Here is a 52,423-nt window from a genome sequence, read left to right as displayed (position 1 = left end):
GATTTACTTTAATCAAATTCAATTTTTTGTGTTATGAGGATAGGTTTTCTGAAGGAAAATCCTCCTAGTTGGTCAGAAAACCTATTTCTCAAAAATAATTTAAAATAAATTTACAAGTTATTTTGCATACACTTGTTCCAGTATAGATGCTTGAATGTTTGCAGGATTTTTTGCATGTAATTGTGTCACATAAGTTCTACAAGAATTTTCAGGAATATCTTTGTCAGAACCAATCTGAACTGCTTCAATACTGGATTTTACAAGAATTTTTGCTTTGTCTATTTTTTTATCTCCAGCACATGTGTTGAATTTTACATCGTATTTGCCTTGACCTATATCAGTTATAGAAATTATTTTTACATGTGGAGCAAATGATAGTTTCTTTCTTTCTTCAATGACTTTTTGATTCAGTTCAACAAATCGTTCATTGAGTTTGTCTACCCTATCATCTCCTTGATATTTCCATATAGGATCATTGTATAGGGCGACACATGTTTTGATATAGTTTACATGTTCATATTTTGACAAGAATTGTATTTTTCCAACATTTTTGTATGCTTGATAAAGTACAGAACACTGATTAATTCTTGGTTTTGTGACAATAACATTTTCACTAGTTATCGTAGAATCTATTACTTGTTCTTTTTCTTCTTGTTCTAGAAATAGAATTTTATTTTTAATTAGATATTTTATAGAATCCAAATACTCTTGCTCTGTAATTATTCCTTGACCATACCATAGTGCAGTATTTTTTATCCATTCAGGAATAAGTGATTCTGCAGAAACAGAACCTATTCCAATAATTAAAACAAGCAAAACAGGAATTAGTAAGAAAACTTTTTTCAACAATGTCATACTAATTTGCTTGAATAAATTGATTTAGGCACGAATTTTTTTTATGGTTTGATATTAGGGAGTACAGGAAAAGCAGAATTTACTTCTCGAATTATATCTTGAGCATCGATATCTCTTTCAGCAGAGATTAAGACAAGATACTCTTTAGTTGGAATACTAATCATAGTAACATTGCTACGTCTTGAAACAATATAGTCAATAGAACCTAATTGTTCATCAAAATCCTTTCTCATCATATACTCTAATGTTAATTGGACATACATTCTTTGACTCTCTACATCAGGTACCAGAGAAGTTACACCTTCTTTAAAATTCCCTGCAATTTTTTTGCCCATTTTATTTAATATACCTACAAATCTAACCTTAGGAAATGCCAAAACTTTCTGACATGACTGCTCTAAACTTTCAATTTCTTTTGAAGACAGGATTTATCTAAAACATTCTAAAATAAAAACAATATAATTTTTCAAATAATCATTCATATCAGAAAAGTTTTGAAACTATCGCAATCCCCATCTAGACATTACTTTGTCTTCAAGTTTCTTAAACACAACACCATCAACTACAAGGCCAATTCCCATAATTACAAGCATGATTGCAATTACCTGTGATACATCATTTAGCGAACGGCCAGCATTAAGCAAAAAGCCCAATCCTAGAAATGAAAACAGAATCTCTGCTCCAATTACACCTCTCCAGGCAAATGCCCATCCTTGTTTGAATCCTGAAATCATGTAAGGAAATGCTGCAGGAATCAATACTGCAGTTACTAGTTGACTGCCCTTTGCACCCATGTTTCTTGCAGCCTCTATAAAGTGAGGATTGATGTTTTTGACACCAGTGTAGGTATTGATGGTTACAGCAAAAATTGCACCAATTGCAGTAACAAAGATAATTCCACCATCAGTCAAACCAAACCAAAGAATTGCAAGTGGGACCCAGGCAATAGATGGAATTGATTGCAAGCCCAATACTAGAGAGCCAACAGTCTGGTTAACAACTTCAACTCTTGCCATAAAGATTCCTAAAACAATGCCACCACCAATTGCAATAGCCAATCCAACTGCCAATCTCCACATACTAGTTGCAATTCCATAAAACAGACTTCCATCAGCTGCACCATAACCCAAGTCTTCAGCTACCTCATATGGAGATGGAAAGACATTGTCTGGCCAAAGTCCAGTCATTGCAGTTATTTGCCAAACTGCAATGATGCCAATGTAAAATGCAATTCTGTGAGGAGTGTAATTTTTTGCCATAGCAATCACTGTTTGTTTTTCTTTACCTCAGGTCTTAGTTCAGAAAGCAAGTCTTGTTGAAATTTCATTAAGGATTCATCTTCAGTGACTCTAGGTCTTGGAAAATCATTATCAACTTCTTTTTTGATTATTGATGGACGATTGCTAAACACTGCAACTTTGGTTCCAAGTACTGCAGCTTCTGCAACGCTGTGTGTTACAAATAGAATAGTCTTTTTTGTTTTCTCCCAGATTAATTGCATCTCAACTAGTAACAAGTCACGTGTTTGTGCATCAAGTGCTGCAAATGGCTCATCCATGAGCAATACATCAGGATCCATTACAAGAGCTCTAGCTATTGCTACACGTTGTTTCATTCCTGTTGAAAGTTGATATGTATACGAATCAGTGAATTTTGTTAATTGCATCATGTCAAGATATCTGTGAGATATCTTTGCACGTTCTTCTTTTGGAATTCCTGCCATCTTTAATCCAAACTCTACGTTATCCTGTACTGTGAGCCATGGAAACAATGCGCCTTCCTGAAAGACCATAATTCTTTCAGGTCCAGTCTCATCAACAGGGCGGCCATCAAAGAGTATCTGACCCTCATCAGGCTTTTCCAGGCCTGCAACTATTCTCAAAAATGTAGATTTTCCACATCCAGATGGCCCTATCAAACATACAAAGTCACCAGATTCTACTTTGAGGTCTATTCCACCTAGAGCTTTTAGTTTATGAGAATCATGACTAAAGTACTTGACAATATTTTTTGCCTCTAGTTTGGACATTATGTGCTAGTCTCCTCTAGAGAATTTGTATCAAAGCTGTAAAAAATTCCAGACAAATCATATCCATTTCTTCCAAGATATCCCAAAGCATCAGCCTTTTCAGCAAAAGAGAAAACAGAATTAGGTTTAGGGTCAGCAGTTATCAAAATATTTGATAATGCAATATCTACAACATCATCAGACAGAGATTGTCCAAGGTAGGAATCTAGAAAAGCATTAAAAACAATTCTAGTGTCTTTAGGATTTTCCTGAATCCAAATTACTGTTTCATGATGTGCGCGAATAAAGTCAGCCCAGATAGAACTATTTTTTTCAACGTAATCTACATTTCCAATTAACAGAACAGATGCAAATTCTTTGTCTGGCCAAAGTTCTTCTTCATGGAATAATCGTTTTCCATTTAATTCAGTCTCTAAAATTGTAGCCCAGGGCTCTGCAATCCATGCGCCGTCAATATCACCCTTTACAAATAATGTGTAAATGTCAGGGTTTGGAATATTGTAAACAACAACATTTCCTCCTTTCTCAGCAGGTTTTAGTTGGTTTTCAGCCAAAAAATGGCGCAGTGAAACATCTTGTGTGTTGCCAATTTGTGGAGCAGCAATCTTTTTTCCTGCAAAGTCAGATGGAGAGTTTATTTCAGAATCTGGATGTACGATAAAGCTGGCACCACCACTTGCAGCACCGGCAAGTATCTTGATGTTATTATTTTCAGAATTTAAAAATCCATTAATCGCAGGTCCTGGTCCAACATATGCAAGATCAACTGAATTTGAAAATAGAGCTTCTATTGCTTGCGGTCCACTATCAAAGACTCTGGTTTCAATTTTAACATCATCACCAAGATGTTCTGCAAAGAATCCTTTTTCTATTCCTACAATTGGGATGGCATGTCCAATGTTTGGAAAGTAAGCTATTCGGAGTTTGCTCTCATGTGTAGTATCACTAGAGTTTAGAGCAACTCCAAGTACAGAAAACACCACAATTGCTGCAATTCCTGCAACAATTGCCGAACGAATTTTCATAAAACAGCGTTATATTTGGCGGTTAAATAATCATCGAATTTTAGCTCAAGCTAGCCAGAAATTTTTCACAGAAAAAAATTGATTTGCAAGCCTATCACAAAAGATAAATTCCAAAATACGACGGAAAAGATGTTTTATGACTCAAAAAGGAATTCTTGCATTTTCTGGAGGACTAGATACTTCAGTTGTTGTAAAGTATCTACAAGACGAACATGACATGGATGTTATCACAGTTACGGTAGATGTTGGGCAATGTGAAGACAATAAAAAAATTGAAGCAAAAGCAAAAAAATTAGGAGTAAAAAAACACTACAACATTGATGCAAGAAAAGAGTTTGTCAAAGATTACATTTTCCCATCAATTAAAGCAAATGCACTTTATCAAAAAAAATATTGTTTAGCAACAGCTCTTGCAAGACCATTAATTGCTGAAAAAGTTTTAGAGATTGCAAAAAAAGAAAAAGTAACATCACTAGCACATGGTTGTTCTGGAAAAGGAAACGACCAAGTACGTTTTGATATTACATTACGTTCAGGTTCTAATCTCCCAATCATTGCACCAATTCGTGACAAGAACTTGGACAGAGTTACAGAATTAAAGTTTGCAAAAAAACATGGAATTCAAATTGACACTGTAGCAAAAAAGTTTAGTATTGATCAAAACTTGTGGGGACGTGCAATTGAAGGTGGTGTCTTAGAAGACCCATACAACGAACCACCAGATGATGCATTCATTTGGGTAAAAACAAAAAATTTGCCAGACAAGCCAACATACTTGGAGATTAAATTTGAAAAAGGAATTCCTGTTGGAGTTGATGGTAAAACAATGGAAGGTCAAAAATTAATCGAATACATTAACAAAAAGGCAGGAGATGCAGGAGTTGGAATTGTTGATCATATCGAAGACAGAGTTGTTGGAATAAAGTCAAGAGAAGTATATGAGACACCAGCTGCGACTTGCTTAATTGAAGCACATTCAGATTTAGAGAAAATGGTTCACACAAAACACGAAAACAAGTTCAAATCAATAATTGATGATGAGTGGGCATACCTAGCATATTCAGGATTATGGCAAGATCCACTAAAGTCAGATTTAGATGGATTTATTGAGGCATCTCAAAAGCCAGTTACAGGTACAGTGAAACTAAAACTGTACAAAGGAAGCCTAAGAGTAGTTGGAAGAAAGTCCAAGAACTCACTTTACAGTCATGAGATTGCAACTTATGGTACAGAATCTACATTTGACCAAAGATTGGCCAAAGGATTTGTAGAATTGTGGGGAATGCAATCAACAGAAGCTAATAAATTACAAAAGAAAAGGTCAGAAAAAACATGAACTGCCCAGAATGTGACGCAACACTAAACATCCCAGATGATGCCGCAGTAGGAGAAATTGTCTCCTGTCCTGATTGTGGTGCTGACTTTGAAATCGCAAAAAAAGACGGATCAAATGTTGAGCTTAAACAAGCAGAAAGCGTAGGCGAAGACTGGGGAGAGTAATGTCAAAAGTCTGTATTGTGTTTGATCGCCTAAGAGCCGAAGAAAAGATGCTTCAAAAAGAAGCAGCTGAACTAGGACACGATACAGTGATGCTAGATGCAAAGATTACTCAAGTCAATACAGATAGCAAGAAAGAAGATTTTGATTTGGGAGATGTTGTTTTAGAAAGATGTGTAAGTTACTTTAGAGGACTGCACTTTACTGCAAGTCTTGAATTTATGGACATTCCTGTTCTAAACAAATTTGATGTTGCAAGTGTTTGTGGAAACAAAATGTTCATGACACTGCTTTTGAAAAAAGCAGGAGTGCCAACACCAAAAACATATTTTTCATTTACAAGTGAAAGTGCATCTGAGAATTTAGAAAAAGTTGGATATCCACTAGTAATCAAACCAGTAATTGGCAGTTGGGGAAGAGGTGTAATGCCAATTAAAGACAAAGATACGATGGATGCAATTTCTGAAATCAGAGATATTACAGATAGCCCACATGATAGAATCTACTATCTACAAGAACTAGTAGAGAGGCCACCTAGGGATATTCGAGTTATTACCGTAGGAGATGAGCCTGTTGCAGCAATGTACAGAAAGTCTTCGGGCGGATTTAAGACAAACATTGCACTTGGTGCCGATCCAGAACTTTGTGAGATCACAAAAGAGATGGAGGATATGGCAGCAAAAGCATCAAAGGCAATGGGAGGAGGAATTCTAGGAATAGACATGATGGAAGATGAAAAGAATGGCCTAGTGGTTCACGAAGTCAACAATACAGTAGAATTCAAGGGATTGGCAAGAGTTGCACAACGAAATATACCAAAAGAAATGGTAGAATTTGCTCTAAACTACGTTAGGAAATAAATTATACTCCATTACGAGGAGGTTTATCATGAAAGTAGGTGTTGTAGGAGCATCAGGATATGTAGGTGGAGAGACACTACGTCTTTTGGTTAATCACCCAGATGTCGAGATCAGCATGGTTACATCAAGACAACATGTCGGAGAGTACCTACACAGAGTTCAACCAAGTTTGAAGGGATTTACCGATCTGACTTTTTCAGAATTAGATTATGATAAATTAACTGACAAATGTGATTTAGTTTTCACAGCAGTGCCACACGGAACTGCAACTGAAATTGTAAAAGCATTGTATGATAGAGGTGTGAAAATCATTGATTTGAGTGCAGATTACAGATTGCATGATCAAGAAGCATATGACAAGTGGTATGGTTGGGAACACCCACATCCAGATTATTTAGAAAAATCAGTTTTTGGAGTACCAGAACTACATAGAGAAGATATCAAAAAAGCACAACTTGTTTCATGTCCAGGATGTATGGCAGTAACATCAATGCTAGCACTTGCACCATTAATTAGAAATGACATTATTGATACAGAACACATTGTTGTAGACTCTAAAATTGGTTCTTCAGGTGCAGGTTCTGGTTCAGGAACTGCACATGCAATGAGAGCAGGAGTTATCAGACCATACAAACCAGCAAAACACAGACACACTGGTGAGATTGAACAAGAGCTAAGTGAGATTGCAGGAAAGAAGATTCATGTTTCAATGAGTCCACATGCAGTAGATGTTGTCCGTGGAATTCTTTGTACAAACCACACATTCATGAAAAAAGATATTGAAGAAAAAGAGTTGTGGAAATTATATCGTCAAACTTATGGTGAAGAGAAATTTGTTAGATTAATTCGAGACAAAAAAGGATTATACAAATTCCCAGATCCAAAATTCTTGGTTGGTTCAAACTTTTGTGATATAGGATTTGATTTAGACGAAGACAACAATAGATTAATTGCATTGTCTGCATCTGATAACTTGATGAAAGGTGCAGCAGGTTCTGCCATCCAAAACATGAACGTAATGTGCGGTTTTGATGAAATGGATGGACTAAGATACACACCACTAACACCTGTTTAGAAATGATCACAATCAAAATTGGTGGAAGTGTAGTGGATGATTTACATCCATCAACAATTTCAGATATTAAAAAAGTTGCAGAATCAGAAGGAGTAATTCTAGTTCATGGTGGAGGTAAAGAAGTTACCAAAGTTTGCGAACAACTTGGAAAAGAACCAAAGTTTGTAACATCTCCTAGTGGAATCAAAAGTAGATACACCGACAAAGAAACTGCAGAGATTTTTACAATGGTAATGTCAGGTAGAATCAACAAAACAATAGTTCAGATGCTCCAAAAAAATGGAATTAATGCAATCGGATTATCAGGAGTTGATGCCAAAGTAATTCAAGCAGATAGGAAAAAGAAACTTCTCATCATAAATGAAAAAGGAAGAAAACAAGCAATTGACGGCGGATATACTGGAAAAATTAGAGAGGTCAACTCTACATTCATCAAATCACTCCTAGACCAAGGACTGACGCCTGTGATTTCACCTATTGCAATCAGCGAAGAATCAGAATTTCTCAATGTAGACGGAGACAGGGCAGCAGCATATGTTGCAGGAAAAGTTGGAAGCGACAAAGTATTATTCATAACAAATGTAGATGGACTCTTAATGGATGACAAAGTGGTTCCAAAGCTCACATTGGCTGAAGCAAAAGAGATTAGACCAAAAATTGGACCAGGTATGGAAAAGAAGATTTTAGCATCAACTGAAGCATTAGATATGGGAGTAAAAATAGCATTAATTGCAAATGGTCAAAAAGAAAATCCTATTTCATCAGCCATTGCACATGATAATTGTACGGTGATTGAACATGAGTGAAGACCAGTACATGGGCAATCTCTATCAGAGATTTCCAGTTACAGTTGAAAAAGGAAAAGGAGCTCACGTTTGGGATATTGATGGTAAGGAGTACATAGATTGTATGGGAGGATATGGAGTAGCACTAGTAGGACATCAAAATAAAAGAGTTAATGATGCAATAAAAGAACAAGTTGACAAAATTATAACAGTACACAGTTCACTTTACAACAAAACAAGAGAAGAGTTTTTGAAAACACTAATTGGTTTAGCACCTGAAGGATTAACACAAGTTCATCTTAACAACAGTGGTGCTGAAGCAATTGAAGCTGCAATAAAGTTTGCAAGAAAGTTTACAGGTAAAAAAGGAATGGTTGCAATGAAAGGATCCTATCACGGAAAATCATATGGAGCATTATCATTAACATTTAATCCAAAATACAAAAAAGCATTTGCTCCACTTGTGGAAAAAGTTTCATTTGCATCATACGGAGATATTGAATCACTACGTGAAGCAATTGATGATGATACTGCGTTTGTAATTTTAGAACCAATCCAAGGAGAAAGTGGAATTATTGTTGCACCTGATGGTTTTTTGCAAGACGTAAGAAAGCTTTGTGATGATAAAGGAATTCTGTTAATCTTTGACGAAATACAGGCAGGTTTAGGTAGAACAGGACGATTATGGGCTTGTGATCATTGGAACACAGCACCAGACATTTTGTGTTTAGCAAAAGGAATTGCCGGAGGAGTTCCAATGGGTGCAACTCTAGTAAGACCAGATATACTAGCTTCTATGAGTAAAGGAGAACATTCATCAACTTTTGGAGGAAACCCAATATCATGTGCAGCAGGTGTTGCAGCACTAAAATCAATTACAGAAGATGGATTAATTGAAAATTCTGAAAAGATGGGAAAAATTTTCAGAGAAGGTTTAGAGAAATTAAAAGAAAAGCATACCATGATTAGAGAAATTCGAGGTAAAGGACTCATGATAGGTGTAGAAATGAAGTTTGAAGTTAGAGATATCTTGATGGGATTAATCAGAAAAGGGGTTCTTATGCTATATTCTGGAAGAAATATTCTAAGAATTTTGCCTCCATTAGTGATTACTGAAGAAGATGTAACAAAAGTTTTACATGCTCTAGATATAATACTAACAGAAGAGGAACAGAAACGAAATGTACAAGGATAATGTAGATGAAAAAATTATCGGCTATCTAAAAGAAGATTCAAGGGAATCATTTGTAGATATTGGAAAGAAACTAAAACTATCAGAATCAGCAGTACGAAGAAGGGTTAAAAATCTCATCGGAAACGGAACTATCAAAAAATTTACTTTGGAGTTAGGTGAAGAAAATGCAACTAGTGCAATTGTTCTAGTCTCAGTAGATTCTGCAACTGACACATCAAAGGTTTCTCTAAAACTTGCAAAACTTGATGGTGTAAAAACAGTTTATGAAATTACAGGTCAATACGACATTACAACAATCATGAGTGCATCAAGTATTGCAGAGATTAACAATAGTATTGATGCATTAAGAAAAATTCCAGGGGTAGTAGACACCAATACTGTAATTATTTTAAGAAAAGTAGTCTAAACCGACTTTCGGTTTAAAATTTTAATTCAAAACTAGTTTAGGATCATTTTTAGTTATTTTCAACGAAACTAGTACGAATATGTTTATATCATCAATTTATGTCAACGAATTCTGTAATGAAAGATCCGAATCACTATGCAAACCTGTACAACGCATACGAAAAGAATCCAAAGAAGATAAGAGTCCTTGACAGTACTCTAAGAGAAGGAGAGCAGCATCCAGGTGTTTCATTTACAAACAAACAAAGAATCCAGATTGCATGGATGTTAGATTATTTTGGTGTAGACCAAATTGAAATTTCACCAGTTGTATCAAGTGATCATAAAGAAGCTACAAAGACAATAATCAAGCAAGGACTAAAAGCAGATATTGTTTCTCACGGACGTGCTCTCAAAGAAGACATTGATATTTCATTAGATTGTGATGCAAAATGGTGTGCAGCATATCTAGGAATTTCAGATATTCATCTTAAAGATAAACTTCGTATTTCAAGAGAAGATGCACTTGAGCGAGCTGTGGAAACTGTAGAGTATGCAAAGTCACATGGATTAAAAATTAGATTTACAGTAGAAGATGGAAGTAGGGCAGAGCCAGAATTCTTGCTCAAAGTTTGCAAAGCAATAGAAGAAGCTGGTGTGGATAGAATCAGTCTACCAGATACTGTTGGAATATTGCGTCCAATTGGAATGTATAATTTTGTCAAAAAAGTAAGAGACTCTATAGATGTTCCACTAGATGCACATGTACACAATGACATTGGATTTGCAGTAGCTAATGCATTTTCTGCATGTGATGCAGGAGTTGATCAAATTCATACTACAATTGACGGAATTGGTGAAAGAACAGGAATACCTCCACTTGCAGAAGTTGCCGTCGCTTTAACATATTTGTACAAATCACCAAATGATTTCAGATTAGACATGTTACTAGATTTGTCTAGATTAATTGAAGAGTACACTACAATCAAACCATATGATTCAAAACCAATTGTAGGTTCTTCAGCATACAAACACAAAGCAGGAACACATCTTGCAGCAATACTAAGAAATCCTGCAGCATATGAGCCCATACCACCTAGAGCCGTAGGAAACAGAAGAAGAATTGTATTTGGAGAATTGGCAGGAAAGACAGGAGCTGCCTATTTGATGTCACTATTAGGATTAGAAAAAGATGACAAGAGTGCAAAAGCAGTAGCAGCTGGATTAAAGGGTCTTAGAATGGGAGATCTGATCGAGATTCCTCTTGAAGACAGACTTGAAAAAATAATTAACGATAAATAGAGAGGAGGTGGAGAAGAGAATATGTCAAAATGTGAAGAATGTGATGCAGATATTTCCATACCAAGTGATGCACTTGAAGGAGAAATTGTAACATGTCCGGAATGTGGCGCAAGTTTTGAATTAGCAAAAGGTTCAGACGGTTTCGATCTAAAGCCTGCCCAAACGGTTGGCGAGGATTGGGGACAGTGAGTCCCGACGTTACGATTCTTTATGATACCATCCGTTGGGAAGAAAAAGGCCTACTAGAAGCAGGTAAGAAAAAAGACATCAACATCCAGATGGTAGATTGTAAGAAGTTAGCAGTAGATTTAGAAAAAAAGCCTGAAGATTATGGAGTAGTTATACAAAGATGTGTAAGTTATTACAGAAATTTGCATTCAACAGCAGCTCTTGAAGGATTAGGAGTCAAAGTAATCAATTGTCTCAACACAGGAATCTTTGCAGGAAACAAACTATTCACACATATGTTGTTAAAGAAAGCTGGAGTTCCAACACCAGATGCAACAGTTGCATTCTCAAAAGATGCAGCTCTAGAAGCATTAGATTTACAGGGATACCCAAAAGTGATCAAACCAACAGTTGGAAGTTGGGGAAGACTAATCTCAAAATTAAATGACAAAGATTCTGCTGAAGGAATCATTGAGGGCAGAGAAACCATGTATCCAATTTATCAAGTTCATTATCTAGAAGAGTTTGTAAAAAGACCACCTAGGGATATCAGAGCAATTATGGTCGGAGACAAAATTGTTGCAGCAATTTACCGCAACTCAGAGCACTGGAAGACAAACATGGCACTTGGAGGAGTGGCAGAGCCATGCGAGGTAACACAGGAAATGGAAGAAATGTGTATTAAGGCAAAAAATGCAGTTCAAGGAGATATCGTAGGTGTAGATTTGATGGAAAGTGAAGAGAAAGGATTGGTTGTTCATGAAGTAAACAATACAACGGAATACAAAAACACAGTTAGAGTGTGTGAAGTAGATATTCCTTCACTTATGCTAGACTATGCACTAAAGATAGACAAGTAAGAATTGGACACTCATTTTACAGTTACACCAAGATTTGCAACAAAGATGCTTGAGAAGGCATTAAGATTGTACACCCCATCTCTTAGTGAAAAACCAATGGCAGAGTTTCTTGCAGACAAATGTGATGATTTAGGATTTGAAGATATTCAAATTGATGAAGTAGGAAATGTAATTGCCCGAAAGGGTTCAGGCAGTCCAACGATTATGCTATGTGGTCACATGGATGTAGTTCCAGGTAAAGTAAAGGTAAGAAAAGAGGGAGACTCTCTTTATGGTAGAGGAGCATCTGATGCAAAAGCACCATTAATGGCAATGCTATTTGCTGCAGCATCAATACAAAACAACAATGGAACAATAATTTTTGTTGGTGCAGTTGATGAAGAAGGAAATGCCACTGGAATTAAAAATCTAGTTAAAAAAAAGATGGGTGTTGATTATGCAGTTTTTGGAGAACCAAGCGGGATCAAACAAGTTACTATAGCATACAAAGGAAGATTAGCAATCAATCTCAAAATTAGTGTGGAAGATAGTTCACATGCAAGTGCACCATGGCTTTCAAAAAATGCAATTTTAGAATCAATGATTTTTGCAAGAGAATTAAAAGAAAAACTTGAAGAAAATCAAGAAGATAAAACAAAAGGAATGTTGTTGACTGCAACTATGACAGAAGTAAAAGGAGGAACAAGTCACAATGTTACTCCAAAAGAATGTGAAACAACTTTTGATATAAGAATTCCAGTAGATATGAACTGCAAATCAATTGAACAAAAGATTGCTACTTTGGTAAAGGAAATTGCAGAAAAAAGAGACGTAGAAGCATTTTACTCAATTCTTGATGAAACAGAGCCATTTGAGGCAGCACATGACTCTCCACTAGTGCGTGCATTTACGCTTGGAGTCATGGATGTAGAGCATACTAGGCCTAAACTAATTAGAAAAACAGGTACTGGAGACATGAATGTACTAGGAACACAGTGGAGTATTCCAGTTGTAACGTATGGTCCAGGAGACCCTCATGAAGCTCACACCATTGATGAAAAAGTTTCAATTGATGAATATCTCAGAGGAATCGAAATTCTCAAAAAGATGCTACAGCATTTAAAAAGACTTCATGATAGAAAGATGCAGTAATGCTCTGGTTTGTAGGTTTAGGAATTTCGGGATTCAAATCAATTCCGAATGAAGCAATTGATGTTTTAGCAAAAGCAGACATTGTATATCTTGAGCAATTCACAAGTCCTATTGGTAAATCAGATCTAACTAAAATCAAAAATGCAACACAAGGGGAATTCAGACCGGCAAAAAGATGGTTAGTCGAAGATGGAAATGAGATTTTAGAGAATGCAAAGAAAAAGAAAGTTGTCTTGTTATCGTATGGAGACCCATACATTGCTACAACACATATCGAGTTACGTGAAAGAGCAATTAAAGAAAAAATAAAAACACATTCTATTCATGCATCTTCATCATTAACTTCAATGATTGGAGAGTGCGGTCTTCACTTTTACAAAGTTGGAAGAATTGCAACTATAATGAGTGAAATGAAATCACTTACAACACCATACTATGTAATTTACAAAAATGTCATAGAAGGGAATCACACAGTCCTTCTTTTGGAGTTTAATCAAGACAAAGATTTCTTTTTAGATCCAAAGGATGCATTAAATGGATTATTAGAAACAGAGAAAGGTCAAAGAAGAAAAGTCATCAGTTCATCAACCTTTGCCATTGTCGCATCAAGAGTGGGATTCAAAGACCAAGAAATAGTATCAGGTAAAATATCTAGCCTAAAAAAGAGAGATTTTGGAAAACCACCACATACAGTGATAATTCCCGGAAGACTTCATTTTACAGAGTCAGACGCATTGAAGGTTTTAGGAGAATGTATTGATGAGCCATTTGATAATACAGAGAAAACAAGAAAAATTTCTTCTCAAATGATTGAAAAATATGTTCCAATGGTAAGAGAAGCACTTGAAGAGGTAGAACCATACTACAAAAACCAAAAAGAGTACCAAGTAATTTTAGAAAATGCAGAATTGTATGTCAAAGACGCAGAGAAATTTTTAGAAGACGGTCAAGATGAGGTGGCCATTCTAAGTATTGGATATGCAGATGGATTAGTAGATGCATTAAGGTTAGCCAAAGGCTTGGATCCCAAAATGTAATTTTAGCGATGAATTAAAGAGAGGGAGAAAAATAGAAAAAATGTTGGAATCAATTCAAAGAGTAATTCTTTCTACAATGTACATATCTCAGATTGATGGTACTAATCCAATTGAAAAAATCAAAGAAAAAACTGTACTTTCAGATGAACAAATTAATTCAGAGATAGACGAGTTGATAAAAAATCAATTTGTAAAAGAAGATAAAAAATCACTCACAGAATCAGGACGAAATTCTTTGAAGGTTGTTTTAGCTGGTGGTGTTTTTGATATTATTCATCCAGGACACATCTACACTCTAAATGCTGCAAAGGAATTAGGTGATATTCTTGTGGTAGTTGTTGCCACAGACAACACTGCAGTAAAGATGAAAAAAAGGCAACCATTACATTCCCAAGAACAAAGACAAGAATTGGTAAATTCCCTATCCATGGTAGACCTTTGCCTCATAGGACAAGAAAATGATATTTTCAAGACAGTAAATAATGTGAGACCACAAATAATTGCACTAGGATACGACCAAACTCACCAAGAGAAATTCATTACAGAAGGATGTAAAAAAATCAATCTAGATGCAAAAGTGGCAAGATTGCAATCCCCAATTCCAGATAGTTCTAGCTCAAAAATCCAAAAAGAGTATGGTGAATCTATTCACGGAATTTGAGTTATTGTTTAGCTGTTAAAACGTTACATTTTGCCTTGTGATGAATTGTATTGATAATATCATCATAAAGGGTAGATTCAGTCATGGATAATTTTGGATAGTCTACAATAAGCAAATCAACTTTATGTTCAGTAACATAGTCAATTACCCAATGTGCAATAGAGTCAGTTAATGCAAACTTTGTTTTAATTGGAACATTTTTCTTTGCAGCTGCTTTTTCCCATTTTGAGAGTTCATTTTTTATTTGATTTTTTCTTTTTTGCAAGGCAATTTTGTCAGTTTTGGTCTCAAAGAAATGAAACGTTGGAGGTTTTTGATAAAAGCATTCAATCACAGAAAGAGAACATCCTAATTTCTGTGCCAATTCTAACCCTAATTCAAAAGATTTTTTGTCATGAGTAGGAGTGATTATGGCAACCGTAATTTGTTTAATCAAGTAATAATTCTAACAAACTTACTGTTAATCAATTTTTGGTTAGGGAGAAATAGGTATCTTGATGGTTATTTTAGAACCGTTTTTGAGTTTTGCAGTTTTTCTCAGACATGTTTTTGAGATCAGCTCAACAACAGAGTTATCATGATGAGTACGTTCAAGTAAAATCATATCGCAATTAATTGAATTATTTAGTTTTGCAGGAAAGCATTTGACCCAACCATAGGTTCTCTTTCCATCAGAGAAACTCTTAATTTTAATTCCATCCAAGGTTTCAAATTGTTTGACTGCCTCTTGATGAATTTTTTGATCTAATCTTACATTGAGAGTTCCAGGAAATGGGATATAACCGATTTTTGATTTGAATTGCTTTGTGTATCCCTTTAGCCCCATGTAATATGCACCTTCACCCATTCCAGATACCAAAGTTCCTTTTAGTTCAACATGAGATGGAAAGGAGTTCAAGCTTTTTTGCAGAGTTGTAGATAGTTTTACTATTTCAGAGAAACCTTTTGAGGTAATCTTTACAGATACATTTCTTCCACTCATAATTCGGTCAATGAATTGATTTTGTTCTAATTCAAGCAGATGTTTTGATGCAGCTTGTTGTGATTTTTTGATGCTCTTTCCCAAAGAAGAAGTAGTTATTGAAACATAGTTGTGTTTAGCACCTTTAGAAAGAAGATAAGATAGAGTTAGGATATGCTGAATTTTTAGTTCAGGCATCTAAGATCCTATGCTACGCCCAGTTCACCGAATGTTTTGAGAGTCATTCCATCAGAGTTTGATAGTTTTGCTACTCTGTGTCCAACTACACATTCAATTCCTGCATTTTTGGCACCCTCTAAAAGTCTCTGAGTGATGATTCCATCTAATAGAAGATATTTGATTCCAGATTGTGTTGATAGTTTACTGACAACTTCACTAATTGGAACCTTAAAGATTTCATTATTGTCACCATCTAATGCAACAGCTTCAAGAGTTTCATTTAGAGTTGGAAAAACTTTTGCTGCCATTTCTGCAAGTGGTTTGTCATCTTCACTTTTGAGTGAAGGTGCGGGTTTTCCACTTTTGATTTCTTCAGCAATAGGACTTAGAATCTCATCTATTCTTTGCGGAGTTAATTCTTCAACTTCAACATCATTGTCAGCTTGTAGTTCATAATCAATTGGAACAACGGATTTTAGTTCTTTGAGAATAAACCCACCTGCTCTATCACCATCTAAGAATGCTACAACAGTGTCTTTAGAACTACATAATTCTTTGATAGACTCATCTATTTTTGCACCTTCAATTGCAAGAGCATTGTCATATCCAGCTCTGAGAAGATTGATTACATCTGCTCTTCCTTCAACTAGAATTACCCAGTTTGAATCAGCTAGACCAGAACTACATGTGAGTTTGGATGGCCCATATGTGGATAATTTTTTAGAATCACCTTGATGGACATCATTTAGCATGCTTTCTCCTTCACTAACAGTTTTAGTTGCCCATTTTTGCTTGATTTCTTTTGCACGTTTTACAATGTCATCTTTCTTTGCAGCACGTACATCATCAATTGCTTCTAATGTGAATTTACAATCAAATGGACCAACTTTGTCAATGCTCTCAATTCCAGCTGCAATCAATGCACAAGTATCAATATCAGTACTCATAGGAATTAACGCTTCACCATTAGTGGTGTTTGCAGTAGTTTTAGCACTTACTTCAATGCGACCTACTTTTGAAACTCGTTGCAGTTCATTCAGATTCATCTCAGGGCCCAACAGTCCTTCTGTTTGGCCGAAGATGGCTCCGATTATATCTGCTCTTTCAACGAGCCCATCAACTTCATAGGAAAGTTTAACATGATATTTGACAATTCCTGATTGAGGCATAAATTATTCATCTCCTTAATTATCATGTTTTGACTCTCTGTATTCGATATATGAGGGTATCGCAAAAATTTACACTGAAAAACTAGAATTTTTTAAAAAATCTGCAGGTAATGCAAACACTAGATAATGTAAAAATGAAAAATGATGGTGTGTTTATTCAGTACTAAATGAATGACCGCATGAACAGGATTTTGTAACATTTGGATTGTTAATCTTAAATCCAGAACCCATTAGGCTTTCAATATAGTCAACGTTTGCACCTTGTAGATGGTCAACGCTGTAACTGTCAACTAATAGTTTTACACCATTTTCTTCCATGACTAGGTCATCTTCTTCTGGTGCTTTTTCAAAGCCCATTCCGTAAGACAAACCAGAACAGCCTCCACCTTGAACATATACTCTAAGGTATTCAGGAGATTCTGCTTCTTCTTTCATGAATTCTTTGATTTTCTCAGCTGCTTTTGAAGTAACTGTGATCATCTTTTGTGTTTGTTCAGTTGCCATAATGAACAAAAAAGTCGTTTTTAAATATAATAAGCTTTTGCAACCCAACATACTAGTAATTCAAGAGAATTAGTTGTTTTTAACCAGAATTTTAGTGATCAGCAATATGTTTGACAAGATCACTAGAGGTAATTATGCCAACAACCCTATCATCATCAATTACAGGTAATTTTCTAACATTTCGTGTAGACATTAAATCAGAGGCAGTCCAAAGATCAGAATCAGGATCAATGGAAATCAATGGAGAGGACATTATTCGCCTAACTGGCGTATCAATAGGATAAGAGTGGGCAGTTATTTTTATTGCAAAATCCCTATCAGTTACAATTCCAATTGGAGAACCATTTTCTAAAACGGTAATTGCTCCAACACCAGAATCCTCCATCATTTTTGCAGCATCAGTTGCTGAAACTGATGAATCAATTGATAAAACAGAATTATTCATAATTTCTTTCACAGTAGTTTTTTGTTGTACAGTACCAGAAGTCATGTTAAGTGTTATGTAAAGTAATATTTCAAAGGATTATTGAATTTCAATCATGATAATCATGTTCATTAAAATCAGAACCTAAACGGATAGTTAGAATTACAGTAGAGTCAGTTGTTTGGAATTTTAATTCTTTATCAGGTAAGAAACTACGAAAGACTTGTGTGAGTAATTGCTCTGTAAAAACAGACCACTTCATTCCAAGTTCATGTTGAATCAAAAATATATGCCTGTCACCTTCAACCCTATGATCAGAATTCATTCCAGATGCCTTCATGTAATCTTCTAAGGTTTCAATACAGCGCTTAAGGTCATAACCACCTTTGATAAACATAACAGTATCTTTAATCATTGGAAAGATCAGTGTAACGATTTCATCAATATCTTTTCCATCAAGTTCACTGCCCAAAGATTCTAAGATACCTTTTGGAACGGGAATCATTCCCACTTTATTTGAGAATCTATCCCATTGAACATATTTTTCTAGAATTTGTTTTACAAGTACATTTTGAGATATATTTTTCATCGTAGCTTCAGTTTCCAATTCATTAACTAATTTTTCAGGAAGTCTATAGGTAATACTACGAGTGGATTCTTTCTTTTGGTTATGGGTCTGCCTATTTGAAACCAATTTTTCTTTCATGTTATTTCAGTTCTTCAATTATAAAATGATAGTTAACTCGTACTAGACGAGTTAGGAACAATTTCTAGAACTGTTTCTTCCAAATTACATTGAAGAGATATGGATTTTACCTTACTTTTGTAAAGAAAGTATTTCTTTCCATCCTCATTGATGGAACCAGAGATTGCAAGTAATTTTGCATCATATAGTGTTTGTAATCTTCGATATACAGTACTAATGGGAATTTTTTTGTCACTAGATAATTCCATTGCAGATTTTGGTTTTGCTAGTGTATCATGAAGGATTTGTTTGCAGTATTTGTCAGCTAGGACTTCTAAAATTACTTGCTTTCTCTCATCATCCATTATTTTTCTTGTTTGGATTAATTCTTGCATGGTGATCATATTGAATAATAGAATAAAATGAAGGAGTACACATTGCAAGACACTGCACACATATCCTATAAATCATACATAATTTTACATGCAGTATGAATCGTATACCAAAAGTTGTATCAGTTTTGATTTTAGTTTTTTCGATTTCAGTAGTGTCTATTTCAGTCAATTTTGCAAATGCAGAATCAGTTCCTGAATGGGTAAAAAACACAGCATTATGGTATGGCGAAGGAATTGTATCTGAAGGGGAATTTCTCAACATGATAAAATTCTTGATTGAAAACAAAGTCATAGTAATAGACAGTATAGAGGAACCAATTCCACAAGCAGTTAATCCGCAGGTTATAATTCCAAACGGAAACTTTGATGTTACAGGTGCAGGATTCTACTCACCATTGAATCTAGAGATTCCTGTTGGTAGTACAGTTACATGGGTAAATGATGATTCAGTACCACATAATATCCAAAGCATAGATGCAAATGGAAAGGTCACACAAATGGTTAACAGTCCACCACTAAACACAGGGGACAGATTTGAATTCACATTTGAAGAAGAAGGTGTTTACAAATACTATTGTTCATTCCATCCATGGCGAGTTGGATTAGTTACAGTATCCTAGAGTTGAGAAAATAATTAATAAAATAAGAAGGAAATAGGAAATAGCTATTTCTTTGACTTGTTAACAAATGCAGTCATTCTCTCTTGTCTGTCTGGATGTGTAAAGCAGTTTCTCCAAGCAAGGATTTCTAATCCAAGACCTGTATCAAGATCTGCATTTCTTCCCTTGTTGATTGCAACTTTGGACATCTGTACACCCATAGTAGAGTTTGCAGCAATTTGTTGTGCCATTTTCAAAGCTTCTTCTTGTAATGACGCAAGAGGAACGACATGGTTTACAAGACCAATCTCTTTTGCTTCATCTGCTTTGATCATTTTACCTGTGTAAACAAGTTCTTTTGCCTTTGCTATTCCCACAATTCTCATCAATCTTTGTGTTCCACCCCATCCAGGAGGGACACCAATTGTTACTTCTGGTTGGCCTAGTCTAGCAGAATCTGCTGCTATTCTAATATCACATGACATTGCAAGTTCACAACCGCCACCTAATGCAAAACCATTAATGGCTGCAATTGTTGGTTGTTTAACTAATTCAACTGTTGCAGTAACAAGTTGACCAGTTTTTGCATATTCTACTGATTCATCTGCAGAAATTTTTGACATGTATTCAATGTCTGCTCCAGCAGAAAATGCTTTTTCACCTTCACCAGTCAAAATGATAACTTTGACATCATCATTATGATTTAGTTCTTCAAAAGTTTTGATTAGTTCTTTTGCAACATCAGTGTTCATAGCATTGAGTTTGTCAGGTCTGTTGATTTTGACAGTACAAATGCCATCAGAAGTAGATGTGGTAACTAGTGACATGAAAATTTGTCAAGCCATGCGAGACTTAAATGTTATCTATTTTTTAGAAAGTTTTCCCCATTGGTATAGCGCAGCTGCTGCTGCAACCCAAGTTCTGAGGTCTTGGTAAACTGGGACATTGTGTTTCTCAATTAATTTTATCATTTTTTCAGTATATGGACCGCCATTACCACCACACAAAAGTGGCTTTTTTCTTTTCTTTTGGAAATCAGCTAGATGATCAACTATTGTTTCTTCGAGAGGGTCATCTTGGAATACAAACCAAGGCATTGCAATATCGACATTCTTTTCATCCATGAACTGTTGAATAACAAATCTATAATCTTCTGCAGTAGCGCCACCACCAACATCTGCAGGATTACCATTGTGAATTGGGACTGCAGGTGGAAAGTGTGCTTTCATTTTTTTGACGTTTGCTGGAGATAGTTTTCCAATAGTTAAACCGAATTTTTCTAGTTGATCAATTCCACCAATCATTGGGCCTGCACCATTACTTGTCATAGCAACTTTGTTGCCTTTAGCAGCTGGTTGCCATGCTAGTGCCTTTAGTACTCCAGCTAATTCCTGATAACTGTCAACTGAAATAATTCCTGCTTGTTTGAATGCACCCATGATGATTGCATTTGAACCACCAAGTGAGCCTGTGTGAGATGCAGCTTGTTTTGCACCAGCAGCAGTTCTTCCACTCTTCCAAATAACAATTGGTTTCTTTTTCTCTTTCATTACACGTTTTGCGACATTGATGAATTTTCTACCATCACCAAATCCTTCAACATATAATCCAATTACTTTAGTTTGAGGATCATTTGCAGCATACCAAATCATGTCTGCTTCATCAACATCAGAACGATTACCAAAACTGATCATTTTTGATAATCCAAATACATCAGCACTTTCTAACATGCTAATTCCCATTGTTCCACTTTGTGAGAAGAATGCTACAGGACCAAGTTTTGAGCGAAGCATTCTTTCTTGTCCTTGGAATGCACAATCAAGACGGTTTGCAGCATTGAACATACCAATACAGTTTGGACCAATAATTCTGATTTTGTGTTTTATAGATAATCTTGCAACTTCAGCTTCATATGCTGCTCTTTCACCACCAAGTTCTTTTCCTCCACCAGATACAATTACAACACTGTGAACTCCTTTCTTTGCACAGTCTTCCAAGACTGGAGGGGTCATGGATAAATCAACTGAAACTACAACTAGATCAACATCACCAGGAATATCAGCTACTGAAGGATAACATTTTTGTCCAAAGATTTTATCTGCCTTTGGATTAATTGGGTAAACCTTTCCTTTGAAATCATAATTTACCAAACTATCTAAGATAGAGTTACCAATCTTTCCTGGACTTGCAGAAGCTCCTACTAGTGCAACAGATTTTGGAGTAAAGAATGTCTCCATATCTGTAATGTTTGGTTTTGCTTTTGAGATAGAGTCTTTTTTCTTCTCTTTGTTTAGAATAATTTTTGCATCGACAACATAGTGTGATTTTGGATATACAATTACTGGGTTAAAGTCGATACTGTTAATGTAATCGGCATTTTCTACGCCTAATTTTCCAATATCTACCAACATTTTTGCAACCATGTTAGTATCAATTGGTTCACTTCCTCTGAATCCTTTGAGGAGTTTTGAGCCCTTGAGTTCGTTTAACATTGATTTTGCATCAGAAGTTGTAATTGGTAACATTCTAAATGCAACATCTTTCATAACTTCTGTCATAATACCACCCATTCCAACCATAATGATTGGACCAAATTGGGAATCGTTTTGAATACCTACAATTAGTTCAACACCTTTTGGAACCATTTTTTCCAAAAGAATTCCTTTAACATCAACGCCTTTCTTTTTAGAAAGTCTTCCATACATGTCAGTGAATGTCTTTTTCACATCATTGACATTGTCTAAACCAACTTTTACTCCACCAACATCAGTTTTGTGTAAGATTTGAGGAGATACTACTTTCATTACAAGTGGAAATCCAATCTTCTTTGCTTGTTTTGCTGCTTCTTCAGCAGAAGTTACTAATGCATAAGGGGGTACTTTAACACCATAAGTTTTGAGAATAGATTTGGAAGTTTCTTCAGTAATGACTTTGTGATCAGTTTCGATAATTTCATCAAAAATTTTCTTAACTGCAGCCATTGTTCGATCGATGAAATCAAAACTCAGTATATTAAACTTTGGTCAAAGTTGAAATTCCGATTTGAAATTGTTGTAAAAATTCTTCATATTCGATTTTACAATTGAAATATTTTCATCAATATCAGAACGAATTTTTTTTGGATCGATATAAGGAATGTTTTGCAGTTTTTCTTTAGTATTATCCAGCCAAAGATTCACCATCTCTTCATTTACTTCCAAATGAAATTGCAATCCAACTGCACTTTTGTATCGAAATGCTTGATTTGGATAGTGCTCAGATGAGGCTAATTTGATAGCATCTTCAGGTAAATCAAAGGTGTCACCATGCCAATGAAATACGGTAAATGGGTCTTTGAATCCTGAAAAGAATCCAGAGTCATTTGAAATTTTCAAATCATTGTAAAATCCAATTTCTTTTTTTGGTCCAGGGTACACATTACCACCAAATGTTTTTGCAATTAGTTGAGAGCCCAAACATATTCCCAAAACAGGAATATTTTTTTCAACAGAATTTTTGATTAGTTGTTGTTCTTCTTTAAGATAAGGTAAATCATCATTTGCACTTTCAGGAGCTCCCAAAATTACAACAAGTGAAAAGTCTTTGATTGGAAGTTTATCATGTTTTGCATTAACAGATGTAATGTTAAATCCATCTTCTTTTAACAAGTCACCAAGATATCCAGAACCTTCAATTCTGGTATTTTGTACAAGTAATACATCAGACATGTTTTGCATAAACAAAAGTGCTTAATATGTTAAAATAAATTTAGAAGTATGTTTGTTACAGAACAAGAGATTTCAGAATTACAAAATTTTGTTCTTCAATTAAATTCTGTAAAAGATGGGGTTGTAGTAGTTGAAGGGAAAAGAGATTTCAATGCATTAAGAAGATTAGGATATCAAGGAAGAATTTTAGAGTTTCATAAATTCGGAGGAATTAATAATTTTGCAGATTCAGTTGTAAAATATAAAAAAATTATTCTTTTATTTGACAGAGACAAAAAAGGAAGACACCTTACTGGAAAGACAATTCAATTATTGCAAAGAAGAGTAAAATTAGATCTTTCATACAAAAGAAAATTACGACAAATTACAAAAGGGAAAATTATGTTTATAGAACAACTAGTTTGTTACGAGTCTTATTTTGCCTAAGGCCAGATACCTTTTTGGTTAAAGGCTTCAAGTACTCTTTCTACGGCCAAAACCATGGTTGCTTTTCTCATATCGATTTTGTGTTTCTTTGATAATGCATAAGCATCTTTGAATCCCTGAGTGATATTTTTCTCCATCTTGTTTGCAACCTCATCAAAAGTCCAATAGTAACCCATGTTATTTTGAACCCATTCTAGGTATGAAATACACACACCACCAGAGTTTGCCAAGATATCAGGAATTACAAGAATATTCTTTTTGTAAATAATAGGATCTGCTTCAGGCAATGTTGGGCCGTTTGCAGCTTCTGCAATAATTTTACATTGTAGTTTATTTGCAATTTTTGCGTTAATTTGATTTTCTAAAGCTCCTGGAACTAGAACATCACATTTTGTTGTAAGTAATTCTTCAGTTGAGATTTTTTTGCTTCCAGGAAATCCAACAACACTACCTTTCTTTTGTTTGTGTTCTAAGATTTTACTGACTTTGGCACCTTTTGGAATTAAAATGGAACCTTTAGAATCACTAACTGCAATAACCTTTGCACCCATCTTTTCAAGATACTCACCTGCAAATGTTGAAGCATTTCCAAATCCTTGTAAAACTACTTTTGCACCCTTGAGATTTAGTTTAATTGCTTTTGCAGCTTCTCTAACAGTGTATGCTGCACCTAAACCAGTTGCAACGTTTCTTGCAAGAGAACCACCCATTGAGATTGGTTTTCCAGTAATAACACCTGGAGAATATTTGTTGTTGTTTAATTTACTAAATGTATCCATGATTTGGGTCATTTCTTTTCCTGTTGTGTAAACATCAGGAGCTGGAATATCTTTTTGAGGACCAATAACTTCTGAAATTTTATATGCAAATCCACGGGTAAGTCTTTCTAATTCATTATCACTAAGTTTTTCAGTTTTAGGATTAACAAAAATACCGCCTTTTCCTCCACCTAGAGGAACATCTACAATTGCACATTTCCAAGTCATCCATGATGAAAGTGCCATAACTTCACGTTCCATATACTCAACGCCACCCTCAGGATTGAAATATCGAATACCGCCTTTGTAAGGACCTCTATCATTATTGTGTTGACTTCTAAAACCTGTGAAAACTCTAATTTTTCCATTATCCATTGTTACTGGAATCTTTACTCTAAGTACTCTATTTGGCATTGCAAGATATTCACGTAAACCTTTGTCTTTAATTCCTAAAATATCACATGCATCATTGACTTGTTTGGTCGCATTAGCAAATGGATCATTCTTTACCAAGACGATCGTTTTAGAAAGATTCGGATTATATAAGTTTGGTTTAAAATTTCTGATCGCTGTTTCATATTATATGAATTAAAGATAGATTTTCTTGTGATTCAATTTTCTATCTAGTTTATCAATTGCCTCATCTAGTGCAGAGATATTCATTTCAAGAAAATTTGACAAGTGAAATATTGCACCATATTTTTCACCAATTTTTGAGACCATGTTATTTTTCTCAAGGACTTTCATATGATGTTGTATGGCTTTGTAATCAAGTTCAAGTTCTTGAGAGAGTTGGTGAGTGTTGTAAGGTTTGTCAAGAAGGCTCATGACAATTCGTAGTCTGGTAAATCCACCCCTAGTACTTGTAAACAAGTAAAATAGTAATTTTCGAGTTTGTTTATCGGGTTTTCTTTGTCCTGAAACTTGTCTAGATCTAAGAATTTCTTTGAATTCCAATAATTGGTTTGCCATATTTCTTAAAGTGGAATATGCTCATTTTGCTTAAAACCCTATTTCCAGATCTTTTCCACATTTAGGCTTGACAATTACCCTTAAATTGACTGAGGATGAACTCGTGATAACATGATGGCATCACGTGGTTACGATATGACCCCTACCATGTATTCTCCAGACGGTAGAATTTACCAAGTTGAATATGCTATTGAGACTGTAAAAAGAGGAACTTTAGCAATTGGTGTACTTAGTAAAGAAGGAGTTATCATAGCAGTTGAGGAAAAACCTCGTACATTACAAAGTACAGATGTTACACAGAAAATTTTCCAAGTAGATTATCATATTGGAGTAGCAGCAGCAGGATACATTCCAGATGCACGTGTTCAAGTTGACAATGCAAGATTCTTCTCACAGGGAAATAGAATGACCTATGATGAATCAGTAGAGGTTGCCACTGTTGCAAAACATCTAGCAGACCAAGCTCATCAATTTACTCAGTATGGAGGAGTTCGTCCAAATGGAGTTTCAATGATTATTGCAGGTGTTGACCAAAAAGGAGAGTCAATCTATGTAACTGATCCTAGTGGAACTTATGTTCAATTTGCAGCAATTGCAATTGGAGCAGGTTCAGATGATGTAAATGCATTCTTGGAGAAAAATTACAAAGAGGATTTGAGTTTAGAAGATGCAGCAGCATTAGCAATTGCAGCAATTAATCTAAAGGCAGAGAAAAAAGAGGGAATCAATGACATCAAGATGGCAAAAATTTCAACTGAATCTAAAATCTTTGAGAAAGTATCTGAAGCAGACTTGGAAAAATATTCTCAAAACGCATCAAAGTTTGTTCCATAATAAAATTTTAGATTTGAAAGATATTCATTTCAGTGTATGAGACGATAGATAATGGGTTTAGGAAGTAATTATTGGGGCGAAGTAATCGAGGTACTTCGAGAAATTATTCCAGTTTATGACAAGGTAAATTCAATCATATCATTAGGAAAAGACGTAGAGCACCGTAATCGTGGAATTTCAAATAGAGTTTTTCCAGGAAACAAGATACTTGATGCAGGTTCAGGGTTTGGCAACATGTCAAAGACTGCATTGAAACTAACTGATGGAAAAATTTCAGTGACACTTTATGATCCTCTAGTTCCAATGCTAAAAAATACAGGTTCACATTTTGAGAAAACTCCAGATATGGCAAATGGTGTTTTTGAACATATTCCATTTAGAGATGAAGAGTTTGATGCAGTGTTGTGTGGTTATTCCCTAAGAGATGCAATAAACTTGAGAATTGCAATCTCAGAAATTCATAGAGTCTTGAAAAAAGAAGGACGATTTGTGATTGTAGATTTGGGAAAACCAGATAACGGATTCATCAGGGCAGGTGTTGCATTTTATCTCAGATGTATCCTACCAATTCTTGCATTTACTGCAGGAGGTAAACTGGGATTAAAGTTTGGAACACTTTATGGAACTTTCAAAAGATGGCCACAAAACAAAAAGCTAGAAGGTTTGCTGTTAGAGAAATTCTCAAGAGTGGAATTTGAGAAAGATCTTATGGGCGGAGCAATAATGGTTGCAGCATACAAATGAATAAAGTTCTGATTCTAGTTAACATTACAGGTCTGATCATTGGAATTTCATATGGATTACATGGACCAATACTTCCAGTATTTGCAAAAAATGTCATAGGAGCAACATATTCTGAACTCGGATTAATCGGATTAGCTAATTTCATCCCTTACATGTTCATCCCATTGTTTGTAGGAATTCTTCTTGACAGATTTAACAATGGATATCTTTTGGCATTGGGAACTGCAATTAATTCGGCATCAATTTACCTTCTATCAATTGCACAATCAGTTCCAGAGATAATGGGGTTCAGAATTTTGACAGGTGTGGCACATGCATTCTTCTGGCCACCATGTGAATCCATCATATCAAATGAAAGTACAGAAAAAAACAGAGTGAAAAACATCTCATGGTTTACAATGTTTTTTGTCATTGGATTCATGGTAGGACCACTATTAGGTACAGTGTTTTTGGAAGGGCTTGATATTACGTATAGAATCCTATTCCAAATTACAGCATTCATTCTAGCTGCAGCACTGATTTCATCAATTCTTGTTTCAAGAAAGAGTGTAAGAAATCATCATGAGCATTTTTCATTTTCATCAATCAAAGAAATGAAGAGATTTCCAGAAGTCATAATTTTGTTGCTTTTTTGCACATCATCTTTTGGAATAATTTTGACAATTTACCCAGCATTTCTAAATGATAACGGAATGACAGACACTGACATTTTGTTGCTGTTTTTTGTTTTTGGGATTTCACGTGTAGTATCATTGGCATTAGCAGGAAAATTTGCAAGAAAAACAAGTCAGACCTTGATTGCAGCAGTTTTTGCAGTATCAGCAGGACTAGCAATTTCAGTTGTAGCTGATTCCATCATTACTTTTGGAATTGCACTAGTTTTGATGGGATTTGGTTTTAGTATATTTTTCCCATTAACACTAGAAATAATTCTAAGTAAGACCAAAAAAGGAATTTCAGGAAAAATCATTGGTGCGTATGAAACAGTCTTTGGAATGGGTTGGGCAATAGGACCAACGCTTGGAGGTCCAATAACACAATCTCTGGGAGACGATACACCGTATCTGATATTTTGTGTAATAGGAATCGGAGTGGCACTACTTGCAATAATGTCTAGAAAGAAACTAGAACCGCAAAGAGTATTCCATTAGATATCCATTGTTCCACGTTTTTTAGTGCAGATATCTAGTGCATCAACAACTTCAGTAACAAAGACCTTACCGTCACCTTTGGTTCCAGTACATGCCACATTTGCAACCGCATTGATTATTTCATCTACTTTAGGATCGTCTGCTACACAGATTATCATATCTCTGCTGAAGAACTCTCCAACTAGAGGAGGATCTTGTGCACCTTGACCTTGAACTTGATGAACAGTTACACCACCTACACCAACTTTTTTGATAGCAGCAATAACTTCATCTTTCTTTCCAGATGGAACTATTGTTTCAATTTTCTTCATAAGCCAAATTATAGTTGAATTTCTTTAAACCATAGAGTATATTCTCAAAGATGATATTCAAAGATGAAATTGGCAATCAGGCATAATGTCAAACATTACGTTTAATTTCAAAATAAGACATGTGAGATCATGATAGATTATTCACTAAATGTGGCAGGTAGTGAATGGATAATCATAATTTTTGTAGCACTAGTTTTGATTTTAGGTACAGGAAAGCTTCCAGGTGCAGCACGAAAACTTGGAAAAGCAGTAAACGAATACAACAAGGCAAAAAATGACATTCAAGAAAGTATGAAAGAAGTTACAGAAGAATCACCAAAGATTTCAGGACCAGTGGAATCAGAGAGACAAAAACTAGAGACCATTGCAAAATCAATAGGAGTCAAAGTTGATGGAAAAACAGATGATGAGTTGAGAAAAATTATTTCAGATAAAATTGGTCAAAAGAAGATAGATGAGCCAGAAAACAATCAATGATTAGTTTGATTTTTTAATTCGATACAGGTCTTTGTCAAGTCGCTTTTTTGCAAACTTGTAATAATCAGGAACAATTTCAAATCCAATGTATCTCCTACCAAGCGATTTGCTTACAACTGCAACTTGTCCTGAGCCAAGAAAAGGATCAAGTACAATATCTTTTTTTTCACTAGAGTATTCCAAGAGTTTTTTGATTAATTCAGAAGGAAGTTTAGTAGGAGTTTTTTCATCACCAGTCCAGTATTCTCTTTTGATATCCCACACATCTTCTTTGTCTTTATAGTGAAGACTGCGACCATCCTTTGTTTTGTCCTCTTTTTTGAACCTAGAAAATGGAAAGAACTTACGTTTTTTATCATCTTTGCAGACATAAAGACAATGATAGTGAGATGTAACGAATTTCTTTTTTGTTACCACACCGAATTGATACTTCCAAATGATGTGATTAATAGTAGTAAATCCAACATCATCTAAGGCACGTAAAATATCTTTGAGATTATTCCATCCAGAAAATACATACATGCTTCCAGAATCTTTTAGGATTCGAAAAACTTCACTCATCCAAGAGAATGTAAAATCATAATAGTCCTCAGGTTTGATTTCATTATATCCAGAAAGGACACGAGATGAGGTTCTGTTATAATTTGCCTTTTTTGCCTTGAAGTTTATAGCAAAAGGTGGATCGGTGATAATCAAGTCAATTTTGTTTTTCGGAATGGCATTCATTCCATCTATACAGTTTTGATTGTAAATTTTGTTAATCTCGATTTTTTTCATTTTTAAATTCAAGACTGGCTCCTAGCATAATAATGTCATGGGTAAATACTGTGAAGTAACAATAAATCACTAATCATTTCTTAGCAAATAGATCTTGAAACTATCATGTCCAAAATGCAAATCCAGAATTGAAATCCAAAAGACTTTCAACAAAAAAATGCATGTATCATGTGGCAACTGTGGAATTGAAGATCTATTAGAATTCTCAAAAAATGTAGACGAGGTGTTTTTGGAATTTCTTTCAAGATATGATAAAGGACTAGTCACAGAAAAGGGACTGGCTGAAGGGCTCAAAGATGAAGGAATTGTACGTGCTGAAAGTGAAATAAAAAGCATGATTGGTAAAAACAAACCAGATAAAATAACTGAAGAAATTCTATTTTCAAAAAAAGACTATGTTTCACAATACAAGGTTCTGAGTAATCCTGAGCCTGAAATGGGCTGCAAAGTAGATGATTTAGGACTAGATGAATCAATTACAGAGCATCTAAAGGAATTAGGAATTGAACAGTTTTACAAATTCCAAGAAGATGCAATAGGCGAAATTGCATATGGAGAAAATGTTGTAATTGAAGCTCCAACTGCCTCAGGAAAAACAGAGGCATTTTTGATTCCAGTGATTCAAAGAATAAAAAAAGATTCAAGTGAAGGAAATGTATTTGCAATTTTTGTTTATCCAACAAAGGCACTTGCAAGAGATCAATTCCCAAAGATCAAAAAGTTTGCAGAAAAAATTGGAGTCAAAGTTAGCGTCTTTGATGGAGACACAAAATTAACAGATAGAAGAGATATTATTGAAAATCCACCACAGATACTTGTAACAAACTTTGATGTACTGCATTATCATATGTGGCATCAAACAAAATTCTCATCAATTCTGACATCCACAAAAATTCTAGTTATAGATGAAGCCCATGTATATTCAGGAATTTTTGGCTCTAATGTGCACTATATCATAAAGAGACTCAAAAGAATTTGCAGAAACAAATTGCAATTTGTTGCAGCATCAGCTACACTTGAAGATGCCAAAGAGTTTTGTGAGAAATTGTTTGGAGAGCAGATGCAAAAGATTCAGGGTTCAGGAAAGAAAGGCCAAACAGATTTTGCAATGTTATTTCCCTCACTTCGTACACAGAGAGCTTTGATGGTAGAACTCACAAAGAAACTTACTGAAAAAAAACACAAGACAATGGTATTCAACAATTCTCATCTCAACTCTGAACTTTTAGCAATTCAGGCAAAAAAGCAAAAAGTAAACATCAAAGTTCACCGGGCAGGACTTATGGCAAATTATAGAACATTTGTTGAAAAGCAGTTCAAAGATGATATGCTTGATGCAATTTCATGTACTCCCACGCTTGAATTAGGCATAGATGTGGGAAATGTTGATTGTGTGATTTCATCAACAATTCCAGTAAATCGACTAATTCAGAGAATTGGAAGAGCAGCAAGAAAAGGTCAGCGAGGATATGCATTTTTGGCATTGGGAAATGACCCGATTTCACAGTATTACAAAAATCATCCTGATGACTATTTTGAAGACACTGAAAAAACATACATCGATCCCAAGAATCCGTTTGTTGAAGAATTTCAAATATTGGCAATGGCATGTGACAGACCAATCTCAAAACACGAGCTCAAAGAACATCAAGAAGTAATAGAACATCACATTATCAAAGAAAATCTAAAAGAATTCAATAACAGAATAATTCCAAATTTTGATAAAATCAATTCTCTTCTAAACGAATATAGTATTAGAGGAATAGGAAAATCAATTGATATTTTCTTAAATGGAAAAAAAGTTGGAGACAGAATACTACCAATTGCATTAGAGGAATTACACAAAGATGCAATCTATTTTCTTGCAGGTATTCGTTACAAGGTAAAAGAGTTTGATTATCCAGAAAAAAATTATGCAAAGATTGAGAAAATTCCTAGAGACTATCCATATTATACAAAATCATTAACTGAAGAGTGGCCTACAATTGAGACGGTGTTTGAGAGAAGAGTGGCAAATGGAGTTGAAGTTGCCTTTTGTAAATTACATATTGAGAAAAAAGTATACGGATATGTCAACATCGAGCTTGGACAAGAAGTAACCCAAGGAGAAAAAGTTCTACTTGACACACCATTAGAATACGATTTTATTACAAAGGGTATTGTCTTTCATGCACCAAGGCCTCTCAAAGTAATGGAAGAATCCGAAGATGAAGAATATACTGAAGCTAGTGGATATCATGCTACAGAACACGTGGTAATTGAAGGAAGTAACATGATAACAGGAGGAGTATCACAAGATTTGGGAGGTATATCACTAGGCACATCAGGCTTGATTTTCATCTATGATGGAGCCATTGGTGGCAGCGGTGCAAGCAAGGCACTCTATGACAGATTTGAGCTAGCACTTGAAAGAAGTATGTTCATCGTAAAGGAGTGTCCATGCAAAAATGAAGCTGGATGTCCAAGATGTACATTCTCATACAGATGTGGAAATAACAATGAGTATTTGCACAAATACTCTGCATTAGAGATTTTGGAGAGAATCAACAATGGTGAGAAAACAGAACTAGTAGATCCTACAGAAGGAGACAAACCACTAGTATAATCAAAATGGGATAAATATAACAAAAAAATTAGAATTATCATGGAAAAAGTAGCTCTTGTAACTGGAAGTTCTTCGGGAATTGGATTAGAAACAGCATTAGCACTTGCAAAAGACGGATATCATACATTTGCTAGTATGCGAGATTTATCAAAAGCAGGGGAATTAGAAAATGCCGCAAAAAAAGATAATCTTCCAATTGAAGTAATAGAGCTTGATGTTGATAAAGAAGAATCAATTGTATCTGCAATTAAAAAAGTAATAGACTCTGCAGGAAGACTAGATGTTTTAGTAAATAATGCAGGATATGGTCAGTTTGGATGTACTGAAGACGTAACAGTTAATGATTTTAGAAAACAGTTTGAAACTAATTTCTTTAGCATTGTAAGAATTATTCAAGAAGTTGCTCCAATTATGAGAAATCAGAATTCAGGAAACATCATCAACATTAGTTCTGTTGTCGGAAGAATGGGATTACCAGGTTCTCCAGCATACATTAGTTCAAAGTTTGCATTAGAAGGATTTGGAGAATGCTTACGATATGAACTAGGTCAATTTGGAATAAAGACAACTCTAATTGAGCCAGGAGTGATAAAGACAAACTTTTTTGAATCAATGAAAGTCCCAGATTCAAAGACAGATCCAAAATACAAGGAATTAACAGACCATATTCTAGCAGGACTAAAGATGATGGTCCAGATGGGAACTGCACCATCACAAGTAGCAGAAGTAATCATCAAAGTAATTCATGATGAGGAGATGCATCCAAGATATGTAGTTGGAACAGACGCTACAATGTTTATGGAGGCAAAAAAGATGAAAACAGACCTAGAATTTGAGAAATACATGAGTAAAGAGCTCTTTCCAGGATAACACCACCCCTACGTTAACTTGATATACACATAGAATCCAATTTTTGTCAAAGTCCGCAATTTTAAGGTGAAAAAAGAATGAAATGGAAAACGCTACAACACAACGGAATCTTATTTCCTCCTGCCTATGAAGCACAAGGAATCAAGATAAAGATCAAGGGAGAAAAAGTAGATCTTAATTTAGACCAAGAAGAGATGATTTACCAATGGGCAAAAAAGAAAGACACTCCATATGCTCAGGATAAAGTTTTTCAAAAAAACTTTACAGTAGATTTTGCAAAAACTCTAGATTCTAAATTTAAAAAAATTTCATATGAAGATATTGATTTTTCAGATGCTTACAAACTAGTTGACAAAGAAAAAGATCTCAAAGAGATGATGACAAAAGAGGAAAAAAAGGCAATTGCTGCAAAAAGAAAAGAACTTCGTGAAGAACTCAAAGCAAAATACGGAGTTGCAATTATGGATGGAAAAGAAGTAGAGGTAGGAAATTACATGGCAGAACCTCCAGGAATTTTTATTGGTAGAGGAGAACATCCACTACGTGGAAGATGGAAACCACGTGTTACTGCCAAAGATGTTACGCTAAACCTTGGAAAAGAAGCTAAAGTGCCAGAAGGAAAATGGGGTAAAATTATTCACGATAAAGATTCAATGTGGCTTGCAAGTTGGATGGACTTTCTCACACAAAAAAGAAAATATGTTTGGCTTGCAGATACAGCAGGATTAAAACAAGATAGAGACAAGGCAAAATATGAAAAAGCAGTAAAACTTGCAAAAGAGATTGACAAGATTAAAGATAGAATTGTCAAAGATATGAAAAGCTCTGATCCAAAAATCAGTAGAATTGCTACTGCATGTTATTTGATTTACAGAACTGCTATGAGGGTAGGAGATGAAAAGGATCCAGAAGAAGCAGATACTGTTGGTGCAACAACTCTAAGAAAAGAACATATCAAAATTACAGCAGATGCAATAGAGTTTGATTTCTTAGGAAAAGATAGTGTTAGATGGCAAGAAACAGTAAAGGCAGAAGGACATGACAAACAATTCCAAGAAAATCTCAAAAAATTAGTTGAAAAGAAAAAACCTAAAGACGAGATTTTCCACGACATTACTTCAAGACATGTTAATGCATATTATTCAGGAATAGTAAAGGGGTTGACTGCAAAGGTATTCAGAACATATCTTGCAACAACAGTAGTCAAAAACTACCTAGTTGACCATGACAATATGAAAGGAAAATCAGATAATGAGAAACTATACCATGCAAAATTGGCAAATCTAGAAGCTGCAATAATGTGTAATCACAAAAGAACCATTCCAAAAACATTTGAGCAATCATTACAAAAAAAGAAAGACACTCTCAAAACTAGAGAAAAAGAAAAAGCATGGGAGAAAACACAACTCACTCTCAAAAAGGTAGAATCAACTGAACCAAAAACAGACACTCAGAAAAAGAACAAGGAAAAAAGAATTAAGACATTAAATGAACAAATCAAAAAACAAAAACAAAAACACAAAGAGAGGATTGAGAAATTAAAATTACAAGTTGATTTGTCTGAGAAAACTAGAGATTATAATCTCGGAACATCACTTAGAAATTACATAGATCCACGTGTTTTCAAGGCATGGACCGATGAAGTAGGTGCAGAATGGGAAAAACTATACACATCAGCACTTCAAAAGAAATTCCTTTGGGTCAAAAATGAAAATGCAAAGTGGAAAGAAATTAAAAATTAAAAAGAATCATTTAATTTCCCATATTTTCAGGCATATATTATGCCGGGGTAGCTCAGCCTGGTTAGAGTGCCAGTTCGCTTGGTAATCTCTAACGGTTCTCCAACTAAGGCAATACTCATAATCTGGAGGTCGCGAGTTCGAAACTCGCCCCCGGCACACACAACTTTGTTTAAAACCCTCACCAGCATATTGTTCCTCTATTCAACTATAATATCAAACTAAAAATTTAACACTGCAATGGAGTTTGGTCTTACATGTGAATTAAATCATAATTAAGATTCTTTTCCTTCCCAAACAACTCTTTGTGGGAAAGGAATTTCAATTCCTGCATCATCTAATGCATTCTTGATAACTTTAAGCAAGTTAGGCATTACTTCAAGTAGATCATCTCTAGGATACCAAATACGAATCAAGATGTTTACACTGTTATCAGCAAGCTCTGAAATGGAAAATTGTGGTGCAGGTTCCATTAATGAATAAACTACATTTTTTTCAATTGCGTTTTTAATGACATCGATTGCATTATCAATATTTTCTCCATATCCAATACCTACTGTTACTTCACTTCGTCGCACTTCAGATAGATTAAATGTTCTAAGATTTGATGTGAACATTTTTTCATTAGGTATACGTACTACAGTTCCATCAAACTGTTGAATTTTTGACGAGAATGTATTGATATCAATTAACTTTCCAAGAACATTTACATCAACTACTTCTACAGTATCTCCCTGTTTGACTGGTTTTTCAATCAACATGAAAACACCTGAGATCATGTTAGATACTACTGATTGAGCTGCAAATCCAATTACAATTCCCAAAAATCCTGCCCCTACAACGAGTCCTCCAATATCAAATCCCTGACTAGCAGTAGCTGCAAAGAGAAAGATGATAATTATTCCATAATAGATCAGTTTGTTTAGAGTCTTTACAGTATGAACAGGCATATTTGGTGCAAATTTTTTGTTAAAAATCATTCTAGCAATTCGGGCAACAATTACTCCCACAGAAACCAAAATTCCAATTATGAGTAATCCCCATATTGATAATCCCTCCATTAATGGCGTATCTAGTATTTCAAACACCAACTAATCAAACCCCTTATCCATTACAAATGATACCTTATCTTTTTTTGAGTAAGTAACAACTTTCCAATCTTTATCTTTGTTAGAAAAATCCTTTTTCTTTATTTTGATGACTTCCTTATTAACATCTTCAATAATTTTACACTTGACATCGTCAATGTGAACCTCAGATGAATTGTCCAAATAATAGATTTTGTGATTAGTTACTGGAAAAACCAATTTGCCAACAGACACTCCTTTCTCTAGTTCATTAGAAAAAATAATTCTCATTTTTGCAAAAATATAAGGATCCAGATCATCATTTTCTAAAATTTTAACTTTAGAGTACATGCAAAGATTGCCTTTTTCAGGGGTACCATACAAGGCAAAACGTGAATGCATTGGTTCACAGGTAAAACAATCAAAGAGTTCTTTTGAATTATCCACAGAATTATACAGAAAAATCCCTATTTCGATTGGAAATTGAACCAAAACATCAGACGTGGAATTTTTTTCTACAAATATCGATTCGTTTAATCTAAGAAATATCAAGTCATGTGTTTTTTTGGTTGGGAGATGAAGAGGTAAGACTGGACATAACTCAATTTTGGTATTTTTTGTAGATGCTGAGATTGATTTTCTGAACTCTTTGTTAGAAGAATCTAGCCTATGATATGAGAGTCTTCCATCTGCGTGTCTTTTAAAATGCATTTGAGTTTTTGGTAATTTTAAATCAAGACTATCTGAAATGTCATAAATTCCATATTTTGCAAATTCATCACTCATATGCAAAATTAAATTTATTCCTCTATTAAAACCAGTTTTACGGGGTTATTTGGTTAGCACTAGATTTTTGGGCAATAATAAAATCTACTTTGTAGTTTAAAGTTGCACGTGAATTTAGTTTTAGATTCCATGGAATGAATGACGGGTTTTTTGTAGAATTTGAAACTTTGAATCCCATATCACTCAAATTTGTACGTAAAGTAATTGCGTCAATAGGGTTTTTTACAGAACCTGGTCCTCTATCAAAATCATAAGGATCAGAGATTACAAAGTAACCTTTTGTGATTTGTTTTGATATAGATTTGAGCAATAGACGTGGTTCAATAATTTCTAGAACATTTAGAGCCAAAATCAAATCAAACTGTAATTTTCCAAACACAGGACTCAGAGAATCAGCTACAAAATAATCCAAGTTTTCTTTGAATTGTTTTTTTGCATATTCGATTGCACTAAATGAACGATCCACACCAAAGACTAGTTCATTAGAATTTGCCAAATGACTAGTTAGAATTCCAATAGAACAACCATGCTCCAAAACAATCTTTGATGAAGGTAATGAATCTAGATTTTTCTTGATTGTAAGATAAAATTTTGAATTTCTGCTATTTTGGTAAACCCTAGCCCACTTTTCCTCAACATTACTGCGGTCATTGTCTTTTTTATTCAAGGATTTTTTTACGAATTCCTTGAGTTTTTGAGAATTAATCAACTTGTAGAGTTTTCCTCCAAGAATTCTCCTAGAAGACAGATATTTTGAAAAATCATTCCACAGTATTGGGATTTTTTGAATAATTGGGAATTCTAATCTACATTTTTTGCATTGTAATATTCCTTCAATAATTTCTTTTTCTGATTCAAACACATCAAGTTCAAGTTTTGTGCCACATTTCACACATCTCAAAAATTCAAGACTTGATTGTAACATATGAAAAATTAATTCTTACAAACTATATTTCTTTGATGTAAAACCAAGATAATGTTAAATGTAGTAATTCGAGATTCTATTTGAAAATGGGAGAGTTTGAGGAATTTGCAGAAGCACTTTTTGGTCAATTATCAGTAGAAATTGATGAGGAAAAAGAGATTTCAAGCCTAGCAATTAAGGCCAAAGAGGACTTGGAAGGAAAAGTAAAGTTCAAAGATATTGAAGAGATTACAAAGGAAATAGTACCTCAATTCAAAGAAAAAATCAAAGATTTTCTTGGAATTGAAGTATCAAATGATTTAGAATTTGAGTTTCCAGAACTTGAAGACCTAAAACGACTTAAAGGTGAAAAAGTTTTTGCAGATGCTGAATCAAAAGAGTTTGTAAGAGAATTATTTAATGCAGTTGCAAAAGAAGACAACACAAAGATTGCAGAACTAATGAAGCAAGATACTGCAAAGTATTTGGTGTATTCTACTTATGCAATTCAATATATTTCAAAAATTACTACAACCTATGGAGATTATCTTGATGGAACAATCTATCTGAATAGATTCATCTTGTCACGTTATCCACAAATCATGTTACACAAACAAGGAGAGCCATACGAATCAAGATTTGAAAAGGTAAACTCTGGATATACAGGAGGAATAAAGATGGCAGTGTTAGAGGAACTAATCCACTCTACACAGGAAAAACTGCACAAGATGAACAAAGAAGCTGCAATGCAGGTAAATAAAATTAATGAAGAATTGGCCAGAATTATTCTAGAACTAGATACAGAAACGGTTAACATGTTAGCAGAATACTGTCAATTACAAACAGTACCAGATGACTTTCCATTTGCTAAAAGAGCAAATTTATTTTTCTTTTTGAATCCAGATCATTTCTTAATTGAACAAATTGGACCTGATGTCATGACATTTACACATGTAGAGATGGATCCTAAAATCAAAGAAGCAATCCCACAACTATTAGACATTTACAAAAGATGGCTTGCACCAATACAGCATCACCATGCAGCATTTACTGCAATGGAAGGCATGGCAGGATTTGCAATTGAAAATATCCTAAAAGATGATCAAGACTTTCAAAATTATCTGACCACATTCATGGGAACAGACTTTTCATCATATCAGGTAAGAAAGAGTATGGGCAAAGACTTTACTAAAGCAATATACGAAAAACTAGGCTCAAATACCTTCAAGAAAATTATAGAAATTCCTCCAAATACCAGGGAACTCAAGGATCCTCAACTATACCTTGACAAGTTGAGTCAGTAATAATTGGAAAAAGAGTTTGATCCATTTGTTGCAGAATGGTTTTCATTTGTAAAAAATCCAAATTTCAATCTAGTTGAAAAATGTCTCAAATTTGCACAGATTCTAGAATACCCAGATCTAGACATTGAAAAATACATAGAAAAAATCACCAAAATTGGAATGTCCCTCAAAGAGTCAGTCAGTGATGTCAAAAATCCCACATATTTGATCTCAATGTTAAACGAGCATCTCTTTGAGAATCTAGGGTATAGTGGAGACGATGATGATTATTACAATCCAAAAAATAATTTTCTAAATGAGGTAATAGATAAAAAGACAGGGCTTCCAATTACAATTTCAATTATTTATGCAGAAGTTGCAAAATTCATAGGATTAGATCTCAAAATTGTAGGATTTCCAAGTCACATCTTGGTAAAATATAACGAAGAGATGATACTAGATCCATTCTATGACGGACGATTATTAGACATTGATGACTTGCAAGAAATTCTGGACACAAATTATGGAGGAGAAATAGAATTCAAACCAGAATTTCTAGATGAGATAGAACCTGAACAAATTCTACTAAGAATGACTCGTAACTTGAAGAATTCTTATGTACAATCATTTGTTTATGAAAAAGCACTTCGTTGTGTTAACATGGTTTTGGCAATTGATCCAGAATCACCTGAAGATATTAGAGACAAAGGGATACTAGAAGAAAGATTACTAAATTATGATAATGCGTTAAAATATTTGAATAAATATTTGGAGATTAATCCAAATGCAGAAGATGTAGATTTTATTTTAGAATTGATTAGAAGTATAAAGACAAAAAATTAATCAATAATAGAATCTATGTCTCTTCCACTCTTGATCATTGAGATTTCATGACGGGCAATTTTATTTCTCAATGCTCTTTTGAGGATGTCGACTTCACTTCTGAGTAATGCAATTTCATCTTCAAGTTTTGCAACTCGTTCATAGATGGTTTCAGCTTCTGAACTCATGATTATCTATCAAGAAAAAATTGTCTTAAAAAGTTATGGGTAAATAATTTGATGGGCAGGTTAGCTTTTTGGACTATAATTCAAATTCTTGACGGCATTTTTCACACTTTGCACGCTCCTCACCAGGAGAGCCTAGGATGAAAATTTTACCAATTGTTTTACAAACAGGACACATTCCAGTTGTTGCATTTTTAGGACCTGTACGGATAATTTTTTGAGTTTTTCTTCGACCCATGAAAAAACCTCCCGAATCGGTCTATTAAGTTTTAATGGCGCGGGGAGGGGGATTTGAACCCCCGTGTCCTTGCGGACATGGGATTAGCAATCCCACGCCCTACCAGGCTAGGCGATCCCCGCACAAAGATGGCTAGAATTAATCTGTAAATAAGTCAAACTTTGGATAGAATTTTTGATTAAACGTTGTCTAGTTCATCATGAAATTGGCTGTAATTATTCACAATTTCATCAATAGGTACACGTTTTCCACCTACAATTTTTAGGTCAACTTGGACTTTTTTATTTTCAATTGTCAAAATATTGTATGTGTTTTCAAACAATCCACGAACTCGTTCAGAAGTAGCAGTGCCAGCATTTACAACAGTTAATGTCCTAAAATTCCAAGCCCAAGGTCTATGTTTGTGACCACACAAAACAACATCAACTTTGGAATCAAGTACAGTACGTAAGACATCACCAGCATCAACTACAGTTAGTTGATCAGAACCAGTATCAGGAATTGCAATTAGATGATGATGCATTGCAACAATCTTTACCTTATCTTTGTATTTTTTCATGGTTCTCTCAAGCCAAAGATTTTGTCTGTATCCAACTTCACCTTCATTTCGGTCAGGTCTTGCAGTTCCTACAGTTACTAAAACAACATCGTCACTCAATTCATTTACAGTTTGAAATGGAAAGAATTTTTTGAATAATAGATAACCAGTATTTCGATAATCATGATTTCCACTAATTGCAATAATTTTTTTTGTGTTAAACTTTTCTAATAGAGATTTACATTCTTCATATTCTTTCATCAATCCTTCATTTGTTAAATCACCAGTAATTACAATTACATCAGGGTTCAACCCGTTAATTTCATCAACTAGTACATTGAATTTTTCCTCTAAGAATTGCGAACCAACATGAAGATCAGAGATTTGAACTATTTTCATTAAAGTTTATTTTAAAAAAATAGCTATTAAATCATCTCTATAGATAATATGTAGAAATCATTTTCAAACAAGGTAGAATTAAATAATAAACTCTTCAAAAAATTGCAGTTTTGAGCAAAAAAGCTGCAGTAATGAAAGGAGATGGTATTGGACCTGAAGTTGTAGATTCAATGCTTATGGTTCTCAAAGAATGTAATTTTCAATCAGAACTGATTCTATGTGAGGCAGGTTCTGAGCAATGGGACAGAAATGGCAGAAAAGATGCATCATATATCCCAGATGCAACCATGAAGATTCTAGAAGAAGCAGACTGTTGCTTTAAAGGTCCAACTACTACAATTCCAGTTCCAGGTGCACCTAGAAGTGTGGCAGTAACTCTAAGACAGAAATTTGATCTTTATGCAAATATCAGACCAACAAAAACTTATGATAGATTAACTCCAGATAGAAAACTTGATTGTGTTTGTTTTAGAGAGGCAACTGAGGGACTTTACACAGGAGTAGAGGCAAAAATTACAGATGATGCAGCAATTGCAATTAGAAAAATTACAAGGCAGGGGAGTAGAAGATTACTTGACTCAGCAGTAGATTGGGCAAACAAATTCAATATGAAAAAGATGGTTGCCATTACAAAAAGAAACATCCTAAAACAAACTGATGGGATTTTTTGGGATGAAGCACAAAAATCAGTTGAAGGAACAGGGATTGAATTGTCTGAAATTTACATTGATAACATGGCACAACAAATGGTAATTGCAACTGAACAGTTTAATGGTTCAGTATTAGTTAGTACCAATTTGTTTATGGATATTATTTCTGAACTTGCATCAGCACTAGTAGGTTCAATTGGATTAATTTACTCTGCAAACATTGGAGACAATTATGCAATGTTTGAAGCAGCTCATGGTAGTGCACCACAATTTGCAGGACAAAACAAAGTTAATCCAACTGCAACTGTTCTATCAGGAGCTTGGATGGCAGACTATATGGGTGAAAGAGATGTCAGAGATGCAATTTTTGCAGCAACAGAACAGGTAATCAATGAAGGAAAAGCAGTGACATGGGATATTGGTGGTGATGCATCCACAACACAAATGACTGATGCAATAATTACATATGCAAAAGAAAAGCTAAGAAAATAGTCAGTTTATTGCCTCTACAAGAATCAATTCTTCAAAGAAAAGTTTCTTTTTTGCCATAATTCGTGTTTTCAAGCCTAGTTTTTGTGCGTAATCTATGAGTTTTTCATAGTTTGAAAGAGAAGAAGTGACAAACACAAATTTGCCATTTTCTTTTAAATTGTTTTTTGCTGAATCAAAAATTTTTTTTGGAATTTCAAATCCTTCAGAGCCACCATCAGTAGCAATATCCAAAATCTCATCAGTCGCCAAGTAGGGTAAATTACACACAATAAAATCAAATTTTATCTTTAGTGCATCTGAACCATTACAACAAATCAAATTCTGTGTTTTATACGAGCTCTGATGTTGCAGTACATCACAATTAATGTCAGTTCCAACAACCAGAGTAAAATTCTCAGAAAGTAATTTTGTAAGATATCCCGAACCACTCCCAATATCTAATGCATATTCTCCTTTTTCGTTTTCAATGTTGTTTGCAATAAAAAAAGTATCCTCAGATGGAGGATATTCATCATTTTTTGATAATTTGTTTTGCAAGATTTACTATTTCATCTCCTGTTAAATTATCAACACGTTTCTCAATTTTAGAGTCTTGTCCAAATTGTTTTAGAATATTTTTTACGGTCTTTCGTCTGTATGAAAATATTTCATTTATTGTTGTAATTAGTTTTTTATCCATATTAGTTTTCTTTGTTATTTTCAAGATCACAGAATCAACTTTTGGAGGAGGGGAAAAATTATTCTTTCCCACATTAGATATTTTTTCTATGTCAAATGCATGAGTAGCAATAATGCTTATGGCTTTGCGGTTTTTTGATTTTGCAACAAGTTTTTCTGCAAACTCTTTTTGGACCATAATCACACCATGAGAAAATGAACACTGAGCCAACCATTCAATAGCATATTTACTCTTAGAATAAGGTAAATTAGATACAAAAACAGAAAAAGAATCTTTTTTCTTAAAACCATCACCTGATTTTAAGACAAGATTCTCAATATCTGAAAATAGGGTTCTGGCTTTTTTGATTAGATTCTCATCAGCATCAACTGAGATGACTTTTTTTGCCCTTTTGCATAGTAGTGGAGTTAAAACCCCCAATCCAGTTCCAATCTCAAATACAACATCATTTTTTGTTATTTTAGCCTCAGATACAATAGATTCTGCAATTGATTTTGAGTTGAGAAAGTGTTGTCCGAGTAGTTTTCGCTTTATCATCTCTTTACAAAGAGATTCATTCTACTTTCACCAGTAATTTCATCCATGATTCGCTCTGTGATGTGTTTGATTGGCTCTTTGAATCCAACTCGTTCTTGCAAGTCCGCATAGCTTTCAAATAGTTTCTTTTCTCGTTCTTCAAGCATTGTTTTCATGTAGGTTTTACCAATTCCTGGAATCAATTCTAATGCGTGAATTCTAGGTGTTAGTGGTTGTGCCTTGTTTAGATATTCTACAAATTTTGATTCATTTTCAGTTACAATGGTTTCTACAACATTTTGTAATTCAGTTTGAGCAGTTGACGAGATTTTTTCATATTCCATCTTACCTAATACTGATTGAACTTTGGTTCTACCTTCTTTTCCGATGTAAATTTTCTCACCGACTTCAAATGTAGAATTTGCAATTCCAAGAATTTCCAAAAGTGTTAATCTATCTTCGCCAATTGCAGTAATGATTATTCCTTCCCTTCCTCTTACAGTAGACGATTTTCCTCGAGGATTAAAATCTAGAACGTATGCATATTCCTCATATTTTCTAGGTGGGTTTTGTGCCCTGTACAAAATAAAATACTCCTAAGAAATTAAGAATGCTCCTTGATTATATTGAGCATTTTTTCTAGAGTTTCAGCAAGAATTAATTTTTTCCAACCAAAGGTAAAAGAACGTAATTCTGCCATACTTGTTGGTCTAATGTTAACAATTTCAACAGCTTCATCTTCTGTTAATTCACATTCTTTGATGAGTTTTTTCTTCATCTCTTTTGCATCTTTAGGATCAAGTGCTACAAATTTTGAAACATAATCATAGGTCCAACGTTGAATTTGATCCATTTCTTCAGGATCAACTTTGCCTAAGATTTCTTTAACTTCTGAAAGAGAAATAGCTTGTTTCTTTTGTACTTCTTCCATAATTATACACCGAATGGTTTTATGTGATCCAATCTAGTGATTAAGGTTTTCGATTTTTCTCCTAATTTTACATCTAGTGTGATAGCACGTCTTCCTACATTAGTAATCATACCGACTTTACCATGGTATCTTCTGTGAGGTAATCCTTTGTGCTGTCTAGGATCAATGATGACAAGTGCTTGTTGACCTTCTTGGTATTCACGTAATAGGAATGAAACGCCTCTAGGAGACTTTTTCTTCATAACTGATCTGGATTTGTGTTTGAATCCATGTGAACGACCAGAAGATTTCTTAGTTGCCATGTAGTGTAAAACCTTGAAAAGCCCTATTTTAAGACTTAGAACAGGGTCCTACTAGGATTAGCCAATAATATCGGTTCTAAGCTGCCCACAAGCAGCTGAGATCTCGGTGCCTTTTTCTACACGAACTGTGCAATTTACACCAGATTTTAGCAAAACACGTTCAAATTCTAAGACATTTTCCTCAGATGGTCGCTTAAAATCACCTGCAGTGGGATTGATTGGGATGATATTGACATGAGAACCATTTCCTTTCAAAAGTTTAGCTAGTTCTTTTGCAATTTCTGGAGAGTCATTAATTCCTTCCATTAATGCATATTCAAAAGTAACACGTCGTCCGGTTTTCTTGAAATATTTTCTTCCAGATTCTATAATATCTTCAACAGAATTTGGTCCAGCAGTTGGAACAAGTTTTTTTCGCAATTCATTATTTGGAGCATGTAAAGATATAGCAAGACCAATCTGAAGATTTTCTTCAGCTAATTTTTCAATTCCAGATGCAATTCCAATAGTAGAAATTGTAATGTGTCTTTGACCCAATCCAAAACCTCGATCATGGGTTAAAATTTTTACAGCACGAATCATCTCATCATAGTTTGCCATTGGTTCGCCCATTCCCATAAATACCAAGTTTGTAACATGCTCACCACGTTGCTCTAAAAGTTCAGCAAAATGAATTACTTGAGATACAATATGTTCTGCTTTTAGATTTGTTTCAAAACCCATTTGTCCAGTTGCACAAAACACACAACCCATTGCACATCCAATTTGGGTTGAAACACAAATAGTTGATCTTGGATGACCACCAATCTTTGTTGGTTCATATTGCATTAGAACTGTTTCAACTGCAGAATCATTAGATAATTGTAATAGTAGTTTGGTAGTATCGCCATCTTCACTTACTACACGATGAATTTCTTTTGCAGAACCAATAGTGTATCCTGCTTCAGTTAGGTCTTCACGTAATTTCTTTGGAAGTTGAGGAATGTCATTGATGTCTTTTGGGAATTTATAATACAATGGAAGTAAAATTTGGTCTGCTCGATATCTATCGTATCCCATATCAATTACAAGTTGCTCCATCTCTTCAGGAAGTAATCGATAAAGATCTGTCATGATTAACGTAGTTAATCAAATGATACTATAATTTAATCAATATCAGAAAAATGAAAAGAGAAAAAGAGTAAAGTTACTCTTCTACAGGTTCTGAATCATCTGTTTCAGCATCTACTAGAGGTGCTTCCACAGTTTCTACCTCTAGGGTAGTTTCAACTTCTGGTGTTTCAGTAGTTGCCTCTATTTCAGGGGTTTCTATAGATTCTTCTGGAGTATCTACTGTTGCTTCCACTTCAGACTCTTTTGTCTTTTTTGTGGTTGCTTTAGTTGCTTTTTTGGTAGTTTTTTTGGTCTTTTTCTCAGCATCTTCAGGATCAATAACACCTGCTTCACCAAGAGCAAAGATTACTTCTTCCTCAGGATGGTGAGGGCTGTCTACCATTCGAGCAATTCTTTTCTTGCCAGATTTCTTAAAGTATATTCTGTAGGTACTAGTATGTGCAACTACATTTCCGCCAATTGGACGAGTGGGGTCGCCAAAGAAGACATCAGGTGATGCCATAACTTGGTTTGTTGCAATTGCAGCACAGTTGTATGTTTCTGCAATTCTAGACAACAAATGAACAAAGTGATTTAGTTTTTGTTGTCTGGTGGATAGAGTTCCTCTTCCAAGATATTCAGAACGGAACAATCCAACTGCAGAATCTGCGACAATTAGTTTTACATTGTTTTCTTCAATAATTGGACCAGCCTCTTCTAGAATCAATACTTGATGTGCACTGTTGTATGCACGTGCAACAATGATGTTATCTAGAACTTTTTCAGGATCCATTTCATGAGCTTGAGCGATTGATACAATTCTTTCAGGTCTGAAAGTGTTTTCAGTGTCAATGTACAAAACACTGCCTTCAAGACCACCTTCTTCTTTTGATTTTTGAACCATTACAGACATTGTATGGGCAAATTGGGTTTTACCACAACCAAATTCTCCATAAACTTCGGTCAAGGCTTGTGTCTCAATACCACCATCAAATAGTGTGTCAAGACAGTTTGTACCAGTTGTAATTTTACCAATACTTTGACGGTGCTTGTAAATTTCACTTGCACTTGTAAAGTGTTTAGCAATTAATCCGCCATCAACTAGATGTTGACGTGCTTTATTGACAATTTTTTCAGCAGTATCCTTTTCCATCCCAGTTATTTCTGCAATTTCTACAGGACCCCTGACGATGAGGTCCATGACGTTGTGGACACCTGCATCGGATAATTTTCTAGTTGTTACAGGACCTACGCCCTCTAAACTATCTAATCTTAAATCTTCTACCATACCGTATGGTACGGTACCAGTACTTTATAAGAGTATTGTTTTAGAAAATGATCGCAAAGGGATAAAATTTTAGAGAAAATTGACTAGCGTCTCTTTCTTCTTTGTCCAGGTTTATTTTGGCCTGGGAATCTACCTAAGACAAATCTCTTTTTAAAATTACTTTTATTCCTAAGACTAGAGTTAGTACCTACAATTTTACGTCCTTCTACCTTTGGAGTTTGTCCTCTTACTTTTCCTGCTTTGGTAAGCGAACCGTGAGTTGCCATAGTCTATATCACAAATTAACGAATTTATGTATTTGGAATTTTATCTGTACTTGTTCTTTACAGTCTCAATGACGTGTTCGTGTTCACGACCCTTCTTGCGAGCATATCTCTCCATAGCACCTAATGGAACACCACCAAGAGAACGTGCAATTGCATTGAAAAAGTATCTCTGAGGACCTTTAGAACCAGTTCTAGTCATGAATTTTTGAATACCATATTTGAAATTGTGTTGCCATGTCTTGTAAAGAACACCTAGTTGTGCAGGAGTCATTTCATTACCAATGTTAAAGAAGTCAGATTTTTCTAATAATCCAATTGGGACAAATGTCAAGGCTGTTGTTGTAAACATGGATTCAGGTTGTTCGCGTTCTAATTCACTGATTAAACGGATTGTTTCCCATGAATCTTCTGGTTGTTCATCATTATCAAGACCCATAATCAGAGTAAATGCTGGAATCCAGTAATCTTGGTTTAAGGTCTTTACACCTTCTTTTACAACCCAATGCCATTCATCAGGAGAGTATGGTGCAAGTTTTCTATCAGCATATTTTCCAATTAATCTCAAACTTCCAGTCTCAAATCCAGCCTGAACACCAATCATGTTATCAGGTCCGGCTTTCATAATTTTAGATAGGTTTGGAATTAATTTTTCATCAGCAATTGCACCTGCCAATGTACCATGTGTTGGGTTTGTGTGTTCAACTCCAGTAGACATGATTGCAGTGAATAATTCTTCTAGTGCTTCTCTGTTTGGTTCCATTCCTTTTGCAGTTCTAGGATCCATTCCATAAACGAAAATATCATCACTGTGAACCCAGGCAGATTTTGAACCACCTTTCTTTATGTTAACTTCAATTTCTTTTTTGACTTTTTCTGGAGAATAATATCTCAATGATCTTAATGTTACATCACAGAACTTACATCCTCTTCCACAACCTCTCATAACTTCAATCATTCCGTGCATACTTGGTTCTACAATGTCTGGGATTTCTTCTAAATCAGGTCTGTCCCAGAAATTGACAAATCTTCCATGAATTTTTTTGCCGTTTCTCTCAAATTCTTTAATGTTAACTTTGAAATCACTTCTCTTTCTGAAAGGATCCATATTTTCAAAGTCACCGTTAATCAAATAGTTAAAGAATCGTCCTGCATGTCCATCAATTTCAGGTGCAATACCTCCAAGCTCACCTTCTAAGATTGCATAAATTCCAAACTCTTCAATTTTTGCTGGATCATAGTTGTATTGCCAAGTTCCAGATGCGCCAGATATTACTTTGGCTTTACTTCCAGTTTTTGCTTTTGCAGCTTTAATTCTATGATGTAATTCAGTATTGTAATATTCATCGTATGATGTTTGTTTTCTACCATAAGTAAATGTCATAGTAACTGGTCCCATTCCAAGTGGGTCCATCTCATATGTTCCAACAACTAGAGTTTCAGGTCCAATGAATTTTTCAATGTGGTCTGGATGTGCAACAACTACATCTTGTCTGCTAAATCCATCTCTCAGTAAACCAGCTTCAAGTTTTCTCAAACCGTATGGAGCATAATTTGCAACACCATTTGTGTGTGGAATATAGTTACAGATAAAATCAAACAGAATCTTTGGAGTTACTTGTTTTCCAAGAATCTTGTACCAAAAGCTCTTTGGGTCTCTATTAGGGTCAATAGCCGGAGCACACCCAAAAAACGTAGCAAGAGATAATCCCCTGTACGGAGACATTAATGTACGATCAGCTGTTAAAACAATCTTTGGAGTTCCCATTCCCTTCACGAAATTAATTTTATGATTTATTTTAAACCTTGCTGGTCAAATCTAATAATTTTCCAAAATTCCAGCCTTGTTTCTGTGAAATTTACCAAATTCCTTGTTTTGAGACAGGTGTTGACCATCAAAAACAGTTCCATCCTTACATACAAGATCTTCCCCTACACAGCAGCTGCCACAGATTCCAACACCACATTTCATCATTCTCTCAAGACTTGCCTGAACAAAAATTCCCCTAGAATGAGCAGATTGAACAGTTTTGTACATCATTATTTCAGGCCCACAAACATAGACTCCATCAAATTTGGTTTGGTCTACATGTTTTTCAACTAAATCAGTGACAAAGCCTTTTTCACCATAGCTTCCATCATCAGTGGATACGATTACTTTGTGGGGATTGTTTGCCAAAAGTTTGTTTGCCAAATCTTCAAAAAATACTTCGTCTTTAGATTTTGCACCAATCAATACAGTAACATCATCTGTAGGTTTTACATGTCTAAGTAATCGCATCATTGGAACAAGACCAGTTCCGCCACCAACGAACAAGAGTTTTCCCTCTTTCAAGTCAAAAGAATTTCCATAAGGACCGCGAATTCCAATTTGCTCGCCCACTTTAACATTAAACAAACCTGTAGAGGCGGCTCCATGTTTTCTAACAGTAAATGCAGCTTTACCGGATTCATCTGAAATCATAACACTCATTGGCAATTCATTAATTCCTGGAATCCAAACCATTGCAAATTGTCCTGGAAGAACGTCTGACATTACATCATCAGAGAAAACCAAAGTTCTAACAGTAGGTGTTTCATCAATTACTTTTTCAATTGTAACAATTGTTGTATGATTATGATTTCTTTGCAAGTCCAATCATCTCCTCAATTTTTGAATAGTTTTTTTTCTCCATATATTGTGATATTCCAGTATTGATTTCATTAAACACATCTATCCAATTATCACCTATTGCACTACCAAGTTGTACAGATGAAGCTCCTGCCAAGAAAAACTCTACTGCATCTTCCCAAGTAGAAATTCCGCCACATCCAATAATTGGAATGTTATATTTGGAAGATATTTCATAGACACATCTTAATGCAATTGGTTTAATCGGTGTACCAGATAGACCTCCAAATTTATTACTCAAAATAGGACGTTGAGTTTCAACATCAATTGCCATTGCTCTAACTGTGTTAATAGCAGTAATCGCATCAATTCCAGATTCAATTGCAGTACCTACCGTATTGAGATAATGTGTAGTTCCTAAACCAACTTTGGCAATAACAGGCACATTTGTGGAATTTTTAACAGTAGTAACAATTTTCTTTACTAGTTCTGGATCATCTCCTACCTCTAATCCAACTTTTGCCACATGAGGACAAGATAGATTCAACTCATATGCAGTAACTTTACAATTTTCAAATTCTTTTATCATTTTTGCAAAATCTTCAGGAACTGAACCTACAAGACTTACAACAATTGGTACATCTTTGTTTGGTTCAATCATTTTTGCAAAATTTTCTGCGCCAGGATTCGATAGTCCTACAGCATTAATCCAACCACCACCTTTTACACTAAAGATAGTTGGATTTGGATATCCTTCCCAAGGTTCTGTGCTAAGTGATTTTGTAACAACAGCTCCTGCTCCTGAGCGATAAAGACGATTAAAGACATCTAATGAAATCCCTAAAATTCCAGAGGCTAGCATAACAGGTCTATCTAATTGAATTGGGCCTATGGAAGTTGCAAGATTGGGCTCCACTTTGATTAATGAAGGCAGTTTCGAATATAACAGTTGATTTGTGATTCTAGTACCTTTTTTAAAGGTGATTTAGATTGAACTAGACATGTATTCTGTGATTTTAACAGAATTGGGAATCTCAGTTTTCAATGACGGTAAACTCGAAAAGGCATTTCCTTTCTCAAATTCAGTAAAAGAATATCTTTTAGTGAAAAATAAAGAATCAAAACTAAATGAACTCATTAATTATCTAATTTCAATTCAGAGAGGTGTTGCAGTAAGTGATGAATCATTACTTGCTATTTTGAAAAAAAATAATATCGATTCTCAAATAATGGATGATTCAAAACTAGAAATAATTCAATCATCAAAACCACAAATTATTGTAGATTCAGGTTTTGCATCTAATCCTCAAGATGCATTAGGAAAATTAAGAGAATTTGCTTTAGGATTATCATCTTCAAAAGTTACAGAGATTTCAGAAAGTCCAGATCTTCACATTATACAAGCAATTAATTCACTAGATGAAATTGATAAAATTGCAAATGCCTTAAGTTCTAGATTAAGAGAATGGTATGGATTACATTTTCCTGAACTAGATAATATTATTGATAGTATTAACGGATATGCACAAATTGTTTTGGCTGGAAAACGTGAATCATTAACAAAACAAGTTTTTGAGGATGCAGGTTTTCCAGAATCAAAAGTTGAGATGCTATCATTAATTTCTACAAAAAGTAGAGGTGGAGATATCTCTGACGTAAATCTTACAATTGTTCAATCAATTGCAAAACAAATTTTAGATTTTCATGATTTACGTAAAAAACTTGAAGAACATATTGAATCAGAAATGCAAACTATTGCACCAAATCTTTCTGCAATACTTGGTACTGCAGTAGGTGCTAGAATTTTGGGAAGAGCTGGCAGTCTTAAGAGATTAGCATCACTTCCAGCAAGTACAATTCAAGTTCTTGGAGCAGAAAAGGCATTGTTTAGATCATTGAAAACTGGTTCTCAACCACCAAAACACGGACTATTATTCCAACATGCAATGGTTCATGCAGCACCCAGATGGCAAAGAGGAAAAATTGCACGTGCTATTGCTGCAAAAGCAGTCATTGCAGCTAGAGTTGATGTCTATGGAGAGGGCCTAAACAACACACTACTTGAAAAACTCAATATCAGAGTTGATGAAATTGGTAAGAAATACGAAAACCCAACTGAAAAAGACATCAGAAGACCAGAGTCATTTAGACGAGATGGAGGCAATTTCAGAGATAATCGCGGACGTAGAGATGACAGAGGTGGACGTAGAGATGACAGAGGTGGA

At 34.8% G+C, this 52,423-nt stretch carries 62 protein-coding genes and 2 tRNA genes; 27 read left to right on the top strand and 37 right to left on the bottom strand.

Features of this window, described 5'->3' with window-relative positions:
- Positions 1 to 117: 117 nt before the first annotated feature.
- The 5 genes from ACX12B_RS07580 to ACX12B_RS07560 all read right to left on the bottom strand — a co-directional run bounded on the left by ACX12B_RS07580 (position 118) and on the right by ACX12B_RS07560 (position 3,909).
- On the bottom strand, positions 118 to 855 hold the full coding sequence (locus ACX12B_RS07580; RefSeq protein WP_459353414.1) for a plastocyanin: 738 nt from the start codon (positions 853 to 855) through the stop codon (positions 118 to 120).
- A gap of 41 nt (positions 856 to 896) precedes the next feature.
- On the bottom strand, positions 897 to 1,265 hold the full coding sequence (locus tag ACX12B_RS07575) for a DUF6659 family protein (RefSeq protein WP_459353418.1): 369 nt from the start codon (positions 1,263 to 1,265) through the stop codon (positions 897 to 899).
- A 90-nt stretch (positions 1,266 to 1,355) separates the two neighbouring features.
- Positions 1,356 to 2,114 (bottom strand): ABC transporter permease, encoded by a 759-nt coding sequence (locus ACX12B_RS07570; protein WP_459353413.1) that lies wholly within the window; start codon positions 2,112 to 2,114, stop codon positions 1,356 to 1,358.
- A 5-nt stretch (positions 2,115 to 2,119) separates the two neighbouring features.
- Complete coding sequence (locus tag ACX12B_RS07565) at positions 2,120 to 2,884, bottom strand: ABC transporter ATP-binding protein (RefSeq protein ID WP_459353412.1); 765 nt, start codon at positions 2,882 to 2,884, stop codon at positions 2,120 to 2,122.
- Positions 2,884 to 3,909: an ABC transporter substrate-binding protein gene (locus ACX12B_RS07560; RefSeq protein WP_459353411.1), complete on the bottom strand. Its 1,026-nt coding sequence runs from the start codon at positions 3,907 to 3,909 to the stop codon at positions 2,884 to 2,886. The genes ACX12B_RS07565 and ACX12B_RS07560 overlap by 1 nt, the downstream gene beginning before the upstream one ends.
- Before the next feature lie 136 nt (positions 3,910 to 4,045).
- On the opposite strand from ACX12B_RS07560, the gene ACX12B_RS07555 reads away from it, so the two are divergent.
- From ACX12B_RS07555 to ACX12B_RS07495, 13 genes are all read left to right on the top strand, one after another.
- Complete coding sequence (locus tag ACX12B_RS07555; RefSeq protein WP_459353410.1) at positions 4,046 to 5,245, top strand: argininosuccinate synthase; 1,200 nt, start codon at positions 4,046 to 4,048, stop codon at positions 5,243 to 5,245.
- Positions 5,242 to 5,409: an alpha-aminoadipate/glutamate carrier protein LysW gene (gene lysW/argW / locus ACX12B_RS07550; RefSeq protein WP_012215670.1), complete on the top strand. Its 168-nt coding sequence runs from the start codon at positions 5,242 to 5,244 to the stop codon at positions 5,407 to 5,409. Before ACX12B_RS07555 ends, lysW/argW (ACX12B_RS07550) begins: the two co-directional genes overlap by 4 nt.
- On the top strand, positions 5,409 to 6,266 hold the full coding sequence (lysX, locus tag ACX12B_RS07545; RefSeq protein WP_459353409.1) for a lysine biosynthesis protein LysX: 858 nt from the start codon (positions 5,409 to 5,411) through the stop codon (positions 6,264 to 6,266). Before lysW/argW (ACX12B_RS07550) ends, lysX (ACX12B_RS07545) begins: the two co-directional genes overlap by 1 nt.
- Before the next feature lie 28 nt (positions 6,267 to 6,294).
- Positions 6,295 to 7,341 (top strand): N-acetyl-gamma-glutamyl-phosphate reductase, encoded by a 1,047-nt coding sequence (argC, locus tag ACX12B_RS07540; RefSeq protein ID WP_459353408.1) that lies wholly within the window; start codon positions 6,295 to 6,297, stop codon positions 7,339 to 7,341.
- Between the two features lie 2 nt (positions 7,342 to 7,343).
- Positions 7,344 to 8,147, top strand: a complete 804-nt coding sequence (locus tag ACX12B_RS07535) for a [LysW]-aminoadipate/[LysW]-glutamate kinase (protein ID WP_459353407.1) — start codon at positions 7,344 to 7,346, stop codon at positions 8,145 to 8,147.
- Positions 8,140 to 9,321 carry an aspartate aminotransferase family protein gene (locus ACX12B_RS07530; RefSeq protein WP_459353406.1) on the top strand — a complete coding sequence of 394 codons (1,182 nt, stop codon included), beginning with the start codon at positions 8,140 to 8,142 and terminating at the stop codon, positions 9,319 to 9,321. The genes ACX12B_RS07535 and ACX12B_RS07530 overlap by 8 nt, the downstream gene beginning before the upstream one ends.
- On the top strand, positions 9,308 to 9,727 hold the full coding sequence (gene lysM, locus ACX12B_RS07525) for an HTH-type transcriptional regulator LysM (RefSeq protein ID WP_459353405.1): 420 nt from the start codon (positions 9,308 to 9,310) through the stop codon (positions 9,725 to 9,727). Before ACX12B_RS07530 ends, lysM begins: the two co-directional genes overlap by 14 nt.
- A gap of 116 nt (positions 9,728 to 9,843) precedes the next feature.
- Positions 9,844 to 11,007: a LeuA family protein gene (locus tag ACX12B_RS07520; RefSeq protein WP_459353404.1), complete on the top strand. Its 1,164-nt coding sequence runs from the start codon at positions 9,844 to 9,846 to the stop codon at positions 11,005 to 11,007.
- 21 nt (positions 11,008 to 11,028) lie between these two features.
- Positions 11,029 to 11,196 carry an alpha-aminoadipate/glutamate carrier protein LysW gene (gene lysW/argW, locus ACX12B_RS07515; RefSeq protein WP_012215677.1) on the top strand — a complete coding sequence of 56 codons (168 nt, stop codon included), beginning with the start codon at positions 11,029 to 11,031 and terminating at the stop codon, positions 11,194 to 11,196.
- Positions 11,193 to 12,035 (top strand): lysine biosynthesis protein LysX, encoded by an 843-nt coding sequence (lysX, locus tag ACX12B_RS07510; RefSeq protein WP_459353403.1) that lies wholly within the window; start codon positions 11,193 to 11,195, stop codon positions 12,033 to 12,035. The genes lysW/argW (ACX12B_RS07515) and lysX (ACX12B_RS07510) overlap by 4 nt, the downstream gene beginning before the upstream one ends.
- Positions 12,036 to 12,038: 3 nt before the next feature.
- On the top strand, positions 12,039 to 13,166 hold the full coding sequence (locus ACX12B_RS07505; protein WP_459353402.1) for a M20/M25/M40 family metallo-hydrolase: 1,128 nt from the start codon (positions 12,039 to 12,041) through the stop codon (positions 13,164 to 13,166).
- Entirely contained in the window at positions 13,166 to 14,203 is a 1,038-nt protein-coding gene (gene dph5 / locus ACX12B_RS07500; protein WP_459353401.1) for a diphthine synthase, read from the top strand. The genes ACX12B_RS07505 and dph5 overlap by 1 nt, the downstream gene beginning before the upstream one ends.
- A 40-nt stretch (positions 14,204 to 14,243) precedes the next feature.
- Positions 14,244 to 14,864 carry an adenylyltransferase/cytidyltransferase family protein gene (locus tag ACX12B_RS07495; RefSeq protein ID WP_459353400.1) on the top strand — a complete coding sequence of 207 codons (621 nt, stop codon included), beginning with the start codon at positions 14,244 to 14,246 and terminating at the stop codon, positions 14,862 to 14,864.
- A 1-nt stretch (position 14,865) separates the two neighbouring features.
- Here the strand turns inward: ACX12B_RS07495 and ACX12B_RS07490 are convergent, their stop codons facing one another.
- The 7 genes from ACX12B_RS07490 to ACX12B_RS07460 all read right to left on the bottom strand — a co-directional run bounded on the left by ACX12B_RS07490 (position 14,866) and on the right by ACX12B_RS07460 (position 19,182).
- Entirely contained in the window at positions 14,866 to 15,300 is a 435-nt protein-coding gene (locus tag ACX12B_RS07490; protein WP_459353399.1) for a universal stress protein, read from the bottom strand.
- A 39-nt stretch (positions 15,301 to 15,339) separates the two neighbouring features.
- Positions 15,340 to 16,023, bottom strand: coding sequence for a DUF120 domain-containing protein (locus ACX12B_RS07485; protein ID WP_459353398.1), 684 nt, complete (start codon positions 16,021 to 16,023; stop codon positions 15,340 to 15,342).
- 8 nt (positions 16,024 to 16,031) lie between these two features.
- Positions 16,032 to 17,174: a DNA primase DnaG gene (gene dnaG / locus ACX12B_RS07480; RefSeq protein WP_459353397.1), complete on the bottom strand. Its 1,143-nt coding sequence runs from the start codon at positions 17,172 to 17,174 to the stop codon at positions 16,032 to 16,034.
- A 153-nt stretch (positions 17,175 to 17,327) separates the two neighbouring features.
- Entirely contained in the window at positions 17,328 to 17,678 is a 351-nt protein-coding gene (erpA, locus tag ACX12B_RS07475; RefSeq protein ID WP_459353396.1) for an iron-sulfur cluster insertion protein ErpA, read from the bottom strand.
- A gap of 91 nt (positions 17,679 to 17,769) precedes the next feature.
- Entirely contained in the window at positions 17,770 to 18,168 is a 399-nt protein-coding gene (locus tag ACX12B_RS07470; protein WP_459353395.1) for a CBS domain-containing protein, read from the bottom strand.
- A gap of 43 nt (positions 18,169 to 18,211) precedes the next feature.
- Positions 18,212 to 18,808, bottom strand: coding sequence for a hypothetical protein (locus ACX12B_RS07465; RefSeq protein WP_459353394.1), 597 nt, complete (start codon positions 18,806 to 18,808; stop codon positions 18,212 to 18,214).
- A 32-nt stretch (positions 18,809 to 18,840) separates the two neighbouring features.
- Positions 18,841 to 19,182 (bottom strand): ArsR family transcriptional regulator, encoded by a 342-nt coding sequence (locus ACX12B_RS07460; protein WP_459353393.1) that lies wholly within the window; start codon positions 19,180 to 19,182, stop codon positions 18,841 to 18,843.
- 95 nt (positions 19,183 to 19,277) lie between these two features.
- Between ACX12B_RS07460 and ACX12B_RS07455 the strand changes: the two genes are divergently transcribed.
- On the top strand, positions 19,278 to 19,802 hold the full coding sequence (locus ACX12B_RS07455) for a cupredoxin domain-containing protein (protein WP_459353392.1): 525 nt from the start codon (positions 19,278 to 19,280) through the stop codon (positions 19,800 to 19,802).
- 44 nt (positions 19,803 to 19,846) lie between these two features.
- Here the strand turns inward: ACX12B_RS07455 and ACX12B_RS07450 are convergent, their stop codons facing one another.
- The 3 genes from ACX12B_RS07450 to ACX12B_RS07440 are packed head-to-tail and all read right to left on the bottom strand — an operon-like array spanning position 19,847 to position 23,488.
- Positions 19,847 to 20,608: an enoyl-CoA hydratase/isomerase family protein gene (locus tag ACX12B_RS07450; protein WP_459353391.1), complete on the bottom strand. Its 762-nt coding sequence runs from the start codon at positions 20,606 to 20,608 to the stop codon at positions 19,847 to 19,849.
- A 36-nt stretch (positions 20,609 to 20,644) separates the two neighbouring features.
- Positions 20,645 to 22,762, bottom strand: a complete 2,118-nt coding sequence (locus tag ACX12B_RS07445) for a 3-hydroxypropionate--CoA ligase (RefSeq protein WP_459353390.1) — start codon at positions 22,760 to 22,762, stop codon at positions 20,645 to 20,647.
- Between the two features lie 42 nt (positions 22,763 to 22,804).
- Positions 22,805 to 23,488 (bottom strand): type 1 glutamine amidotransferase, encoded by a 684-nt coding sequence (locus ACX12B_RS07440; protein ID WP_459353417.1) that lies wholly within the window; start codon positions 23,486 to 23,488, stop codon positions 22,805 to 22,807.
- Between the two features lie 48 nt (positions 23,489 to 23,536).
- Between ACX12B_RS07440 and ACX12B_RS07435 the strand changes: the two genes are divergently transcribed.
- Positions 23,537 to 23,914, top strand: coding sequence for a toprim domain-containing protein (locus ACX12B_RS07435; RefSeq protein WP_459353389.1), 378 nt, complete (start codon positions 23,537 to 23,539; stop codon positions 23,912 to 23,914).
- Here ACX12B_RS07435 and ACX12B_RS07430 read toward each other — a convergent pair.
- Together ACX12B_RS07430 and ACX12B_RS07425 are read right to left on the bottom strand one after the other, a co-directional pair.
- Positions 23,911 to 25,185, bottom strand: a complete 1,275-nt coding sequence (locus tag ACX12B_RS07430; RefSeq protein WP_459353388.1) for a Glu/Leu/Phe/Val family dehydrogenase — start codon at positions 25,183 to 25,185, stop codon at positions 23,911 to 23,913. The two genes, ACX12B_RS07435 and ACX12B_RS07430, sit on opposite strands and share 4 nt — an antisense overlap.
- 75 nt (positions 25,186 to 25,260) lie before the next feature.
- A complete protein-coding gene (locus ACX12B_RS07425; RefSeq protein ID WP_459353387.1) occupies positions 25,261 to 25,644 on the bottom strand; it encodes an ArsR/SmtB family transcription factor in 384 nt (127 codons plus the stop codon).
- A gap of 111 nt (positions 25,645 to 25,755) precedes the next feature.
- Between ACX12B_RS07425 and ACX12B_RS07420 the strand changes: the two genes are divergently transcribed.
- Genes ACX12B_RS07420 through ACX12B_RS07410 form a run of 3 tightly spaced genes read left to right on the top strand, consistent with a single transcriptional unit; the run spans position 25,756 to position 28,373 of the window.
- Positions 25,756 to 26,478: an archaeal proteasome endopeptidase complex subunit alpha gene (locus ACX12B_RS07420; RefSeq protein WP_459353386.1), complete on the top strand. Its 723-nt coding sequence runs from the start codon at positions 25,756 to 25,758 to the stop codon at positions 26,476 to 26,478.
- A 51-nt stretch (positions 26,479 to 26,529) separates the two neighbouring features.
- Positions 26,530 to 27,222: a class I SAM-dependent methyltransferase gene (locus tag ACX12B_RS07415; protein ID WP_459353385.1), complete on the top strand. Its 693-nt coding sequence runs from the start codon at positions 26,530 to 26,532 to the stop codon at positions 27,220 to 27,222.
- Positions 27,219 to 28,373, top strand: coding sequence for an MFS transporter (locus ACX12B_RS07410; protein WP_459353384.1), 1,155 nt, complete (start codon positions 27,219 to 27,221; stop codon positions 28,371 to 28,373). Before ACX12B_RS07415 ends, ACX12B_RS07410 begins: the two co-directional genes overlap by 4 nt.
- Here ACX12B_RS07410 and ACX12B_RS07405 read toward each other — a convergent pair.
- Positions 28,370 to 28,684 carry a P-II family nitrogen regulator gene (locus ACX12B_RS07405; RefSeq protein ID WP_459353383.1) on the bottom strand — a complete coding sequence of 105 codons (315 nt, stop codon included), beginning with the start codon at positions 28,682 to 28,684 and terminating at the stop codon, positions 28,370 to 28,372. The two genes, ACX12B_RS07410 and ACX12B_RS07405, sit on opposite strands and share 4 nt — an antisense overlap.
- Positions 28,685 to 28,813: 129 nt before the next feature.
- Between ACX12B_RS07405 and ACX12B_RS07400 the strand changes: the two genes are divergently transcribed.
- Positions 28,814 to 29,161, top strand: a complete 348-nt coding sequence (locus tag ACX12B_RS07400; RefSeq protein ID WP_459353382.1) for a Sec-independent protein translocase subunit TatA/TatB — start codon at positions 28,814 to 28,816, stop codon at positions 29,159 to 29,161.
- Here ACX12B_RS07400 and ACX12B_RS07395 read toward each other — a convergent pair whose 3' ends face one another.
- Positions 29,162 to 29,938: a DNA-methyltransferase gene (locus tag ACX12B_RS07395; protein ID WP_459353381.1), complete on the bottom strand. Its 777-nt coding sequence runs from the start codon at positions 29,936 to 29,938 to the stop codon at positions 29,162 to 29,164.
- A 94-nt stretch (positions 29,939 to 30,032) separates the two neighbouring features.
- Here ACX12B_RS07395 and ACX12B_RS07390 point away from each other — a divergent pair, with 94 nt between their 5' ends.
- The 4 genes from ACX12B_RS07390 (at position 30,033) to ACX12B_RS07375 (ending at position 35,311) form a co-directional block, all read left to right on the top strand.
- Complete coding sequence (locus ACX12B_RS07390) at positions 30,033 to 32,543, top strand: DEAD/DEAH box helicase (RefSeq protein WP_459353380.1); 2,511 nt, start codon at positions 30,033 to 30,035, stop codon at positions 32,541 to 32,543.
- A 39-nt stretch (positions 32,544 to 32,582) separates the two neighbouring features.
- Entirely contained in the window at positions 32,583 to 33,413 is an 831-nt protein-coding gene (locus ACX12B_RS07385) for an SDR family oxidoreductase (RefSeq protein ID WP_459353379.1), read from the top strand.
- A gap of 77 nt (positions 33,414 to 33,490) precedes the next feature.
- Complete coding sequence (locus tag ACX12B_RS07380) at positions 33,491 to 35,155, top strand: DNA topoisomerase I (RefSeq protein ID WP_459353378.1); 1,665 nt, start codon at positions 33,491 to 33,493, stop codon at positions 35,153 to 35,155.
- Between the two features lie 41 nt (positions 35,156 to 35,196).
- Positions 35,197 to 35,311 (top strand) — tRNA-Met (locus ACX12B_RS07375).
- Positions 35,312 to 35,427: 116 nt separating this feature from the next.
- Here ACX12B_RS07375 and ACX12B_RS07370 read toward each other — a convergent pair.
- The 3 genes from ACX12B_RS07370 to ACX12B_RS07360 are packed head-to-tail and all read right to left on the bottom strand — an operon-like array spanning position 35,428 to position 37,930.
- On the bottom strand, positions 35,428 to 36,240 hold the full coding sequence (locus ACX12B_RS07370; RefSeq protein WP_459353416.1) for a mechanosensitive ion channel family protein: 813 nt from the start codon (positions 36,238 to 36,240) through the stop codon (positions 35,428 to 35,430).
- A gap of 3 nt (positions 36,241 to 36,243) precedes the next feature.
- On the bottom strand, positions 36,244 to 37,005 hold the full coding sequence (locus ACX12B_RS07365) for a DUF432 domain-containing protein (RefSeq protein WP_459353377.1): 762 nt from the start codon (positions 37,003 to 37,005) through the stop codon (positions 36,244 to 36,246).
- A 37-nt stretch (positions 37,006 to 37,042) separates the two neighbouring features.
- Positions 37,043 to 37,930 carry a methyltransferase domain-containing protein gene (locus ACX12B_RS07360; protein ID WP_459353376.1) on the bottom strand — a complete coding sequence of 296 codons (888 nt, stop codon included), beginning with the start codon at positions 37,928 to 37,930 and terminating at the stop codon, positions 37,043 to 37,045.
- A gap of 86 nt (positions 37,931 to 38,016) precedes the next feature.
- Between ACX12B_RS07360 and ACX12B_RS07355 the strand changes: the two genes are divergently transcribed.
- Together ACX12B_RS07355 and ACX12B_RS07350 are read left to right on the top strand one after the other, a co-directional pair.
- Complete coding sequence (locus ACX12B_RS07355; protein ID WP_459353375.1) at positions 38,017 to 39,213, top strand: hypothetical protein; 1,197 nt, start codon at positions 38,017 to 38,019, stop codon at positions 39,211 to 39,213.
- Between the two features lie 3 nt (positions 39,214 to 39,216).
- The gene (locus ACX12B_RS07350) at positions 39,217 to 40,035 is read left to right on the top strand and encodes a SirB1 family protein (RefSeq protein WP_459353374.1); all 819 of its coding nucleotides are present in this window, start codon (positions 39,217 to 39,219) and stop codon (positions 40,033 to 40,035) included.
- On the opposite strand, the gene ACX12B_RS07345 is transcribed toward ACX12B_RS07350, so the two are convergent.
- The 4 genes from ACX12B_RS07345 to ACX12B_RS07330 form a co-directional block, all read right to left on the bottom strand.
- Positions 40,032 to 40,202 carry a hypothetical protein gene (locus ACX12B_RS07345; RefSeq protein WP_459353373.1) on the bottom strand — a complete coding sequence of 57 codons (171 nt, stop codon included), beginning with the start codon at positions 40,200 to 40,202 and terminating at the stop codon, positions 40,032 to 40,034. The genes ACX12B_RS07350 and ACX12B_RS07345 overlap by 4 nt on opposite strands.
- A gap of 73 nt (positions 40,203 to 40,275) precedes the next feature.
- Entirely contained in the window at positions 40,276 to 40,437 is a 162-nt protein-coding gene (locus tag ACX12B_RS07340; RefSeq protein WP_014963771.1) for a hypothetical protein, read from the bottom strand.
- A gap of 35 nt (positions 40,438 to 40,472) precedes the next feature.
- Positions 40,473 to 40,559 (bottom strand) — tRNA-Ser (locus ACX12B_RS07335).
- A 56-nt stretch (positions 40,560 to 40,615) separates the two neighbouring features.
- The gene (locus ACX12B_RS07330; protein ID WP_459353372.1) at positions 40,616 to 41,374 is read right to left on the bottom strand and encodes a metallophosphoesterase family protein; all 759 of its coding nucleotides are present in this window, start codon (positions 41,372 to 41,374) and stop codon (positions 40,616 to 40,618) included.
- Between the two features lie 110 nt (positions 41,375 to 41,484).
- Here ACX12B_RS07330 and ACX12B_RS07325 point away from each other — a divergent pair, with 110 nt between their 5' ends.
- Positions 41,485 to 42,516 carry an isocitrate/isopropylmalate dehydrogenase family protein gene (locus ACX12B_RS07325; protein WP_459353371.1) on the top strand — a complete coding sequence of 344 codons (1,032 nt, stop codon included), beginning with the start codon at positions 41,485 to 41,487 and terminating at the stop codon, positions 42,514 to 42,516.
- On the opposite strand, the gene ACX12B_RS07320 is transcribed toward ACX12B_RS07325, so the two are convergent.
- The 11 genes from ACX12B_RS07320 to ACX12B_RS07270 all read right to left on the bottom strand — a co-directional run bounded on the left by ACX12B_RS07320 (position 42,517) and on the right by ACX12B_RS07270 (position 51,114).
- Positions 42,517 to 43,053, bottom strand: a complete 537-nt coding sequence (locus ACX12B_RS07320; RefSeq protein WP_459353370.1) for a HemK2/MTQ2 family protein methyltransferase — start codon at positions 43,051 to 43,053, stop codon at positions 42,517 to 42,519.
- Positions 43,028 to 43,732, bottom strand: coding sequence for a ribosomal RNA small subunit methyltransferase A (locus tag ACX12B_RS07315; RefSeq protein ID WP_459353369.1), 705 nt, complete (start codon positions 43,730 to 43,732; stop codon positions 43,028 to 43,030). Before ACX12B_RS07315 ends, ACX12B_RS07320 begins: the two co-directional genes overlap by 26 nt.
- Positions 43,729 to 44,295: a DUF655 domain-containing protein gene (locus ACX12B_RS07310; protein ID WP_459353368.1), complete on the bottom strand. Its 567-nt coding sequence runs from the start codon at positions 44,293 to 44,295 to the stop codon at positions 43,729 to 43,731. The genes ACX12B_RS07315 and ACX12B_RS07310 overlap by 4 nt, the downstream gene beginning before the upstream one ends.
- A 20-nt stretch (positions 44,296 to 44,315) precedes the next feature.
- Positions 44,316 to 44,642 carry an RNA polymerase Rpb4 gene (locus ACX12B_RS07305; protein ID WP_459353367.1) on the bottom strand — a complete coding sequence of 109 codons (327 nt, stop codon included), beginning with the start codon at positions 44,640 to 44,642 and terminating at the stop codon, positions 44,316 to 44,318.
- A 2-nt stretch (positions 44,643 to 44,644) separates the two neighbouring features.
- A complete protein-coding gene (locus ACX12B_RS07300) occupies positions 44,645 to 44,944 on the bottom strand; it encodes a 50S ribosomal protein L21 (RefSeq protein WP_459353366.1) in 300 nt (99 codons plus the stop codon).
- A gap of 57 nt (positions 44,945 to 45,001) precedes the next feature.
- On the bottom strand, positions 45,002 to 46,057 hold the full coding sequence (gene rlmN, locus ACX12B_RS07295) for a 23S rRNA (adenine(2503)-C(2))-methyltransferase RlmN (RefSeq protein ID WP_459353365.1): 1,056 nt from the start codon (positions 46,055 to 46,057) through the stop codon (positions 45,002 to 45,004).
- A gap of 73 nt (positions 46,058 to 46,130) precedes the next feature.
- A complete protein-coding gene (gene radA / locus ACX12B_RS07290) occupies positions 46,131 to 47,324 on the bottom strand; it encodes a DNA repair and recombination protein RadA (protein ID WP_459353364.1) in 1,194 nt (397 codons plus the stop codon).
- A gap of 83 nt (positions 47,325 to 47,407) precedes the next feature.
- Complete coding sequence (locus tag ACX12B_RS07285; protein WP_012215770.1) at positions 47,408 to 47,590, bottom strand: 30S ribosomal protein S30e; 183 nt, start codon at positions 47,588 to 47,590, stop codon at positions 47,408 to 47,410.
- Positions 47,591 to 47,630: 40 nt separating this feature from the next.
- Entirely contained in the window at positions 47,631 to 49,355 is a 1,725-nt protein-coding gene (locus tag ACX12B_RS07280) for a B12-binding domain-containing radical SAM protein (protein ID WP_459353415.1), read from the bottom strand.
- A gap of 51 nt (positions 49,356 to 49,406) precedes the next feature.
- Positions 49,407 to 50,219 carry a dihydroorotate dehydrogenase electron transfer subunit gene (locus ACX12B_RS07275; RefSeq protein ID WP_459353363.1) on the bottom strand — a complete coding sequence of 271 codons (813 nt, stop codon included), beginning with the start codon at positions 50,217 to 50,219 and terminating at the stop codon, positions 49,407 to 49,409.
- Positions 50,203 to 51,114, bottom strand: coding sequence for a dihydroorotate dehydrogenase (locus tag ACX12B_RS07270; protein WP_459353362.1), 912 nt, complete (start codon positions 51,112 to 51,114; stop codon positions 50,203 to 50,205). Before ACX12B_RS07270 ends, ACX12B_RS07275 begins: the two co-directional genes overlap by 17 nt.
- A gap of 85 nt (positions 51,115 to 51,199) precedes the next feature.
- Between ACX12B_RS07270 and ACX12B_RS07265 the strand changes: the two genes are divergently transcribed.
- The coding region (locus ACX12B_RS07265; RefSeq protein ID WP_459353361.1) for an NOP5/NOP56 family protein at positions 51,200 to 52,423 on the top strand (1,224 nt) is incomplete at its 3' end.

This window comes from Nitrosopumilus sp. S6, assembly GCF_054515815.1.
This window is presented reverse-complemented; position numbering and strand designations above follow the sequence as displayed.

Bases quoted from the DNA above. Each gene is read 5' to 3' on its own strand.
- ACX12B_RS07340 (WP_014963771.1), bottom strand. From the start codon at position 40,437: ATGGGTCGAAGAAAAACTCAAAAAATTATCCGTACAGGTCCTAAAAAT.
- lysX (WP_459353409.1), top strand. From the start codon at position 5,409: ATGTCAAAAGTCTGTATTGTGTTTGATCGCCTAAGAGCCGAAGAAAAG.
- ACX12B_RS07395 (WP_459353381.1), bottom strand. From the start codon at position 29,938: ATGAAAAAAATCGAGATTAACAAAATTTACAATCAAAACTGTATAGAT.
- ACX12B_RS07400 (WP_459353382.1), top strand. From the start codon at position 28,814: ATGATAGATTATTCACTAAATGTGGCAGGTAGTGAATGGATAATCATA.
- ACX12B_RS07360 (WP_459353376.1), bottom strand. From the start codon at position 37,930: ATGTTACAATCAAGTCTTGAATTTTTGAGATGTGTGAAATGTGGCACA.
- ACX12B_RS07285 (WP_012215770.1), bottom strand. From the start codon at position 47,590: ATGGCAACTCACGGTTCGCTTACCAAAGCAGGAAAAGTAAGAGGACAA.
- ACX12B_RS07445 (WP_459353390.1), bottom strand. From the start codon at position 22,762: ATGGCTGCAGTTAAGAAAATTTTTGATGAAATTATCGAAACTGATCAC.
- ACX12B_RS07570 (WP_459353413.1), bottom strand. From the start codon at position 2,114: ATGGCAAAAAATTACACTCCTCACAGAATTGCATTTTACATTGGCATC.
- ACX12B_RS07460 (WP_459353393.1), bottom strand. From the start codon at position 19,182: ATGCAAGAATTAATCCAAACAAGAAAAATAATGGATGATGAGAGAAAG.
- lysM (WP_459353405.1), top strand. From the start codon at position 9,308: ATGTACAAGGATAATGTAGATGAAAAAATTATCGGCTATCTAAAAGAA.
- radA (WP_459353364.1), bottom strand. From the start codon at position 47,324: ATGGTAGAAGATTTAAGATTAGATAGTTTAGAGGGCGTAGGTCCTGTA.
- ACX12B_RS07440 (WP_459353417.1), bottom strand. From the start codon at position 23,488: ATGTCTGATGTATTACTTGTACAAAATACCAGAATTGAAGGTTCTGGA.
- ACX12B_RS07580 (WP_459353414.1), bottom strand. From the start codon at position 855: ATGACATTGTTGAAAAAAGTTTTCTTACTAATTCCTGTTTTGCTTGTT.
- ACX12B_RS07520 (WP_459353404.1), top strand. From the start codon at position 9,844: ATGAAAGATCCGAATCACTATGCAAACCTGTACAACGCATACGAAAAG.
- ACX12B_RS07560 (WP_459353411.1), bottom strand. From the start codon at position 3,909: ATGAAAATTCGTTCGGCAATTGTTGCAGGAATTGCAGCAATTGTGGTG.
- lysW/argW (WP_012215677.1), top strand. From the start codon at position 11,029: ATGTCAAAATGTGAAGAATGTGATGCAGATATTTCCATACCAAGTGAT.
- ACX12B_RS07535 (WP_459353407.1), top strand. From the start codon at position 7,344: ATGATCACAATCAAAATTGGTGGAAGTGTAGTGGATGATTTACATCCA.
- rlmN (WP_459353365.1), bottom strand. From the start codon at position 46,057: ATGACAGATCTTTATCGATTACTTCCTGAAGAGATGGAGCAACTTGTA.
- ACX12B_RS07415 (WP_459353385.1), top strand. From the start codon at position 26,530: ATGGGTTTAGGAAGTAATTATTGGGGCGAAGTAATCGAGGTACTTCGA.
- ACX12B_RS07555 (WP_459353410.1), top strand. From the start codon at position 4,046: ATGACTCAAAAAGGAATTCTTGCATTTTCTGGAGGACTAGATACTTCA.
- ACX12B_RS07355 (WP_459353375.1), top strand. From the start codon at position 38,017: ATGGGAGAGTTTGAGGAATTTGCAGAAGCACTTTTTGGTCAATTATCA.
- erpA (WP_459353396.1), bottom strand. From the start codon at position 17,678: ATGGCAACTGAACAAACACAAAAGATGATCACAGTTACTTCAAAAGCA.
- ACX12B_RS07485 (WP_459353398.1), bottom strand. From the start codon at position 16,023: ATGCCTGAACTAAAAATTCAGCATATCCTAACTCTATCTTATCTTCTT.
- ACX12B_RS07530 (WP_459353406.1), top strand. From the start codon at position 8,140: ATGAGTGAAGACCAGTACATGGGCAATCTCTATCAGAGATTTCCAGTT.
- ACX12B_RS07565 (WP_459353412.1), bottom strand. From the start codon at position 2,884: ATGTCCAAACTAGAGGCAAAAAATATTGTCAAGTACTTTAGTCATGAT.
- ACX12B_RS07385 (WP_459353379.1), top strand. From the start codon at position 32,583: ATGGAAAAAGTAGCTCTTGTAACTGGAAGTTCTTCGGGAATTGGATTA.
- ACX12B_RS07470 (WP_459353395.1), bottom strand. From the start codon at position 18,168: ATGACTTCTGGTACTGTACAACAAAAAACTACTGTGAAAGAAATTATG.
- ACX12B_RS07365 (WP_459353377.1), bottom strand. From the start codon at position 37,005: ATGAGTGATGAATTTGCAAAATATGGAATTTATGACATTTCAGATAGT.
- ACX12B_RS07280 (WP_459353415.1), bottom strand. From the start codon at position 49,355: ATGGGAACTCCAAAGATTGTTTTAACAGCTGATCGTACATTAATGTCT.
- dnaG (WP_459353397.1), bottom strand. From the start codon at position 17,174: ATGCCTCAATCAGGAATTGTCAAATATCATGTTAAACTTTCCTATGAA.
- ACX12B_RS07495 (WP_459353400.1), top strand. From the start codon at position 14,244: ATGTTGGAATCAATTCAAAGAGTAATTCTTTCTACAATGTACATATCT.
- argC (WP_459353408.1), top strand. From the start codon at position 6,295: ATGAAAGTAGGTGTTGTAGGAGCATCAGGATATGTAGGTGGAGAGACA.
- ACX12B_RS07455 (WP_459353392.1), top strand. From the start codon at position 19,278: ATGAATCGTATACCAAAAGTTGTATCAGTTTTGATTTTAGTTTTTTCG.
- ACX12B_RS07330 (WP_459353372.1), bottom strand. From the start codon at position 41,374: ATGAAAATAGTTCAAATCTCTGATCTTCATGTTGGTTCGCAATTCTTA.
- ACX12B_RS07380 (WP_459353378.1), top strand. From the start codon at position 33,491: ATGAAATGGAAAACGCTACAACACAACGGAATCTTATTTCCTCCTGCC.
- ACX12B_RS07425 (WP_459353387.1), bottom strand. From the start codon at position 25,644: ATGGCAAACCAATTATTGGAATTCAAAGAAATTCTTAGATCTAGACAA.
- ACX12B_RS07450 (WP_459353391.1), bottom strand. From the start codon at position 20,608: ATGTCACTAGTTACCACATCTACTTCTGATGGCATTTGTACTGTCAAA.
- ACX12B_RS07465 (WP_459353394.1), bottom strand. From the start codon at position 18,808: ATGAAAGAAAAATTGGTTTCAAATAGGCAGACCCATAACCAAAAGAAA.
- ACX12B_RS07315 (WP_459353369.1), bottom strand. From the start codon at position 43,732: ATGATAAAGCGAAAACTACTCGGACAACACTTTCTCAACTCAAAATCA.
- ACX12B_RS07300 (WP_459353366.1), bottom strand. From the start codon at position 44,944: ATGGCAACTAAGAAATCTTCTGGTCGTTCACATGGATTCAAACACAAA.
- dph5 (WP_459353401.1), top strand. From the start codon at position 13,166: ATGCTCTGGTTTGTAGGTTTAGGAATTTCGGGATTCAAATCAATTCCG.
- ACX12B_RS07410 (WP_459353384.1), top strand. From the start codon at position 27,219: ATGAATAAAGTTCTGATTCTAGTTAACATTACAGGTCTGATCATTGGA.
- ACX12B_RS07420 (WP_459353386.1), top strand. From the start codon at position 25,756: ATGATGGCATCACGTGGTTACGATATGACCCCTACCATGTATTCTCCA.
- ACX12B_RS07305 (WP_459353367.1), bottom strand. From the start codon at position 44,642: ATGGAAGAAGTACAAAAGAAACAAGCTATTTCTCTTTCAGAAGTTAAA.
- lysW/argW (WP_012215670.1), top strand. From the start codon at position 5,242: ATGAACTGCCCAGAATGTGACGCAACACTAAACATCCCAGATGATGCC.
- ACX12B_RS07345 (WP_459353373.1), bottom strand. From the start codon at position 40,202: ATGAGTTCAGAAGCTGAAACCATCTATGAACGAGTTGCAAAACTTGAA.
- ACX12B_RS07405 (WP_459353383.1), bottom strand. From the start codon at position 28,684: ATGAAGAAAATTGAAACAATAGTTCCATCTGGAAAGAAAGATGAAGTT.
- ACX12B_RS07435 (WP_459353389.1), top strand. From the start codon at position 23,537: ATGTTTGTTACAGAACAAGAGATTTCAGAATTACAAAATTTTGTTCTT.